54 protein-coding genes (2 of these 54 running past the window's edge) are annotated in these 55,863 nt (G+C 64.0%); 31 read left to right on the plus strand and 23 right to left on the minus strand.

Annotated elements, in window-relative coordinates:
• The 5 genes in view from PSUB009319_RS11615 to PSUB009319_RS11635 are tightly spaced (at most 2 nt apart) and all read left to right on the plus strand, a layout consistent with a single transcriptional unit that may run on beyond the window.
• Window positions 1-527, plus strand: the 3' portion of a protein-coding gene (locus tag PSUB009319_RS11615; RefSeq protein ID WP_124382377.1) for an ABC transporter substrate-binding protein. 517 nt of this gene lie to the left of the window's left edge; only the last 527 of its 1,044 coding nucleotides appear in the window; its start codon lies beyond the left edge, outside the window; it ends in the stop codon at window positions 525-527.
• A gap of 2 nt (window positions 528-529) precedes the next feature.
• Window positions 530-1,381 carry an ABC transporter permease gene (locus tag PSUB009319_RS11620; RefSeq protein WP_124382378.1) on the plus strand — a complete coding sequence of 284 codons (852 nt, stop codon included), beginning with the start codon at window positions 530-532 and terminating at the stop codon, window positions 1,379-1,381.
• The gene (locus tag PSUB009319_RS11625; RefSeq protein ID WP_124382379.1) at window positions 1,378-2,172 is read left to right on the plus strand and encodes an ABC transporter permease; all 795 of its coding nucleotides are present in this window, start codon (window positions 1,378-1,380) and stop codon (window positions 2,170-2,172) included. The genes PSUB009319_RS11620 and PSUB009319_RS11625 overlap by 4 nt, the downstream gene beginning before the upstream one ends.
• Complete coding sequence (locus PSUB009319_RS11630) at window positions 2,172-3,233, plus strand: ABC transporter ATP-binding protein (protein WP_124382380.1); 1,062 nt, start codon at window positions 2,172-2,174, stop codon at window positions 3,231-3,233. Before PSUB009319_RS11625 ends, PSUB009319_RS11630 begins: the two co-directional genes overlap by 1 nt.
• Window positions 3,233-4,081, plus strand: coding sequence for a phosphodiesterase (locus PSUB009319_RS11635; protein WP_124382381.1), 849 nt, complete (start codon window positions 3,233-3,235; stop codon window positions 4,079-4,081). Before PSUB009319_RS11630 ends, PSUB009319_RS11635 begins: the two co-directional genes overlap by 1 nt.
• A 38-nt stretch (window positions 4,082-4,119) precedes the next feature.
• Here PSUB009319_RS11635 and PSUB009319_RS11640 read toward each other — a convergent pair whose 3' ends face one another.
• The gene (locus tag PSUB009319_RS11640) at window positions 4,120-4,818 is read right to left on the minus strand and encodes an FMN-dependent NADH-azoreductase (protein ID WP_124382382.1); all 699 of its coding nucleotides are present in this window, start codon (window positions 4,816-4,818) and stop codon (window positions 4,120-4,122) included.
• Between the two features lie 144 nt (window positions 4,819-4,962).
• Between PSUB009319_RS11640 and PSUB009319_RS11645 the strand changes: the two genes are divergently transcribed.
• From PSUB009319_RS11645 to PSUB009319_RS11660, 4 genes are all read left to right on the plus strand, one after another.
• Window positions 4,963-5,898, plus strand: coding sequence for a LysR substrate-binding domain-containing protein (locus PSUB009319_RS11645; RefSeq protein WP_124382383.1), 936 nt, complete (start codon window positions 4,963-4,965; stop codon window positions 5,896-5,898).
• Window positions 5,899-6,025: 127 nt separating this feature from the next.
• Window positions 6,026-7,111, plus strand: a complete 1,086-nt coding sequence (gene pdhA / locus PSUB009319_RS11650; protein WP_124382384.1) for a pyruvate dehydrogenase (acetyl-transferring) E1 component subunit alpha — start codon at window positions 6,026-6,028, stop codon at window positions 7,109-7,111.
• Window positions 7,104-8,084, plus strand: a complete 981-nt coding sequence (locus tag PSUB009319_RS11655) for an alpha-ketoacid dehydrogenase subunit beta (protein ID WP_124382385.1) — start codon at window positions 7,104-7,106, stop codon at window positions 8,082-8,084. Before pdhA ends, PSUB009319_RS11655 begins: the two co-directional genes overlap by 8 nt.
• Before the next feature lie 3 nt (window positions 8,085-8,087).
• Window positions 8,088-9,200: a dihydrolipoamide acetyltransferase family protein gene (locus tag PSUB009319_RS11660; protein ID WP_124382386.1), complete on the plus strand. Its 1,113-nt coding sequence runs from the start codon at window positions 8,088-8,090 to the stop codon at window positions 9,198-9,200.
• Between the two features lies 1 nt (window position 9,201).
• Here PSUB009319_RS11660 and PSUB009319_RS11665 read toward each other — a convergent pair whose 3' ends face one another.
• From PSUB009319_RS11665 to PSUB009319_RS11675, 3 genes are read right to left on the minus strand one after another with little or no spacing between them, the layout of a single operon-like run.
• Window positions 9,202-10,677: an amidase gene (locus PSUB009319_RS11665; protein ID WP_124382387.1), complete on the minus strand. Its 1,476-nt coding sequence runs from the start codon at window positions 10,675-10,677 to the stop codon at window positions 9,202-9,204.
• Window positions 10,678-10,697: 20 nt separating this feature from the next.
• A complete protein-coding gene (locus PSUB009319_RS11670; protein WP_124382388.1) occupies window positions 10,698-11,909 on the minus strand; it encodes a M20 aminoacylase family protein in 1,212 nt (403 codons plus the stop codon).
• Window positions 11,910-11,937: 28 nt separating this feature from the next.
• Window positions 11,938-13,242, minus strand: coding sequence for an MFS transporter (locus tag PSUB009319_RS11675; RefSeq protein WP_124382389.1), 1,305 nt, complete (start codon window positions 13,240-13,242; stop codon window positions 11,938-11,940).
• Between the two features lie 218 nt (window positions 13,243-13,460).
• Between PSUB009319_RS11675 and PSUB009319_RS11680 the strand changes: the two genes are divergently transcribed.
• The 3 genes from PSUB009319_RS11680 to dbpA all read left to right on the plus strand — a co-directional run bounded on the left by PSUB009319_RS11680 (window position 13,461) and on the right by dbpA (window position 16,198).
• Window positions 13,461-14,378 carry a LysR family transcriptional regulator gene (locus PSUB009319_RS11680; RefSeq protein ID WP_124382390.1) on the plus strand — a complete coding sequence of 306 codons (918 nt, stop codon included), beginning with the start codon at window positions 13,461-13,463 and terminating at the stop codon, window positions 14,376-14,378.
• A 222-nt stretch (window positions 14,379-14,600) separates the two neighbouring features.
• Window positions 14,601-14,786, plus strand: coding sequence for a hypothetical protein (locus PSUB009319_RS11685; protein ID WP_124382391.1), 186 nt, complete (start codon window positions 14,601-14,603; stop codon window positions 14,784-14,786).
• A gap of 14 nt (window positions 14,787-14,800) precedes the next feature.
• Window positions 14,801-16,198, plus strand: a complete 1,398-nt coding sequence (gene dbpA, locus PSUB009319_RS11690) for an ATP-dependent RNA helicase DbpA (RefSeq protein ID WP_124382392.1) — start codon at window positions 14,801-14,803, stop codon at window positions 16,196-16,198.
• 186 nt (window positions 16,199-16,384) lie between these two features.
• Here dbpA and PSUB009319_RS11695 read toward each other — a convergent pair whose 3' ends face one another.
• From PSUB009319_RS11695 to PSUB009319_RS11710, 4 genes are read right to left on the minus strand one after another with little or no spacing between them, the layout of a single operon-like run.
• Entirely contained in the window at window positions 16,385-17,722 is a 1,338-nt protein-coding gene (locus tag PSUB009319_RS11695; protein WP_124382393.1) for an MFS transporter, read from the minus strand.
• A gap of 56 nt (window positions 17,723-17,778) precedes the next feature.
• A complete protein-coding gene (gene leuD, locus PSUB009319_RS11700) occupies window positions 17,779-18,426 on the minus strand; it encodes a 3-isopropylmalate dehydratase small subunit (protein WP_124382394.1) in 648 nt (215 codons plus the stop codon).
• Entirely contained in the window at window positions 18,413-19,855 is a 1,443-nt protein-coding gene (gene leuC / locus PSUB009319_RS11705) for a 3-isopropylmalate dehydratase large subunit (protein WP_124382395.1), read from the minus strand. The genes leuD and leuC overlap by 14 nt, the downstream gene beginning before the upstream one ends.
• 14 nt (window positions 19,856-19,869) lie before the next feature.
• Window positions 19,870-21,075: a CaiB/BaiF CoA-transferase family protein gene (locus PSUB009319_RS11710; protein ID WP_124382396.1), complete on the minus strand. Its 1,206-nt coding sequence runs from the start codon at window positions 21,073-21,075 to the stop codon at window positions 19,870-19,872.
• A 154-nt stretch (window positions 21,076-21,229) separates the two neighbouring features.
• On the opposite strand from PSUB009319_RS11710, the gene PSUB009319_RS11715 reads away from it, so the two are divergent.
• The 5 genes from PSUB009319_RS11715 (at window position 21,230) to PSUB009319_RS11735 (ending at window position 24,730) form a co-directional block, all read left to right on the plus strand.
• Window positions 21,230-22,135: a LysR family transcriptional regulator gene (locus tag PSUB009319_RS11715; protein ID WP_124382397.1), complete on the plus strand. Its 906-nt coding sequence runs from the start codon at window positions 21,230-21,232 to the stop codon at window positions 22,133-22,135.
• A gap of 129 nt (window positions 22,136-22,264) precedes the next feature.
• Window positions 22,265-23,212 carry a hydroxymethylglutaryl-CoA lyase gene (locus PSUB009319_RS11720; RefSeq protein WP_185453451.1) on the plus strand — a complete coding sequence of 316 codons (948 nt, stop codon included), beginning with the start codon at window positions 22,265-22,267 and terminating at the stop codon, window positions 23,210-23,212.
• Between the two features lie 80 nt (window positions 23,213-23,292).
• Window positions 23,293-23,640 (plus strand): hypothetical protein, encoded by a 348-nt coding sequence (locus PSUB009319_RS11725; protein ID WP_124382399.1) that lies wholly within the window; start codon window positions 23,293-23,295, stop codon window positions 23,638-23,640.
• A 7-nt stretch (window positions 23,641-23,647) separates the two neighbouring features.
• Window positions 23,648-23,857 (plus strand): DUF1653 domain-containing protein, encoded by a 210-nt coding sequence (locus PSUB009319_RS11730; protein ID WP_124382400.1) that lies wholly within the window; start codon window positions 23,648-23,650, stop codon window positions 23,855-23,857.
• Window positions 23,858-24,730 (plus strand): DUF817 domain-containing protein, encoded by an 873-nt coding sequence (locus tag PSUB009319_RS11735; protein ID WP_124382401.1) that lies wholly within the window; start codon window positions 23,858-23,860, stop codon window positions 24,728-24,730.
• Here the strand turns inward: PSUB009319_RS11735 and PSUB009319_RS11740 are convergent.
• The 5 genes from PSUB009319_RS11740 to bioA form a co-directional block, all read right to left on the minus strand.
• On the minus strand, window positions 24,699-25,223 hold the full coding sequence (locus PSUB009319_RS11740) for a hypothetical protein (RefSeq protein WP_124382445.1): 525 nt from the start codon (window positions 25,221-25,223) through the stop codon (window positions 24,699-24,701). The two genes, PSUB009319_RS11735 and PSUB009319_RS11740, sit on opposite strands and share 32 nt — an antisense overlap.
• Before the next feature lie 392 nt (window positions 25,224-25,615).
• Window positions 25,616-26,134, minus strand: coding sequence for a hypothetical protein (locus PSUB009319_RS11745; RefSeq protein ID WP_124382402.1), 519 nt, complete (start codon window positions 26,132-26,134; stop codon window positions 25,616-25,618).
• Between the two features lie 55 nt (window positions 26,135-26,189).
• Window positions 26,190-26,879, minus strand: a complete 690-nt coding sequence (bioD, locus tag PSUB009319_RS11750; RefSeq protein WP_124382403.1) for a dethiobiotin synthase — start codon at window positions 26,877-26,879, stop codon at window positions 26,190-26,192.
• A 1-nt stretch (window position 26,880) separates the two neighbouring features.
• A complete protein-coding gene (gene bioF, locus PSUB009319_RS11755) occupies window positions 26,881-28,128 on the minus strand; it encodes an 8-amino-7-oxononanoate synthase (protein ID WP_124382404.1) in 1,248 nt (415 codons plus the stop codon).
• Window positions 28,115-29,533: an adenosylmethionine--8-amino-7-oxononanoate transaminase gene (gene bioA / locus PSUB009319_RS11760; protein ID WP_124382405.1), complete on the minus strand. Its 1,419-nt coding sequence runs from the start codon at window positions 29,531-29,533 to the stop codon at window positions 28,115-28,117. Before bioA ends, bioF begins: the two co-directional genes overlap by 14 nt.
• A 401-nt stretch (window positions 29,534-29,934) precedes the next feature.
• Between bioA and PSUB009319_RS22900 the strand changes: the two genes are divergently transcribed.
• The gene (locus tag PSUB009319_RS22900; RefSeq protein WP_185453452.1) at window positions 29,935-30,102 is read left to right on the plus strand and encodes a hypothetical protein; all 168 of its coding nucleotides are present in this window, start codon (window positions 29,935-29,937) and stop codon (window positions 30,100-30,102) included.
• Between the two features lie 86 nt (window positions 30,103-30,188).
• Here PSUB009319_RS22900 and PSUB009319_RS11765 read toward each other — a convergent pair whose 3' ends face one another.
• The 9 genes from PSUB009319_RS11765 to PSUB009319_RS11805 form a co-directional block, all read right to left on the minus strand.
• Window positions 30,189-31,385 carry a benzoate/H(+) symporter BenE family transporter gene (locus PSUB009319_RS11765; protein WP_124382406.1) on the minus strand — a complete coding sequence of 399 codons (1,197 nt, stop codon included), beginning with the start codon at window positions 31,383-31,385 and terminating at the stop codon, window positions 30,189-30,191.
• A gap of 15 nt (window positions 31,386-31,400) precedes the next feature.
• The gene (locus PSUB009319_RS11770; protein WP_124382407.1) at window positions 31,401-32,720 is read right to left on the minus strand and encodes an MFS transporter; all 1,320 of its coding nucleotides are present in this window, start codon (window positions 32,718-32,720) and stop codon (window positions 31,401-31,403) included.
• A 103-nt stretch (window positions 32,721-32,823) separates the two neighbouring features.
• Window positions 32,824-33,606: a 1,6-dihydroxycyclohexa-2,4-diene-1-carboxylate dehydrogenase gene (locus tag PSUB009319_RS11775; protein ID WP_124382408.1), complete on the minus strand. Its 783-nt coding sequence runs from the start codon at window positions 33,604-33,606 to the stop codon at window positions 32,824-32,826.
• Window positions 33,603-34,631, minus strand: coding sequence for a benzoate 1,2-dioxygenase electron transfer component BenC (gene benC, locus PSUB009319_RS11780; RefSeq protein ID WP_124382409.1), 1,029 nt, complete (start codon window positions 34,629-34,631; stop codon window positions 33,603-33,605). Before benC ends, PSUB009319_RS11775 begins: the two co-directional genes overlap by 4 nt.
• Before the next feature lie 35 nt (window positions 34,632-34,666).
• On the minus strand, window positions 34,667-35,155 hold the full coding sequence (benB, locus tag PSUB009319_RS11785) for a benzoate 1,2-dioxygenase small subunit (RefSeq protein ID WP_124382410.1): 489 nt from the start codon (window positions 35,153-35,155) through the stop codon (window positions 34,667-34,669).
• Window positions 35,152-36,510 carry a Rieske 2Fe-2S domain-containing protein gene (locus tag PSUB009319_RS11790; protein ID WP_124382411.1) on the minus strand — a complete coding sequence of 453 codons (1,359 nt, stop codon included), beginning with the start codon at window positions 36,508-36,510 and terminating at the stop codon, window positions 35,152-35,154. The genes benB and PSUB009319_RS11790 overlap by 4 nt, the downstream gene beginning before the upstream one ends.
• A 28-nt stretch (window positions 36,511-36,538) precedes the next feature.
• The gene (gene catA / locus PSUB009319_RS11795) at window positions 36,539-37,474 is read right to left on the minus strand and encodes a catechol 1,2-dioxygenase (RefSeq protein WP_124382412.1); all 936 of its coding nucleotides are present in this window, start codon (window positions 37,472-37,474) and stop codon (window positions 36,539-36,541) included.
• 52 nt (window positions 37,475-37,526) lie between these two features.
• A complete protein-coding gene (catC, locus tag PSUB009319_RS11800; RefSeq protein ID WP_124382413.1) occupies window positions 37,527-37,817 on the minus strand; it encodes a muconolactone Delta-isomerase in 291 nt (96 codons plus the stop codon).
• A gap of 33 nt (window positions 37,818-37,850) precedes the next feature.
• Complete coding sequence (locus tag PSUB009319_RS11805; RefSeq protein WP_124382414.1) at window positions 37,851-38,960, minus strand: muconate/chloromuconate family cycloisomerase; 1,110 nt, start codon at window positions 38,958-38,960, stop codon at window positions 37,851-37,853.
• Between the two features lie 111 nt (window positions 38,961-39,071).
• Between PSUB009319_RS11805 and PSUB009319_RS11810 the strand changes: the two genes are divergently transcribed.
• Together PSUB009319_RS11810 and PSUB009319_RS11815 are read left to right on the plus strand one after the other, a co-directional pair.
• The gene (locus tag PSUB009319_RS11810) at window positions 39,072-39,983 is read left to right on the plus strand and encodes a LysR family transcriptional regulator (protein WP_124382415.1); all 912 of its coding nucleotides are present in this window, start codon (window positions 39,072-39,074) and stop codon (window positions 39,981-39,983) included.
• Between the two features lie 103 nt (window positions 39,984-40,086).
• Window positions 40,087-43,134 carry a transglycosylase domain-containing protein gene (locus PSUB009319_RS11815; protein ID WP_124382416.1) on the plus strand — a complete coding sequence of 1,016 codons (3,048 nt, stop codon included), beginning with the start codon at window positions 40,087-40,089 and terminating at the stop codon, window positions 43,132-43,134.
• Window positions 43,135-43,316: 182 nt separating this feature from the next.
• Here the strand turns inward: PSUB009319_RS11815 and PSUB009319_RS11820 are convergent, their stop codons facing one another.
• Window positions 43,317-44,870: an MFS transporter gene (locus PSUB009319_RS11820; protein ID WP_124382417.1), complete on the minus strand. Its 1,554-nt coding sequence runs from the start codon at window positions 44,868-44,870 to the stop codon at window positions 43,317-43,319.
• 64 nt (window positions 44,871-44,934) lie between these two features.
• Between PSUB009319_RS11820 and PSUB009319_RS11825 the strand changes: the two genes are divergently transcribed.
• The 11 genes from PSUB009319_RS11825 to PSUB009319_RS11870 all read left to right on the plus strand — a co-directional run.
• A complete protein-coding gene (locus PSUB009319_RS11825; protein ID WP_124382418.1) occupies window positions 44,935-45,900 on the plus strand; it encodes a LysR family transcriptional regulator in 966 nt (321 codons plus the stop codon).
• Window positions 45,901-45,945: 45 nt separating this feature from the next.
• On the plus strand, window positions 45,946-46,425 hold the full coding sequence (locus PSUB009319_RS11830; protein WP_124382419.1) for a CreA family protein: 480 nt from the start codon (window positions 45,946-45,948) through the stop codon (window positions 46,423-46,425).
• A gap of 161 nt (window positions 46,426-46,586) precedes the next feature.
• A complete protein-coding gene (locus tag PSUB009319_RS22905; protein WP_185453453.1) occupies window positions 46,587-46,763 on the plus strand; it encodes a hypothetical protein in 177 nt (58 codons plus the stop codon).
• 379 nt (window positions 46,764-47,142) lie between these two features.
• A complete protein-coding gene (locus PSUB009319_RS11835) occupies window positions 47,143-47,670 on the plus strand; it encodes a (2Fe-2S)-binding protein (protein WP_124382420.1) in 528 nt (175 codons plus the stop codon).
• Between the two features lie 19 nt (window positions 47,671-47,689).
• Entirely contained in the window at window positions 47,690-50,068 is a 2,379-nt protein-coding gene (locus tag PSUB009319_RS11840) for a xanthine dehydrogenase family protein molybdopterin-binding subunit (RefSeq protein WP_124382421.1), read from the plus strand.
• 15 nt (window positions 50,069-50,083) lie between these two features.
• The gene (locus PSUB009319_RS11845) at window positions 50,084-50,890 is read left to right on the plus strand and encodes a xanthine dehydrogenase family protein subunit M (RefSeq protein WP_124382422.1); all 807 of its coding nucleotides are present in this window, start codon (window positions 50,084-50,086) and stop codon (window positions 50,888-50,890) included.
• An 8-nt stretch (window positions 50,891-50,898) separates the two neighbouring features.
• The gene (locus tag PSUB009319_RS11850) at window positions 50,899-51,807 is read left to right on the plus strand and encodes a MoxR family ATPase (protein ID WP_124382423.1); all 909 of its coding nucleotides are present in this window, start codon (window positions 50,899-50,901) and stop codon (window positions 51,805-51,807) included.
• Between the two features lie 3 nt (window positions 51,808-51,810).
• Window positions 51,811-53,043: a VWA domain-containing protein gene (locus PSUB009319_RS11855; RefSeq protein WP_124382424.1), complete on the plus strand. Its 1,233-nt coding sequence runs from the start codon at window positions 51,811-51,813 to the stop codon at window positions 53,041-53,043.
• Entirely contained in the window at window positions 53,034-53,711 is a 678-nt protein-coding gene (locus tag PSUB009319_RS11860; RefSeq protein WP_124382425.1) for a CoxG family protein, read from the plus strand. Before PSUB009319_RS11855 ends, PSUB009319_RS11860 begins: the two co-directional genes overlap by 10 nt.
• A 54-nt stretch (window positions 53,712-53,765) precedes the next feature.
• Window positions 53,766-54,797 carry an XdhC family protein gene (locus PSUB009319_RS11865; RefSeq protein WP_124382426.1) on the plus strand — a complete coding sequence of 344 codons (1,032 nt, stop codon included), beginning with the start codon at window positions 53,766-53,768 and terminating at the stop codon, window positions 54,795-54,797.
• 271 nt (window positions 54,798-55,068) lie between these two features.
• Window positions 55,069-55,863: the 5' portion of an SDR family oxidoreductase gene (locus tag PSUB009319_RS11870; protein WP_124382427.1), read on the plus strand. It continues 309 nt past the right edge of the window; only the first 795 of its 1,104 coding nucleotides appear in the window; its start codon is at window positions 55,069-55,071; its stop codon lies beyond the right edge, outside the window.

The raw sequence follows: 55,863 nt of genomic DNA on the forward strand, positions 1-55,863 counted from the left end.
CGAGCAGCGCCTTTGTCGGTTATGTGGGCGCCGTGGCGGTCAACCAGGCGCTGGGCGGCACGCTGGACAACTTCGGCCCCGGCATCGAGTGGTTCAAGCAACTGAAGAAGAACGCGCCGATTGTGCCCAAGCAAACCGCCTACGCGCGCGTCGTGGCAGGTGAAATTCCCATCCTGCTCGACTACGACTTCAACGCCTACCGCGCCAAATACAAGGACCACGCCAACGTGGAGTTCGTGATCCCGCAGGAAGGCACGATTGCCGTGCCGTACGTGATGAGCCTGACCGCTGGCGCGCCGCATGCTGACAACGCCAAGAAGGTGTTGGACTTCGTGCTGTCGGACGAAGGTCAGGCGCTGTGGGCCAACGCCTACCTGCGCCCGGTGCGCGCCAACGCCATGAGCAAGGAAGCCGCATCGCGCTTCCTGCCGGCCAGCGAATATGCCCGCGTGAAGACGGTCGATTTCAATAAGATGGCCGCCGGTCAGCAGGCATTCGGCACGCGCTATCTGAACGAGGTCCGCTGAGCATGAGCACCGCCACCCGAGCCACCCCGCCTGACGATGCGGTGCTGCCCGCACGGTGGCGGGTGGCGTTGCTGGCACCGGCCGTCGCGCTGTTCTGCGCGTTCTGGCTGTTGCCGATGGTTGCGCTGCTGCGTGTGAGCGGCAGCGAGGGCGTGATCGCCACTTACACCGCGGCGCTGACCACGCCGCGCTATCTGGGCAGCTTGTTTTCAACGGTGGTGCTGTCAGCCGCCGTCACGCTGGCAACGCTCGTGCTGTCGACCATCGCGGGGCTGTTCCTGGTGCGTCATGACGTGCCGGGCAAACGGGTGATTACTGCCATGCTGACTTTTCCGCTGGCGTTCCCCGGCGTGGTGGTCGGCTTCATGGTGATCCTGCTGGCTGGGCGCCAGGGCTTGCTGGGTGATCTCACGCACAAGCTCATCGGCGAGAAATGGGTATTCGCTTATTCAATCGGTGGGCTGTTTCTCGGTTACCTGTATTTCTCGATTCCGCGCGTGGTGCTGACGGTGATGGCCGCGGCGGAGAAGCTCGATCGTTCATTGGAAGAAGCGGCGCGCTCGCTGGGCGCGTCGTCGTGGCAAGTGACGCGCGACGTGCTGGTGCCGGGGCTGGCACCCGCGCTCGTGGCCTCGGGGGCGATCTGCTTCGCCACGTCGATGGGCGCATTCGGCACGGCGTTCACGCTCGCCACGGAAATCGACGTATTGCCGATGACGATCTACACCGAGTTCACGCTCAACGCGGGCATTGCGATGGCGGCGGCGCTGTCAGTGGTGCTGGGCGTGGTGACGTGGCTGGTGCTGGCGATTGCACGCACGGCAAGCGGCAGCCCGACTGGAGCGGCGGCATGAAACGCGTCTTGTCTATCGCGCAGTGGTTCATCACGCTGCTGCTGTGCCTGTTCCTGATCGTGCCTGTTGTGCTGTCGATGGCGGTGGGGCTGACGCGCAACTACATCCGCGGGTTCAAAAGCGGCTGGACGCTGGATTGGGTTGCCCAGGTGTGGGACCTGTACCACGCATCGATCTGGATGTCGCTGCTGGTGGCACTGTGCACGCTGGTGATCGTGCTGGCCGCAGGCGTGCCGGCCGGTTATGTGCTGGCCCGCCGCCAAAGCCGCACGAGCCGCTTGATCGAAGAATTTCTCACGCTGCCCGTGGCGCTGCCAGGGCTGGCGACGGCGCTGGGGCTGATCGTCGCGTACGGCGGTTTCGGCGGCTTTCGCGAGAGCCTGTGGTTCATCGTCGTCGGGCACGTGGTGTTCACGCTGCCGTTCATGGTGCGCGCGGTGGCGGCAGTGTGTGCGGGGCAGAACCTGAAGACGCTGGAAGAGGGCGCGGCCAGCCTGGGCGCATCGTTCTGGCAGCGGTTTTGCACCATCGTGCTGCCCAATGTGCAGCCCGGCATTCTGGCCGGCGCGCTGACGGTGGTGACGCTCTCGGTGGGTGAATTCAACCTGACCTGGATGCTGCACACGCCCGAAACCAAGACACTGCCCGTCGGCCTGGCCGACACTTATGCGTCGATGCGCCTGGAGATTGCCAGCGCCTACACGCTGATCTTCTTCGTCATGATCGTGCCGCTGCTGGTGCTGATGCAGCGCTTTGGCGGCTTGCGTGTGAACAACGGAAAGGCTTCCTGATGCGTACCGAACCCCTACATCTCCCGCCCGTGCCGATCCGGCTGCGCGGCTGCGGCAAGCACTTCGGAGGCCAGCGCGTGCTGGAGCCGATGGAACTCGACATTGCTGCCGGTGAGACCGTGGTGCTGCTCGGGCCCTCGGGCTGCGGCAAGACCACCACGCTGCGCATCGTCGCAGGGCTGGAAGCACCGGATGCAGGCGGCACCGTGCACTTTGGCGATGATGACGTCACCGCGCTTCCGATTGAGCGCCGCCGCGTCGGCATGGTGTTCCAGAGCTATGCGCTGTTTCCCAACCTGAGCGTGTGCGGCAATGTGGAATACGGCCTGCGCATCCAGCGCCGGCACAACGGCCTGTCCGACGCGCAGATCAGCGCCCGCGCAAACACGCTGCTGGAGATGATGCACCTCACGCCGTATGCGGATCGCGGCGTGGATCAGCTCTCCGGCGGCCAGCGCCAGCGTGTGGCATTGGCGCGCGCCCTGGCCCCCGAGCCGCGTGTGCTGCTGCTGGACGAACCGCTCACGGCGCTTGACGCCAAGCTGCGCGAATCCGTGCGTGCCGAGATGGACCGCCTGCTGCGCAGCCTTGGCATCACCACCATCTATGTCACGCACGACCAGGAAGAGGCGATGGCGCTGGCTGACCGCATCGTCGTCATGGAAGCCGGGCGTATCGCGCAGATCGGCACCCCGCGCGAAATCTACTTCCAGCCCGCCAACCGGCATGTGGCGGATTTCATCGGCATCATGAACCGGCTCGACGGCAGGCGGCAGGATGGCGCGTTCGTCTGCGCAGGCGGCCGTGTGGCGGCGCCCGCAGGCGAGGGCGATGCGGTGTTCTTCCGCCCCGAAGACGCTGTACTGGCCGATCCGGCCCAGGCCGCGCTCAGGGGCACGGTCGAATCGGCGGTGTTCCTGGGTTTCCGCACCCGTGTGCGCGTGGCAGGCGTTTCGGCCACGTCGTTGTTCATCGATTTGCCCGGCCGCCAGCACTTTGCACCGGGCCACGCAGTCGGCTTCAATGTTCCGGCTGACCGCCTCCTGACCTTGCAAGCGTGATGCACTTCCTGCAACTGACCGACCTTCATATCAAGCGGCCCGGGCGGCTGGCCTACCGGCGTGTGGATTCCGCTGCGTATCTGGCGCGCTGCGTGGCGCATATCCTCGCGCAGCCGCAGCGGCCCGACGCCATTGTGCTGACAGGCGACTTGGTCGATACCGGCGCGCCAGAGGAATATGCCCACCTGCGCGCCGTGCTCGCACCGCTGGATGCTGCAGGCATTCGCATGCTTGCGGTGCTCGGCAACCACGATGCCCGTGACGCGGCGCGCGAAGCCTTTGCTGATTGGCTCGCGCCTATCCCGGTTGCCGCACAAGACTCGAACGCCTTCCAGTACTGGGCCGATATCGGCAACGTGCGCCTGATCGTGCTCGATACGCTCGACACAGGCCACCCGGGCGGCCGCCTCGGCGTGCAGCGCCTCGATTGGCTGGCCGATACGCTGGCGCACGAAACACAGCGCCCGACCGTCATCGCCATGCACCACCCGCCGTTTGCCACGGGCATCCACCACATGGACGTTCAATCGCTGGCCGAAGACGACATCGCACCGTTCGCGCAGATCGTGCGTGCCGCTGGCAATGTCGAGCGCATCATCTGCGGCCATCTGCATCGCTCCATTGACGTGCGCTTTGCGGGCACGGTGGCGTCGACCTGTCCGTCACCCGCGCATCAGGTGGCGCTCGATCTCGATCAGGATGGCGAACCGGGCTTCGTCATGGAGCCGCCCGCCTACAAGGTGCACGCATGGGCGCCGGGCCAGGGACTGGTGAGCCATCTCGCGTATGTGGGCAAATTCGATGGCCCGCACCCATTCTTCGAGCCGGATGGGCGGTTGATCGATTAGGCCGCGTTCATCTGGTCGCGTCCATCAGGCCGCATCCATCAGACCACTTCTGCGGCGGCGCCGGCGCTCATGCGGTCGACCAGCACATCGACATCGCTTTCAGCCAACGCAATCGACCCGCGCAGCCGGTCATCTGCAAACTCGTCGTACTCGATGGCCACCGACGCCACATCGGTGACGCCGATATAGCCGAACGCCGTTGCAACGCCACCTTCCACGTGGTTCAGGTGGGCAATGCGCTGGCCCGGGCCGTAACCGAAATCACCGCGCGAGCTAAGGATGACGAGGCGCTTGTGCATGCCGGCCAGCAGCGGCCAATAGGGTTCGCCGGTACGGCTGCGGTCAAAGCCGAACGTGCGGCCCACGCGCACGATGTTGTCGATGTACGCCTTGAACTGCGCGGGCATGCCGAAGTTGTACATCGGCACACCGGCCACGATCACGTCGGCGGCCAGCAATTCGTCGATCAACGCATCGCTTTGCGCAAGCCGGTCGTGCATCCACGGTTCACGTTGCGCGGGCGGGGTGAACGCAGCATGCACCCAGCCGCCATCGACGGGGGAAGGCGGTGCCGCGCCGACGTCGCGATAGACGACCTGCGCATCCGGCTCATGTTCAAGCCAGCGCTGCACAAAGCGCGCAGAAAGCCGGCGCGTGTGCGAGCCGTGGCGCTCGGTATCGGAGCAGCCGGGGCGGGCGCTTGCGTCCAGATGCAGCAGGCGAGTCGGTGTGGTCATGTCGAACCCGTGGTTGTGAGTGGAGGTGTGGCCACTCTACGAGGCGCGCTGCACTGCGACAAACGACAAGTTTTTCGCGCCATGGATGACATGGATTCATCCATGCCCGCCGTGGGGAGAAAGCCCCCATGACACAATCCACGCATGCGAAAACTGCCACCCCTGAGTGCACTGCGGGCGTTTGAAGCCACCGCACGGCACCTGAGCATGCGCCGCGCCGCCGATGAACTGTCGGTCACGCCCACGGCCGTCAGCCATCAGATTCGCCGCCTGGAAGACGCCCTGGGCGTGGCGCTGTTCGAGCGGCAGGTGCGCGCACTGCGGTTGACCGAAGCCGGAGAGCGGCTGTACCCCGTGCTCAATACCGGCTTTGACGCGTTCGCGCAGGCCATTCATGCCATCTGCGCGCCCGAGGCAGCGCCAATACGCCAGCGCGTCACGCTCACGGCGCCGATGGGGTTGGCTGCGCGCTGGTTGGTCCCAAGGCTCGGTGAGTACGCTACGCGGCATCCCGAAGTGGATCTGCGCATTCATGCATCCGACACCGTGGTGGATCTGCACGGCGGCAGCGCAGACCTCGCCGTGCGCTATGGCGAAACGCCCGCCGCCCAGCCGGGCCTCGTTGCCGAACACCTTTTTGGCGACGCGTATGCGCCGGTCTGTCATCCGGGCCTGAGCGTCCGGTCGCACGACGATCTCGCGCGCGTGCCGCTCATCCACTCCGAATGGCAGCGCACGCTGCCGCAGCCGATCGGCTGGCCGATGTGGGCACGCGCCGCTGGTATCGAACACACGCTCCAGACTGATGCGGGCATCGTACTGTCCGACGACGGGCATGCCATGTCGGCAGCCATGGCGGGGCAGGGCGTGATCCTGGCGAATCTGCCGCTGGTGCGCGATGCGCTGGAGGCTGGCGCACTCGTCCAGCCGTTCGATGGGCCGGTCATCCAGCGATACGCATTCTGGGCGATGGCGCCTGCCACACGGCTGGAAGATGCCGCCGTGCGATCCGTGTGGAACTGGCTGCGCGCGTGCTGCGACGCGGCCACCGCACCCAACGCGTTGCATCGCAAAAACTGAGGCGCTGCGTTTAACTCAGCCGAAAGGCTGGGCTTGTTTTCGCGCGAACAGCGTCTAGTGTGGAAACACGCGGGCATCACCCGCGGCGGACGTCCTGCTTCCACAAGAAGATGAGGGGGCTGCAGCCATGACCACAGTCGGCAGCTTTCAGATCGATTTCCTGCAATATCTGGACCGCGAGGGCAAGCCGGTTCAGTCGTTGCCGGCATTTGCGCAGGATGCGCAGGCGCTCATTGCGCTGTACCGCGCCATGGTGCTCACACGCGCGTTTGACGCCAAGGCGGTTGCGCTGCAGCGCACGGGCAAGCTTGGCACATTCGCATCGTCCGTCGGGCAAGAAGCCATCGGCGTGGGGCTGGCCAGCGCCATGCGCCCCGAAGACGTGCTGTTCCCGTCCTACCGCGATCACGCTGCGCAATTGCTGCGCGGCGTGACCATGGCCGAAAGCCTGCTGTACTGGGGCGGCGACGAGCGCGGCAGCCAGTTCAGCGCGGTTCCTGAAGACTTTCCCAACTGCGTGCCGATCGGCACCCAGGTCTGCCATGCGGCGGGCGCGGCCTATGCGTTCCGGTTGCGCGGTCAAGCCCGTGTGGCCGCCTGCATCCTGGGCGACGGCGGCACATCGCGCGGTGACTTTTATGAAGGCATGAACTTCGCGGGCGTATGGCAGGCGCCGTTGGTCATTGTCATCAACAACAACCAGTGGGCGATCTCGGTGCCGCGCAGCCGCCAGACTGCCGCCCAGACGCTGGCGCAAAAAGCCATCGCCGCAGGCATCGCCGGCCTGCAGGTTGACGGCAACGATGTGATTGCCGTGCATCAAGCCGCGCAGGACGCCATCGACCGTGCAAGAGCAGGGGGCGGCCCCACGCTCATTGAAGCCGTCACGTACCGCCTGGGCGACCACACCACCGCCGACGACGCCACGCGTTACCGCGATTCCGACATCGTCAAACAGGCCTGGCAGGCCGAGCCTGTCCTGCGGTTGCGCAACTACCTGACCAGCATCAACGCCTGGGACAAGGCGCAGGAGGATCAGCTTGGCCGCGCGTGCTACGCCCAGGTGGAAGAGGCGGTGGCCGCGTATCAGGCCGTTGAGCATCCCGAGCCATCGGCGATGTTCGATCATCTGTATGCGACGCTGCCGAGCGCGCTTGAATGGCAGCGTGCGATGGCGCTCGCGTTTGCATCAAACGGGGCGAGCCATGGCTGACGTCAACCTCGTTGAAGCCGTCAACATGGCGCTGGCCTACGCGCTGGAGCACGACCCGTCCGTGGTGCTGATGGGCGAAGACATTGGCGTGAACGGTGGTGTGTTTCGCGCCACGGTAGGCCTGCAGACACGCTTCGGCCCGCAGCGCGTGATCGACAGCCCGTTGGCAGAATCCGCATTGGCTGGTACCGCCATCGGCATGGCGGCCATGGGGCTCAAGCCGGTGGTCGAAATCCAGTTCAGCGGCTTCATTTACCCGGCCCTCGACCACGTGCTCAACCATGCCGCACGACTGCGAAACCGCACACGCGGACGGCTGTCGTGTCCGCTGGTGATCCGCTCGCCCAGCGGTGGCGGCATCCACGCGCCGGAGCATCACTCGGAAAGCCCCGAAGCACTGTTCACGCATATCCCGGGGTTGCGTGTGGTGGTGCCGTCGTCGCCGGCCCGGGCGTATGGGCTGCTGCTGGCGGCCATCCGCGACCCCGATCCGGTGATGTTCTTTGAGCCGACCAAGCTCTATCGCGTATTTCGCCAGCCGGTGGAAGACGACGGTCAGGCACTGCCGCTGGACACCTGCTTTCTGCTGCGCGACGGCACCGATGTCACGCTGGTGAGCTGGGGCGGCGCGTTGCAGGAAACGCTCGCCGCTGCGGATCGCCTTGCGGAAGACGGCATCGCCGCCGAGGTGATCGACGTGGCCACGCTCAAGCCGCTTGATATGGAGTCGATCCTGGCGTCGGTGGCCAAGACCGGCCGCTGCGTGATCGTGCACGAGGCCGCGCGCACCTCGGGCTTTGGCGCAGAGATCGCCGCCAACGTTGCCGAGCACGGGCTGTACTCACTGTTGGCTCCGGTGCAGCGCGTGACCGGCTATGACGTGGTCATGCCGCTGCCCCGGCTGGAGCATCACACCCTGCCGAGCGTGGAGCGCATCGTTGCAGCGGTCAGAAAAACGATGGAGGGCAGTTGAGCGATGATCGTCTTTAAACTGCCGGACCTCGGCGAAGGGTTGCAGGAAGCGGAGATCGTGCAATGGCACGTGCAGGCCGGTGACACGATCGCCGCCGATCAACCGCTGGTCTCCGTTGAAACCGCCAAGGCGATTGTCGAGATTCCATCGCCACAATCAGGGCGTATCGCCAAGCTGTTCGGCCAGCCGGGCGACGTCGTGCACATTGGCGCGCCGCTGGCGGCATTCGAGGGTGCGGGGGCAGAAGACGCCGATGCTGGCACCGTGGTCGGTCAGATGCCGGCAGGTCAGCACGTTGTGCGAGAGGCGCCGGCCGCAGTGGGTGGTGCGGCGGCGCCGGGCAGCATCAAAGCCATGCCGGCGGTTCGAGCGTTGGCTCGCAAGCTCGATGTGGATTTATCGATGGTCACGCCATCGGGGCCGGACGGCGTGATCACTGCGGCCGATGTCGAACGCGCCGCCAAGACCTTTGCCGAACTGGGCCCGCCCGAGGTGCTGCGTGGCGTGCGCCGGGCCATGGCGCAGAACATGGCGCGCGCCCAGAGCGAAGTGGCTGCCGCCACCGTCATCGACGACGCTGATATTCATGCATGGGCTCCCGGCACGGATGTCACCATCCGGCTGATCCGCGCACTCGTCGCGGGCTGCCGCGCAGAGCCTGGGCTCAACGCCTGGTTCGACGGCAACGCTGGCCGCCGTCACGTGGTGGAGAAGATCGACCTGGGCATCGCCGTCGATTTGCCGGATGGCCTGTTCGTGCCCGTGCTGCGCAACGTCGCGCACCGGGATGCCGCCGATTTGCGCGCTGGCCTGGAACGCATGCGCGCTGACATCAAGGCGCGCAGGATTCCGCCCGAAGAGTTGCGCGGCAACACGATCACACTGTCGAACTTCGGCATGATCGCGGGCAAATATGCCGCGCCGATTGTCGTGCCGCCCACGGTGGCGATCCTGGGCGCGGGCCGCATCCACGAACAGGTGGTTGCGGCCAACGGCGTACCGGCTATCCACCGCGTGTTGCCGTTGAGCCTGACGTTTGACCACCGTGTCGCAACGGGGGGTGAAGCGGCACGGTTTCTGGCTGCCGTGATTGCGGACCTGCAAGCCGCCGAGTAGATCAGCCCAGTAGCGGCGATAGGCTGCGTGCTGGCGCAAAAGCTTCGTGCCACGCAGCCGCAAGCTGCAACAGCGCAAATTCGGAGCGGGGCGCGGCCATCACCTGCAAGCCCAGCGGCAGGTCATTGGCGGTAAAACCCGATGGCAGGCTGGCGGCCGGTACGCCCGCCAGCGTTGCGCCGATCACGACTTCCATCCAGCGGTGATACGTATCCATAGCGCGGCCGGCAACGGTTTTGGGCCAGTGTTCTTCAGCCGGGAAGGGGGCAATCTGCGTGCAGGGCAGGACGAGGAAATCGTAGTGCCTGAACTGCCCCAGCAGCGCCTGGTACCAGCTCGCGCGCGTGGCGATGGCGCGGTTGATATCAATGGCGGTGCGGCTGCGGCCGTGCTCGATTTCCCAGATAGCTTCAGGCTTGAGCAACGCGCGCGTGGCGGCGTTGGCGTGCAGCAGCCCGAGGTTGCCGGACACGCTAAGCGCCCGCAGCGTGCACCAGCATTCCCACAGCGCGTCCATTGCGAAGAAGGGCTGTACGGCCTCGATATGGCAGCCCAGCGTTTCGAAGGTGTCGAGCGCTTGCTCGTTAATGGCAAGCACTTCGGGATCGACGGCAAGATAGCCGCCAAAATCGCCCAGCCAACCGATGCGCGCTTGCCGGAAATCACGATGCAGCGGCTGCGCGAAGCACGACGGATCGTCACTCAATGAAAGGGGCGCACGCGGGTCGTAACCGGCCTGCGTGGCGAGCAACCAGGCGAGGTCTTGCGGGTTGCGCGCCATCGGGCCTTCGGTGCCCAGTTGCTGGAAGAACACGTCACCGGTGGGGCCGTAGGGCACGCGGCCGAGGCTTGGGCGCAGGCCGTAGATGTTGTTCCAGGCCGCCGGGTTGCGTAGCGAGCCCATCATGTCGCTGCCGTCGGCCACGGGCAGCATGTTCAGCGCCAGCGCAGCGGCCGTGCCACCGCTGCTGCCGCCGGCCGAGCGCTCGGGGTTCCAGGCGTTGCGTGTGATGCCGTACACGCGGTTGTAGGTGTGCGAACCCAGGCCGAACTCCGGCGTGTTGGTCTTGCCGATCAGCACCGCGCCCTGGCGGCGGATACGCTCGACGACGATGCTGTCGTATGTGGGCACGTTGCGCGCCAGCGCGATGCTGCCCATCGCCGTCACCATGCCAGCGGCGGCGGCCAGGTCTTTGGGCGCTTGCGGAAAGCCATGCATCCAGCCGCCGGACAAGCCTCGCGACAGCAACACATCGCGCTCGCGCGCCTGGTCGATGGCCGATTCCGCATCGATGCGCGCCACGACGGCGTTCACCGCAGGGTTATGGCGGTCGATCTGCGCGAGAAACGCTTCCATGACCTCCACGCACGACACATCGCGCGCGTGGATGCGCCGGGATAGCTCAATCGCGCTCCATTGCACGATCTCTTCGTTGGCAATCGCAGCTGTTGCGGCGGGGCTAAGGTTCGTTTGCATGCCCTGACCCGAAGTTCACTTCAAGCGCTCAGGTACGTCTGCGCCAGACGCACCCAGGCAGCGGCGCCCAACGGCAGCACCTGATCATTGAAGTCGTAGCCTGGGTTGTGGACCATGCACCCGCCGAACTCGCCTTCGCCATTACCAAGGATCAGGTAGCAACCCGGCACTTCGTTGAGCATCCAGGCGAAGTCTTCGCTGCCGTTAAGCCCCTTGGGCGCCTGCGTAACGACGTTGTCTGCGCCCACCAGTTCAGTGCAGACCCGCTGGGCCAACTGCGTCTCGGCCTCGGCATTGACCATGGGCGGCGTCAATTGACGGTAGTCGATCTGCGCCTCAACGCCGTGGGCCTGCGCAGTCAGGCCAACGATCTCGCGAATGCGCATCTCTACCAGCGCGCGCGTTTCCGGGCGCGCCGCACGCACATTCAGGCCAATCGTCACCGACTCGGGAATCACGTTGTGCGTGGCGCCACCACGGATGAAACCGACCGACACCACCGCCGTGTCATCGGGCGCAACGTTGCGTGCCACCACAGTCTGCAACGCTGTGATGATGGCGGCGGACGCAGCAATCGGGTCGCGCGCGCGGTGCGGCATGGCGCCGTGTCCGCCCATGCCCTTGATGGTGACGTCAGCCACGTCGGAAGACAGGCTGACCGGCCCCGCCAGCACACGGAAGCTGCCGGCCGGCACGCCCGGCATGTTGTGCAGGGCATAGACCGCATCGCAGGGAAAACGCTCGAACAGCCCGTCTTCGATCATGGCGCGCGCGCCGCAGAGGTTTTCCTCATCAGGCTGGAAGATGAGGTTGAGCGTGCCGTCAAAGTTGCGGCTTTCAGCCAGGGCCTTGGCGGCGGCCAGCAGAATGGCGGTGTGCCCATCGTGCCCGCACGCGTGCATCTTGCCGTGGTTGCGGCTGGCGTAAGGCAGGCCGGTCGCCTCAACGATGGGCAGCGCGTCCATGTCTGCGCGAATGCCGAGCCGGCGCGTGCCGTTGCCCAACTTCAACTGACCGACCACACCGCTTTGGCCGATGCCGGTATGGACTTCATAGCCCCAGCTTTTGAGCAGATCCGCAACCAGTGTGCTCGTGGCGCCCACCTCGAAACCGAGTTCGGGTTGCGCGTGAATCTGGCGGCGGATATTGACGAACGTTTCTGTGTCGATGTGGACGGGCGGCAGCAGATGCGGCAGCAATTGGAAGGGCGTGAGCGTCGGCGCTTTGGTCATGTCGGGGTTCCTGCAGACAAATTGGGAGTCAGTGGGTTTCGCGCGCTTCGCGCAGGCTCAGCACGGTCAGCAGCGTGATGGCGCTGCAGGCCATCATGTAAAAGGCAGGGGAGAGCGGATTGCCCGTGCGGGCCAGCAGCCACGTCACAACAAACTGGCACGAACCGCCAAACACCGTGACGCCGATCGCGTAGATGACCGACAGGCCGCTGGCGCGCACCTTGATCGGCAGCAGCTCCATCATCATGAGCAGCATGGGCGTAGTGCCCAGGTACAGCGTGCCGGTGAGCAGCGCCGACAGCGCCAGCACCAGCGGCACGCTCGGGTAATGCGTCATCAGCCAGAAGGCCGGATAGAGCAGCACCACGGTCAGCAGCGTCGCGCCCACCACCAGCGGCTTGCGGCGCGGCAGGCGATCGGCCAGCCAACCCGACAGCAGCGACGCGCCAAAGCTCGTCAGCCCCGTCACACAGCCCGCGAGCAGCGACAGCGACGCCGGCAGATGCAGCTCGCGGATCATGTACGTTGGCATGAAATAGATCACCAGATACGTGCCCACCGTGCCGCCGATGATGGTGAGCACGCCCTTGACGACCAGCCCGCCGTATTCGCGGAACAGCGTGCCAAGCGGGCTCGGCGCATGCGTTTGTGCGGTGTGGGTTTCGTCCAGATGCGAGCGGATGTAGAGGCCCACCGGCGCGATCAGCAGCCCCAGGAAGAACGGCACGCGCCAGCCCCAGCTCTGCAGCGCTTCTGGCGACAGACTGCCGTACAGGATGGCCGCCGTGAGCGCGCCGCACAGGGCCGCGATGCCCTGACTGCCCAGTTGCCAGCTCACGCGAAAACCGCGCCCCTTGATTCCACCGGACTCCATCAGCATGGCAGTCGACGCCCCAATCTCGCCGCCCAGCGAGAAACCCTGCAGCAGCCGCCCCGCCAGAATGACCAGCGGGCCGAACAGACCCGCGGACGCGTAGGTGGGCGCGACAGCCAGGCACAGCGTGCCGATCACCATCAGGCCGATCGTCAGCGTCATCGCGGCCTTGCGTCCGCGGCGATCAGCGTAGTTGCCGATGACAAAGCCACCCAGCGGGCGCATCACAAAGCCGATACCAAACGTCGCCACCGCCAGCAACAGCGAGCCATATGCGCTGTCAGACGGAAAGAACAGCTTGCCGATCATCAAGGCAAAGAAGCTGTAGACCGTGAAGTCGTACATCTCCAGCGCATTGCCGATAGAGCACGCGGCAATCAATCGCGCTTGGCTGGCTGGCTTGGGAGCAGCAACGGCCGAGCCGGGCAGGGCCGTCGCCGGCAGGGTGGTGTCGTTCATGGGGGGTCTCCGTCCACGATGTTGGGGAAGGGCTTCTATGAGTCCTTGGCGATGAAGTATTCCGGGAACACGCGCGCGGAAAAAATCGCAAATATTCATCCCAATAACCAAATAGAATCACCGCCATAACCGGCATGTATCCGCTATCAGGGAAAGCCCGTGAGAGCGTGAGCTGGCACGCACACAAAACGGTGTGCAATGAAGAAAGGAGAAGCCAGGTGAAGCTGCACCAGTTGCGCATCCTGCTGGCCGTGGCACAGCACGGCAGCATTCATGAGGCTTCGCGCGGGCTGCATATCTCGCAGCCGGCGTTATCCAAGGCCATTGCCGAACTGGAGCGGGAGCTTGGCGTGACGCTGCTGTCGCGCTCGGTGCGCGGCGTGAGCCTGACGGCGTATGGGATGGCGCTTGTCAAACGGGCCAGCGTGGTCGAGCAGGAATTGCGTCACGCGCTGGAAGACATCGAATCCATCCGCGGGCATGCAGAAGCGGAACTCAACATCGGCTTTACCGCCGTGGCCTCCAGCGGGCCATTGCCCGATGCCATGGCAGCATTCCGCACGGGTTTTCCCAACGTGGCGTTGCGCGGTTTCGAGCAGCGTTCGACGCAGATTCTGGAAGGCCTGCGCGAAGGCCGCATCGATCTGGGGCTGATCTCCACCAACAGCGGGCCCGGCACGAGCAGCTTTCAGTGGGAGCCGTTGTTCTCCGTGCCGATGCGCCTGGCAGTGCGCCCCGGTCATCCGCTGAGAAAAACGCGCAAGCTGCGCGCACTGCTGGATGCCGACTGGCTGGTGCTGGACCCGCTCGATGACCCAGGCAGCCCAATGGCCAGCCTGATGCGCCTGCACCGGCTGGAAATCCCACGCCGTATCGTACAAAGCGGGTCCAACCTGCTTGGCTTGCAGTTGGCCACGAAGACGGACCTGGTGAGCATGTGGTCGAATTTCGTCTTCGCCAACACGCTGGGGCCGCTGCGCACGATTCCGGGCGCGCTGGAAATTCTGCCGGTGGAAGATGAACTACCGGATTTCAGCGTCTACATGGTCTATCGGTCAGCCGATCTGATGACGCACGCCTGTGCTGAATTCTGCAAGGAGATTCGGCACGCTGCGCAGCGGTATCGCCACGGTTGAGCATCAAACCGGCAGCGTGCCTGGGTTGGCCTAGATGCGACATTAGAAAAACGGCCAACATCATTCTTCCGCATAATTTGCATTATGTTAAATAAAAGATGCGCCAGCACACCCACTGAGCCCAGCCCGCACGTTCATTTTCGGGAATCTGTTCTCGTTTTTTCAGAATTCTGTTCCCGGCAGCTAGCTTGTATGCGCAAATAGGCATTTCCGGAGAAAACCGTGTTCACTTGCAAAAACCAGAGCTGCGGCACGCAGTGGAGCCTGCCCGACGTCGTCATCAAGGATGAAGGCCAAGGGCCGCTGTTCCGCTGCCCGCTATGCGGCGCACGAAACTACGTCAAGCGCTTTGAGGCCGGCGACGGCAAAGTCGTCTACAAACAACTCGAAGGCCGGCCGCTCAATTGACCCAGCGCAACGACATGACCATCGAACCGACCGCCACCCCCTTCAGCACCCTTGCGCTCGCCCCCGCCGTGCTCGCGAATCTTGCGCAGCTCGGTTACACCAACATGACGCCGATCCAGGCCGCGAGCCTGCCAATCGCGCTTGCGGGCCACGATCTGATCGCTCAGGCGAAAACCGGTAGCGGCAAAACCGCAGCGTTTGCGCTTGCCCTGCTTGCGCGGCTCGACGCACGCAGCTTCGACGTGCAAGCGATGGTGCTCTGCCCGACGCGCGAGCTTGCCGATCAGGTCACGCAGGAAATCCGCCGTCTCGCGCGCGCCGAGGAAAACGTGAAGGTGCTGACGCTCTGCGGCGGCACGCCGATGCGTCCGCAGACAGCGAGCCTTGTGCACGGTGCGCATATCGTCGTCGGCACGCCAGGGCGCATCATGGACCATCTCGAACGCGGCAATCTTGCGCTCGGCGCGCTGAAGACCCTCGTGCTCGACGAAGCGGACCGGATGCTCGACATGGGCTTCTTCGACGACATCGCGAAGGTCGTGCGCCAGTGCCCGCCCGAACGGCAAACGCTGTTGTTCTCGGCAACCTACCCGGATGAAATCGCCAAGCTGAGCCGCCAGATACTGCGAAATCCAAAGGAAGTGAAGCTCGAAGAGCGCCACGACGACAGCAAGATTCGCCAACGCTTTTATGAGGTAACCGACGACAAGCGGCTGCATGCAGTCGGGCTGCTGCTCAAGCACTACCGGCCAGTCAGCACGCTGGCGTTCTGCAACACAAAGCAGCAATGCCGCGACCTGCTCGACGTGCTGCGTGCGCAGGGCTTCCATGCGCTCGCGCTGCATGGCGAGCTTGAACAGCGTGAGCGCGATCAGGTGCTGATTCAGTTCGCGAATCGGAGCTGCTCGGTGCTCGTTGCGACCGACGTCGCCGCGCGCGGGCTCGACATCGCTCAGCTTGAAGCGGTGATCAATGTCGACGTGACGCCCGATCCCGAAGTGCACGTGCATCGGATCGGCCGTACGGGCCGTGCCGATCAGGACGGCTGGGCGCTGAGCCTCGCGAGCATGGATGAGATGGGGCGTGTCGGCAACATCGAGGAGGCGCTCGGGCGCGAGGTCGAATGGCATCGGCTGGACGAACTCGACACCACCAACGACACGCCGTTGCTGCCACCGATGGAGACGTTGCAGATCCTCGGCGGACGCAAGGACAAGATCCGCCCCGGCGATGTGCTCGGTGCACTGACCGGCGACGCGGGTTTTCGCGGCGACCAGATCGGCAAGATCAACGTGACCGAATTCTCGACCTATCTCGCGGTCGAGCGCGGCATCGCTCGCGACGCACTGCGCAAGCTCAACGCGGGCAAGGTGAAAGGCAAGAAAGTCAGGGTTCGATTGATGGACGAATGACGCCAGTGCGCGGCCGCAGCGCTTGACGGCACAAACAGCGTGTCGAGCCATGGCTGCGTCGCCAGGCACTCCGGCACATCCCTGATCTTCAGGGCGTGCCGGCGGCAGCCTCGATCCCCTCCTCTTCTCAAAAAAAATGCGCGGCGCTATCGCCGCGCAGCCAAAAGCGCCGTGGGGATGCGGCGCTTACTGTGGCAGACCTTCCCCCTGGGTTTCGGGCAGAAACCAAGGCAATACAAGCCCGAGGACATAGACAGAGCCGAGCGCCAGTGCCGCGTTGGCGACGCCACCGAACGAGTGGATCAACGAGCCGGCGATGATCGGAAACACCCAGGCGATCAGGCGCGCAGCATTGAAGACAAAACTGCACGCGGTCGAGCGCACGGTCGAGCTGAACAGCTCTGCCGGATAGATCGCCATCCACACATAGGCACAGCCGAGCGTGAAGAAGCCGTTGATTGGCGCGACGACGGACATCGATTCAACCGAGGTCGTCATCGCGTAGGTCACGTAGGTCGTCGCCAGTGAGCCCAGAAACGTCAGGAACAGGAAGCGGCGGCGGCCAATCGCGTCGATGATGAAGCCGGCGGCCATGTAGGCAACAATGGCGCCAACCGTGTAGAGAATCGTGATCTTCGAGCCCCAGTCGGCCGGGTTGGCCAGACCTTGTTCCTTGGCGAGTCCGATGGTGAAGGTCGGCAGCCAGCTCGAGATCGCCCACCAGCCGACGGTGGTGACCACCGAGAGCAGCAGCGTGACGAACGTACGGCGGCGGGCTTCTGGCTCGCGGAACAACTGGGACAGCGTGAAGGGCCGTTTGTCGCTGCCGCCCTTGCCTGCCGCGCCGGTGGCGCTCCAGCGCTTTTCACGCACGGCCTGCTTCCACTTTTCCGACTCTTCGACACCGCGGCGGATGTACAGCACGAAGAACGCGGGCAGCGCGCCGAGGGCGAACATCAGGCGCCAGGTTTCCTGGCCCATCGGGTGCGACGCTGACAGCCCAAACCAGATCAGCGCGGCAATCAGTGTGCCCCAGCCAAAACCGGATTGCAGAAAACCGGCGCCCTTGGCGCGGGCCTTTTCCGGCCAGGTTTCGGCCAGCAGGGAGATGCCCGTGCTCCATTCGCTGCCCATCGCCAGACCGGTGATGAAGCGCAGCGCGCACAACTGCACAAACGTCTGCGAGAACGTGGTCAGGCCCGAGAACAGCGCGTACAGAAAGATCGACCACAGCATCATCCGCTTGCGCCCGACATAGTCGGCCATCACGCCGCCCACCAGGCCGCCGATCCCCCAGCCGAGCAAAGTCACGCCGATGACGATACCGGCGTAGAGGGCCGGCGTCGCCAGTTGCGCCGGCGTGAGCAGCGAATGCAGCATCGGGAACAGCACGACGACGAGCGCAAACGCCTCGTAGCCGTCAAAAATCCAGCCAAGAAAGCTGCCGGTCAGCACGCGCCAGTGCGTGGGGGTCAGGTCTGCATGCCAGGGCTTGCTGGCAGCGACCGCTTGTTGGGTTTCCATCGTTGTCTCCTTTGGAAGATAGGAATATGCGGCTGCTTTTTGTGTGTTGTGCCGGCTTATGCTGGTGGGTTGAATAGCCAGGGTTCCGCAGTGCGGCGCGCCTGCTCGAATGCGGCGATGGCGCTACGGTGCTGCAGCGTCAGGCCGATTTCATCGAGCCCGCGCAGCAGGCAGTCTTTTCGGAACGGGTCGATGTCGAAGTGGTACACGTTGCCGCCTGGCGACGTCACGGACTGTCCGGCCAGGTCAACCTGCAGCTTGTAGCCGGGCGTGCGTGCGACGGTCTCGAACAGGCGATCGATGACGTCGGTGTCCAGCACGATCGGCAGCAGCCCGTTCTTGAAGCAATTGCCATGGAAGATCTCGGCAAAGCTCGGGGCAATGAGCGCGCGGATGCCCCAATCCCGCAGCGCCCAGGGCGCATGCTCGCGGCTGGAGCCGCAGCCGAAGTTCTCGCGCGCCAGCAGAATCTGCGCGCCCGCGTAACGGGCCTGGTTGAGCGGAAAATCGGGCACGCGCGGCCGCGTCGAGCAATCCTGCTCCGGTTCGCCGCGGTCCTGGTAGCGCCACGCATCGAACAGGTAAGGCCCAAAGCCGGTCTTGCCGATCATCTTCAGGTATTGCTTGGGCAGGATGGCGTCGGTGTCAACGTTGGCGCGGTCAAGCGGCATCACCAGCCCGTCAATCGAATCAAAAGCCAGCATGGGTGTTCCTCCCTAAAACATCGGCGTTGAGCTCGCTGACGGCAACGAAATGCCCCGCAATTGCTGCGGCAGCCGCCATTGGCGGGCTGACCAGATGGGTGCGCCCGCCAGCGCCCTGCCGCCCTTCAAAATTGCGATTGGATGTCGATGCGCAGCGCTCGCCCGGCTGCAGGCGGTCGTCGTTCATGCCCAGGCACATCGAGCAGCCTGGGTCGCGCCATTCAAAACCGGCATCGACAAAAATGCGGTCGAGCCCTTCGGCCTCGGCCTGGCGTTTGACCAGTCCGGAGCCCGGCACCACAAGCGCCTGCACGATATTGGCCGCGACGTGCTTGCCGGCCACCACGCGCGCCGCAGCGCGCAGATCTTCGATGCGTGCATTCGTGCACGAGCCGATAAAAATCTTGTCGAGTGCAATGTCGCGCAGCGGCGTACCCGGTTCGAGCCCCATGTAGGTGAGCGCCCTGGCGATGCCTTGCCGCTTGATGGGGTCGTTTTCTTCGGCTGGATCCGGCACACGGCCGTCAATCGTGACCACCATCTCGGGCGAGGTTCCCCAGGTGACATGCGGGCGGATCGTGGCAGCGTCGAGTGCGATGGTGCGGTCGAACTGCGCCCCTTCGTCGCTGCGCAGTGTGCGCCAGTACGCCTGCGCGGCGTCCCATTGCGCGCCCTGCGGCGCCCGCGCGCGCCCGCGCAGGTAGTCGATGGTCTTGCCATCCACGGCGACCATGCCGCAGCGCGCACCGGCCTCGATGGCCATGTTGCACAGGGTCATGCGTGCTTCCATGCTCATGGCCGAGATCGCCGAGCCGGCAAATTCGATGGCGTAGCCCGTGGCGCCCGCCGTGCCGATGCGGCCGATCAGCGCCAATGCAACGTCCTTGGAGGTTACGCCGGGCGGCAGCGCACCCTCGACCAGCACGCGCATCGTCTTCATCTTCTTGACGACCAGGCATTGCGTGGCCAGCACGTGCTCGATTTCGGACGTCCCGATACCGAATGCCAGCGTGGCGAACGCGCCGTGGGTGGTGGTATGCGAATCGCCGCAGACGATGGTCATGCCTGGCAGCGTGGCCCCCTGCTCCGGCCCGATCACGTGCAGGATGCCCTGGCGGGCGTCCTGCATCGGGTATTCGGTGATGCCGAAGCTCGCGCAGTTGCTGCGCAGTGCCTCGACCTGGCGCCGTGCGATGTCATCGGTAATGCCGGCGGTGCGGTTCGCGGTCGGCACGTTATGGTCTTCGGTGGCCAGCACCGAGGCGGGCCGCCACGGGTGCAACCGGCTGATGCGCAATCCTTCGAACGCCTGCGGGCTGGTCACTTCATTGACCAGATGCAGGTCAATGTAGAGCAGCGTGTGGCCATCGTCGGTGTCACGCACGGCGTGGCGTTGCCACAGCTTTGCAAACAAGGTCTGAGGTGTCATGTGAGATTCCGCTGTCAGATCACGCCGTCGGCGCGCAGGCTGTCGAGCGCGGCAGCATCGAGTCCGAGCGCGTGCAGCACCTCGTCAGTGTGCTGGCCCAGTTCCGGGCCGACCCAGCGCGTGCTGCCCGGCGTGGCGGACAGCTTGGGCACGATGCCCGGCAGGTCGATGGGCTGGCCATCGGGCAAGGTGTGGCGCTCAATCATGCCGCGCGCCGCATATTGCGGATCCTGTGCGATGTCGGCGGCGGTATAGATGCGGCCGCTCGGCACATCGGCTTGATCCAGCACCTGCAGCACAGCGTCGATCGGATGGCGCGCGGTCCATTCGCTGATCACCCCGTCGAGCAGATCGTTGTGCTGCACACGCTTGGCGTTGTCGGCAAAGCGCGCGTCCTCCGCAAACTCCGGCAGGCCGATGGCGTGCATCAGGCGCTTGAAGATGCCGTCACCGTTGCCCGCGATGATCACGTAGTTGCCATCGGCGCACAGGTAGGTGTTGGAGGGCGAAATGCCCGGCAGGCTTGAACCGGTGCGCTCGCGTACGTGCTCGAACATCGTGTATTCGGGGATCAGGCTTTCCATGATCCCGAACACCGCTTCGTACAGCGCCACGTCGATGAACTGGCCGGTGCCGCGATTGGCCTTGACGTGATGCATGGCCAGCAGCGCGCCAATCACGCCGTACAAGGAGGCCAGCGAATCGCCCAGGCTCACGCCCACGCGCACCGGCGGCCGGTCGGCGTAGCCAGACAGGTAGCGCAGCCCTCCCATCGATTCAGCAATCGCGGCAAAGCCGGGCCGCTCGCGGTACGGGCCGCTCTGCCCGTAGCCGGAAATGCGCACCATCACCAGCTTCGGGTTGATGGCCGAGAGTTGCTCCCAGCCCAGCCCCCAGCTTTCCATCAGGCCGGGGCGAAAGTTCTCGATCACGACATCAGCATCTTTCACCAGATCCCGGACGATCTGCTGGGCGCGTTCTGACTTGAGGTTGAGCGTGACCGATTTCTTGTTCCGGCTCTGCGAATACCACCACAGCGAGGTGCCGTCGTGCAGCTTGCGCCATTTACGCAGCGGGTCGCCATTAACGGGGGTCTCGATCTTGATGACCTCGGCGCCGAATTGCGCCAGCAGCGTGCCTGCATAGGGGCCTGCGATCAGCGACCCCAACTCGATCACCTTGATGCCTTGCAGCGGCAATGGTTGATCTGGCTGTGCCATGTTGTCTCCTCTGTACTCCATATCGTGCAGCGCACAACATTGCCGCACTCGATGAATGCATCATGGACACTTCTCGCCAGACCAAAAAACGCTAAATAATCAAGCGAGCCATCTCCAAAGGAGAAGGCTTGAACAAAAAGGGGGATGGACGACCATGCGTTTCGATCTGGAATCGCTGCAGGTATTGGTCTCGGTGATCGAGGAAGGCAGCCTGGCTGCGGCTTCTGAACGGCAGCACATCGTGCCTTCGGCCATCAGCCGACGCATTGCAGAGCTGGAAAGCGACGCCGGCACCGCCCTGCTCTATCGGCACAGCCGCGGCGTGGAACCCACTCCAGCGGGCTCGGCGTTGTACTACCGGGCCAAGCGCCTGATCGATCAGATGCAGGAAATCTCGTCGGAAATGAGCGAGTACGCCCAGGGCGTGCGCGGGCACGTGCGCATGCACGTCAACTTTTCGACCATGGTCCAGTACCTGCCGGGCGACTTGTCCTCGTTCCTGTCGATCAACCCCGACGTGAAGATCGACCTGATGGAGAAAAGCAGCAGCCAGGTCCTGCGCTCGGTCGAAGCGGGCACCGCCGACATCGGCATCTGCAGCGAGCCGGGAGCGGCACCAGGGCTGGAAGTGCGGCCCTATCACGTTGATAGGCTCGTGCTGATCGTGCCGCACGACCACCCGATCGGCGCGGCCCGCCACCTGCGCTTTGCCGATACCCTGGACTACGACTACGTAAGCATGCCGCTGGGCGCGTCGATCTCCACGCTCTGTGCGCAGAGCGCGGAGCAGGCCGGCAAGCAGCACAAGATCCGTATCCAGGTGACCAGCTTCGAGGGGCTGCGCAACATGGTGGCGGCGGGCCTCGGCATCGGCCTGCTGCCCAAGGCCAGCGTCAAGCCCTATCTGCGCAACAGCGCGCTGCGCATGGTCGAGCTGGATGAGACGTGGGCACAGCGCCCACTGTCCATCATCACGCGGGGCTACGCTGCGCTGCCGGTGCCTGCCCGCTTGCTGATCGACCATCTGGTATCCCGGGCCAGCGCAGAGAAACTGGCCTGAGCCTTCTGATTCGGAGAAGGCTCACGTCCTGATTCTTCAATTGCGCGCCGGCTGCCTGCGCCACACACTGCAGCTCCAACATGTCCAGCACGGGGAAACGCAGTGGTACTCAACGGCCAAGGGAAAAGGGTGTTCATCCAGGAAGTCGCCACGCGTGACGGCTTTCAGATAGAACCGCGCATGGTTCCGACCCAAGACAAGATCGCGCTTGTCGACCGGCTAAGCCAATGCGGACTGAGCAAGATCGAAGTCACCTCGTTCACCTCGCCCAAGGCCATCCCGACCCTTGCCGACGCGCAAGACGTGATGCGCGGTATCGCGCGTGTGCCCGGTGTCACTTACGCCGCACTGGTGCCGAATGTGCGAGGCGCCGAACGCGCGTTGGACTGCGATGTCGACGAGCTGAATCTCGTCATGTCGGTAAGCGAAACGCACAACCTCGCCAACCTGCGCATGACGCCCGGGCAGTCGTTCCAGCAGGTCGCGCAGGTCGCGTCGGCATTCGGTTCGAGCCGCACGTCGCTCAACCTTTCGCTCTCATGCGCGTTCGGCTGTCCGATGGAAGGCCAGATCGCCACTGGCACCGTGCTTACCTGGGCGGCACGGGCCGTCGAGGCAGGCATCGGCGGCATCACGCTGTGCGACACCACCGGCATGGCCTGGCCAAGCCAAGTGTTCGCGCTGTGCTCTGCATTCCGGCTGGCGTTCCCCCAGACCACGCTGACCGTGCACTTGCACAACACGCGCGGCATGGCGCTTGCCAACGTGCTGGCCGCACTGCAGGCGGGAGTCGATCGCTTCGATGGCGCACTCGGCGGATTGGGGGGCTGCCCCTACGCGCCCGGTGCCTCCGGCAACGTCTGCACCGAAGACATGGTGCACATGCTTGCGCTCCTGAACTACGACACCGGCGTCGACCTTGGTGCGTTGCTGGAGGCTTCGCGGCTGCTGCCGGGCCTCATTGGTCATGACACCAGCGGCCAGGTCGCCAAGGCCGGACGCAGCCACGATCTGCACCCCACGCCGGACTACGTTGAGACCGCCCGGCAGCACGCCCTGTCCAAAGCAACGGCTTGAGTTCCTTGGCGGCCCGGCCGTCTGGGCACCGTGCCGTTCGGTATGATCCAGCCTGTGATCATTTAAAGACAGGAGACGCCATGGGCGAAGCCAAACGACGCGGTACGCCGGCCGAACGCATTTCTCAGGCCAGCGCCCGGCTGGACGCGCTGCGTCCTGAAAAGCTGGTCTGCGGTGCTTGCCAGACCGCCTTTACCGAATTCGAAGGAATGGAGCCGCGCGACATGCCGGGCATCCGCGCCATCTTTGGCGGCGAATGCCCGAACTGCGGCCAGAGCGTGATCTCGTTCAACGGTGAGCCCGAAGCTGTGGCCGCTGCCATGCTGGCGTACCAGGACGCCATGGAAGACGCCAAGCTCGGCGCGCAGACGCAAGAAGGCAAACACGTGCCCTACGTGGACGAAGAAGACAAGCCCACGCAACACTGAAGCCGCCATGCAGAACACGCCAACGCGCCGCTACCGCCACTACAAGGGCGGTGAATACGAATGGCTGTGCGAAGCCACGTACGAGCCCGATCCCGCCATCCAGATGACGGTCTACCGCGCCGCCAACGGCACGATCTGGACACGCCCGTCGACAATGTTCCACGAGATGGTTGAAGTCGACGGCCGGCAGATGCCGCGCTTCGCGCTGATCGACTGAATGCAGACGCAAAGCATTTCCTTGCGAGCGGGCCTGCGGGCCCGTTTTACGTATTGGCGTGACCGGACCAGTGTCTGGGCAGCGCGTCATGGCCGGTTGGCGGCGGGGCTGCACGAGTTTGTCGTGTTTGGCATCAAGCAGGCCTGGGCGTGTTTGTTTGGCGGCTTGATGGTCGCCCTGCTGATCGGAACGCACTTCTGGTACCCGGCTGATGCGCCGATCGCCCGATACGACGCGCTAACGGTGGCTGCCGTCATCATTCAGGTTGCCCTGCTCTGGCTAAAGCTGGAGACGCTGGACGAAGCCAAGGTGATCTTGATGTTCCACCTGGCCGGCACCGGCATGGAGGTATTCAAGACGGCAGTCGGCTCGTGGATTTATCCCGAAGCGTCGGTGCTGCGCATCGGCGGCGTGCCGCTGTTCACGGGCTTCATGTACGCCTCGGTGGGGAGCTATATCGCGCGGGCGTGGCGCGAATTCGACCTGCGTTTCTCGCACCACCCGCCACTGGCGGTGACGGCACTGCTCTCGCTGGGTATCTACGTGAATTTCTTCGCGCACCACTACTGGTGGGACATGCGCTACGCGCTGATGGCGCTGATTGCGTTGGCATTCCGGCGCTGCTGGATTCACTTCCGCATTGACCGCGTCCACCGTCGCATGCCGTTCCTGCTGGGTTTCACGCTGGTGGCGCTATTTATCTGGCTTGCGGAAAACATCGGCACGTTCACGCGCACATGGCTCTATCCGAACCAGTTGCAGGGGTGGGAGATGGTGTCGATGGCCAAGCTCGGCGCGTGGTTCCTGCTGACCATCATGAGCTACGTGATGGTGACGCTGGTCAACCCGCCGCGGCCTGTTTCTGGCGCTTAAACCAGGCGTGCTCGCCGGGCGCCAGGTCGCGTAGTTCAAAGGTGATGTGCACGCGGCGCGAGGCCTGCAGGTAGACACCGCACGTGAGCGTCAGCGCAATCGCCACGACCACGCCATCGATGAAGGTTGTGCGCGCTCCAGGAACACTGCCCGCCATCAGTATCAGCCCGATCAGCGGTGGCAATAACGCCATATGCGCGATCGTGGCGAGTCGAAATGCGCCGTCGTACGTGGTGGCCAGTACCAGCACCGTCACGGAGGAAATCAGATACAGCAGCGTGGTCACGTTGATCGCGCCGCTGCCCGGTGTTTTGGCGTTGAAGAGATCGGCGCCCGCCAATTGCAGCGCATCGACCGACAACCCTTGCCAGAACACCCACGTTGGCCCGGCGATGGCAATGAACAGCACCCACGGCAGCCATCCGGCAATGCCGTACAGCGGATGATGTCCCGCTGCGATCGGGTCGATAGCGACCCAGCGATGCGTCAGCATGATGCGCTCCCAATCCTGCCACCCGGCCCGCGTGATCAACTGCTTCAACTGATCGCCGGTATTACGCGCCACATCTGATTCCAGCTTAGTTCTTGCCTCGGTATGCGCAAGCCAATCACCGCTCGGTGAAAACCACAACCCGCATACCTCCCACCCGCGCGTCACACGCAAAATGCGGCAACGCATGCCGAAGAATCACGTATCACATGCGCGGACGACCCACCTGCATGGCTCTGCATTCTTCCCGTTCGGACGCATCCACCCATGCCATTGTTGAAAAGGAATCCCGTCAGGAGGATGCCGTCCTGCTGGGTGGCGCACCGTGGGCGGCAGGCACCGCGTGGCAATCCGGCCAGGCGCGCCAGGCGCGTCAACCGGGCCGATGGGCTGGGCTAGCGACGGAACAGTCGCGGGCGGTCCGGATCGTAGAGCGGGTCGGGCGTGATCTGCGTGAGTTGCAATACGCCGGCGGGGTCGAAATAAAAATGCATCAGCGACGGCCAAACGTCGTCCGACTTGAAACGGTAAGACCAGACCAGCCGGTCCATGCGCGGGAAATACGCCGTCTCGACCGGCTGGCCGAAATGCCGCAGCACGTCATCCCGGGTCCAGACGCCAATTTTGGCCTGGGCAAATTCGAGGCTGCTCAAGACCTGCTTGAAGGCGATGAGCTTGCCGTTGGCGTCAAAGTCCGCCGCGTAGGTGAACTGGCCGTACGGTTTGGTTGGATAAAGCCAGCGCGTGCCGCCATCGAGCGGATAGGTCTCGCGCGGCGGCCCGAACTGCGCCTGCACAGCGGGCTCGCCCGCGCCTACCAGCCGCTGCCCCTTAGTGACAGGCGATTCCAATGCCGCACATCCTGCCGTTGCTGCAATCACAATCGCTACCGCCGGCCAACGCATTGCGCGCATGACAGTTGTCTCCGTCGAACTGAGTGAAGGGGGTAGTTTACCGCCGCGCCTCAGCTCAACGTCCGAGTAGCGGCGTGATATCGAGGTGCGTTGCCGCACTGCGTGCATCTGCGTGCGGCAATCGCGGGATCGTGCCCAGATGGGGGGCGTTGATCCAACGGCGCAGGGTGGCGACGTTGTCGTCCAGCCCCGCCATGGACGCATCGACCACGTTGCCGACCCAGCCAGCCAGATGCAGCCCGCGCGCCGCAATCGCCTCGGCGGTGAGTGCCGCGTGGCTCAGGCAGCCCAGGCGCAGGCCCACGACCAGCACCACGGGCAAGCCCAGCGCAACGGCCATCTCAGCCGTGTCAACGTCCTCCGACAGCGGCACGCGGAAGCCGCCCACACCCTCCACCACCACGGCATCGGCCAGCGATTTTGCCTGCGCGAAGGCATCGAGAATGGGCGGCAGCGTGATCGTCACGCCTTCACGCGCAGCAGCCAGGTGCGGAGACATCGGCGCGTCGAGCAGCCATGGGCAAACCATTTCGAGCGGCAGATCAACTGACGCTGCGGCACGCAGTTGCTCGACGTCTTCGTTGGTACGCGTGAGGGCTCCAGCCAGAGTGCCTGCGGCAACCGGCTTGAGGCCCGCGGCACGGTAGCCGGCATCGGCCAGCTTGGTCAGCAGGGCTGCGCTAACCAGTGTCTTGCCGATCTCGGTGTCGGTGCCGGTGACAAAGCAGTCGAAACGCTGGCGCATGTCAGGCAGCCTTGGCGGGTTGGAGCGATTGGCCGGCCGCTTCCAGCGCCTGCGCCAGGCGCTCGATGTCTGCGTCGGTATGGGCGGCAGACAGCGTGATGCGCAGCCGCGCCGTGCCTGCCGGCACCGTTGGCGGACGGATAGCGGCAATGCGGATACCTTCGCGTTCCAGCGCGGTGGCCAGCGCCATGGCGGGCGCGTTCTCGCCAATCACGATCGGCTGGATGGCCGTGGGCGACGGCATCCATTGCCAGCCGAAACGCGCTGCCAGCCGCTGCGCGTGCGCGCTCCACACAGCGATATGGCGGTCAAGGCGCGCGCGACGTTCAGCACCCTCCTCGCCCGCAATCAGGTCGAGTGCCGCCTCCACTGCACACGCAATGCCCGGCGGCGTGGCGGTCGTGAAGATATATGTGCGCGCCCGCTGAACCAGCCAGTCGATCACTAAACGATGCGCCACGATGGCCGCGCCCGACCCACCGGCCGCCTTGCCGAACGTGCCGACATAAATGAGGCGTTTCGAGCGCAGCCCGAAGTGCGACAGCACGCCCGAACCTTGCTCGCCCAGCACACCCAGGCCGTGCGCATCATCGACGATCAGCCACGCGTCGTAACGTTCAGCCAGCGCAAGCAGCTCGGGCAGCGGCGCGATGTCGCCGTCCATGCTGAACACGCCATCGGTCACGATCAATTTGTTGCGGCTGGTGCTGGCCGCCAGAAGTGCTTCCAGCGCAGCCAAATCGACATGTGGATACACCTTGACGGGCGCCCGCGACAACCGCGCGCCATCAATGAGCGAGGCGTGGTTCAGCGCATCGGAAAAGATCGTGCAGTCCTCCGCTGGGCGGATGCCGCCGGCCTGTGCCATGGCAGTCACCACGGCCAGATTGGCCATGTAACCGGTGCAGAAGAACAGCGCCTCCGCATCGGGAATGTGCGCGGCTTGCTGCGCTGCCATGCGTGCTTCCAGCCGTGCATGTGCAATCGAATGGCCGCTGACCAAGTGCGACGCGCCACTGCCGAAACCATATTGCTGCGTGCCGCGCGTCACCGCTTCGGCCAATGCTGGATGCGCGGCCAAGCCAAGATAGTCATTGCCGCAGAAGCCGAGAATGTCGCGCGGCTCACCACCCGGCACGCTGATGCGCTGGCTGCGGTCGGTCGGGCTGTAAGCAGTGCGTCGCGCGCGGCGCAGGTGCGCGGCGTCAATGGCGGCCAGACCCGCCTGCAGGTCGTCAAGCAATCGCATAGGTGTGTTCTTCCGTTTCGCCCATGGGCTGAGCGAGTGTGTCTTCAAGCGTCTGCAGCGTGCGTTCGACCAGCGTGTCGGTCTCTTCGTCGCTCAGCACATAAGGCGGCAGCAGATAGACGGTGTTGCCAATCGGGCGCAGCAGCAGCCCGTGCGTGCGCGCCGTCAGCGCAAAGCGTTCGGCAAAACGCGCACCGGCCACTTCGGGGTGCACGTCAAACGCGGTGATCATCCCCGTCTGCCGCAGATGGGCGAAGCGCGCGTCGTGCGACAGCGGCGCCAGCCCCTGCGCGATGCGCGCGGCCGTCACGCGGTTGCGGGCGAAGACGTCTTCTTCCGCAAACAGATCCAGCGTGGCCAGCGCCGCGCGGCACGCCAATGGGTTGCCCGTGTATGAATGTGAATGCAAAAAGCTGCGCACCGGCGCATCGTCGTTGAAGGCGTTATAGATCGCATCGCGCGACAGCACGATCGACAGCGGCAGATACCCTCCGCTGATGCCTTTCGACAGGCACAACAAGTCCGGCCACACGCCAGCCTGCTCGCAAGCGAAAAAAGTACCGGTGCGCCCGCAGCCGACGGCAATCTCATCGGCAATCCAATGCACGCCAAATTCATCGCACAGCGCGCGCACGCCGCGCAGGTAGCTGACGTCGTGCATGGCCATGCCGGCTGCGCATTGCACCAGCGGCTCGATGATGACGGCGGCGATGGTGCCCGCGTTGGCGCTCAGGCAATCGCGCAGCGCTGCCAGGGCGCGGTCGGCCACATCGGCAGCGGTTTCGCCCGGCCCTGCCAGACGCGCGTCGGGAGATGGCACACGGTGCGATTGCAGGATCAGTGGGTCATACGCATCGCGAAAGATCGCCACATCGGTCACGCCCAGCGCACCGAGCGTTTCACCGTGGTAGCCGTGTTCCAGGCAGATGAAGCGGCTGGGTGTGTCCCGCCCTGCGCCCTGCCCAGCATTCCGATGCGCGTGGAAGCTCATCTTGAGCGCGATTTCCACGGCGGAAGCGCCGTCCGAGCCGAAAAAGCTGTGGCCCAGCACGCCGCCAGTCAGGTCAATCAGGCGTTCGGCCAGCTCCACCGCCGGGCGATGCGTGGCGCCGGCCAGCATGACGTGCTCCAGCGAATCGAGCTGCGTCTTGAGCGCGGCATTGATATGCGGATTGGCGTGGCCGAACAGGTTCACCCACCACGAGCTGGTGCCGTCCAGATAGCGCTTGCCATCAAAGTCGATCAGCCATGGCCCCTGGCCGCGTGCAATCGGGAGCGGCGGCATGGCATCGAGTCGCGCGTTCTGCGTACACGGATGCCAAACGGCCGCACGACTGCGCGCCTGCCACGCCGCGTTGGCACTGGGCGCGCCGTCTGCCGGCACGGGGATTGGGGGATACGCCATACGAGGCCTCCTCGAAACAAAACCGGGGGATTCGGCGGCGTATGGTAGGGGGCATGTTGATCAAAGAACAAGCCCGCATGTTGAATGAAATTGGCGCCACATAAAAAGCCAAAGCAAGAAGAAGCGCACTTCTTCGGCGGACGCCCAATCTCCTGCGCGGAACTTGCTGCTAAAAAATCTTTTATGCAACCCGAAAAAGATATTAACGAATCACATTGAATCGCCGCTTGCTGCAGATGGCGGCGCAATCCACTGCGCCACCCAGCAATGGCCGGCTTGACGGATTATTTACTTCTGGTGATGTTCAGAATGGACTGAAAGGTTGTGCTGCATCATTGCCCTGCCCTAGGGATAACCCTATACTCGGGAAAACCCTAGATAACGCACTGAGAGAAAACATCATGATCCAGCAAGCCTATTACACCTCGAAGTTCGCCGGCCAAGCTCAAGTCCAGGCCGCTCGCCGTCCGTCGCTGCTGCGTGCAGTCATCAACTACTTCCGTAAGGGTTGGGATGACAACCTGGCGTACGCTGAAGTGGTTGGCAAGTCGGGTTCGTACCTCGGCTAAACACCGCGGCTGAGTCTTCAGCCATGCCGTAAAGGCACGTAGCGAAAAGAAAGCGGCGCATTGGCGCCGTCTTGTTTTGGGGCGGATTATCGGCTCGCCGGCTTGAATATCAAGGCCGCCACTGAGCCAATCACGATGCCCCAGAACGCCGAGCCCAGCCCGAACAACGTCAACCCCGACGCCGTGGCCAGGAAGGTGATGATCGAAGCCTCCCGGTGCTCACCGTCCTCAATCGCCCCCGCCACGTTTGATGCAATGGCGCCAATCAGTGCCAGCCCCGCCAGGATCGCAACAAACGGTTTGGGCAACGCGGCAAACAGCATCACGATGGCGCCCGCAAACGTGCCGCCAATCAGATAGAACACCCCGTTGGCAATGCCGGCCACGTAGCGTTTGGCCGGATCGTCGTGTGCATCCTTGCCGGTGCATAGTGCTGCGGTAATCGCCGCGATGACGATGGTGATGCCGCCGAAGAACGCCACGCCAATCGATGCGACGCTGGTGGCCGTCATGATCGGGCGGGCTGGTGTGTCATAGCCGGAGCCGCGCAACACCGCCATGCCCGGCAGGAACTGCCCTGCGAGGCTAACGACGACAAGCGGAATGGCCAGGCTCAACGTTGAACTCACAGTCCAGTGCGGCGCAATGAAGATCGGGCGGGCCAGTTCGAACGACATCCCGTCGAAATGCGTCTGGCCCAGCGCCATCGCCAGCGCAATCCCCGCCAGCAACACCACCACGATGCAGTAGCGCGGCCACCAGCGCCGGCCCAGCAGGTAGGCGGCAATCATGGAAAACGCCAGCAACGGCATGGCCGACGCGGCAGCAAAGGCATGCGCGCCGAACTGGAACAGAATGCCCGCCATCATGCCGAAGGCAATGCCCCTGGGAATCAGCCGCATCAGCCGGTCAAACGTGCCTGACACGCCGATCAGCAGGAGGATGATCGCCGCCGTGATATACGCCCCCACCGCTTCGCCCAGTGACAGTGCCGGAAACAACGACACCAGCAGTGCCGTGCCCGGCGCCGACCACGCCGTCACCACGGGCGCCTTCCATCGCCAGCTCGTGTAGATGCCGGACACGGCCGCACCGATGGAGATCGCCCAGACCCACGATGCCACCATCGCATCGGATACGTGCGCGGCCTGCGCTGCCTGAAAGAAGATGACGAGCGGCCCAGCATACGAAATCAGGACCGCCAGAAATCCGGCTGCGACAGCAGAGACAGACCCGTCCGCAAGAATGCCGCGCGGGGCCGCTTGCGTGCTCGATGGCTGCATGGCGGGCACCCGGCGCTAGCGCGCGATGGCCGAAGCCGACCGTTGGTGATTGATGAACGCCACGGCAATCGTGGCAATCACTGCTGGCACGGCCATGGCAAAGAAGTTGTGGTGCAGCGGCAGCGCCATTCCCACCAGCATGCCGATAGCGATGGGCGCAAGAATGGCCCCGCTGCGCCCGACGCCCGACGCCCAGCCGATGCCTGTAGAGCGAATGCTCATCGGATAGAACTGCCCGGCATAGGCGTACGTCACGATCTGCGTGCCGATGGTGCAGCCGCCAGCCACGGCCACCAGCAGGTACAGCGCCTCGGTCGAAGTTTTGATGCCCAGCAACGCAATCGACACCGCCGCCAGCGCATACATGGCCATCAGCACGTACTTGATGTTGAAGCGATCCGCCAGCCAGCCGCCGCCAATCGCGCCGAGCATGGCGCCGAAGTTCAGCACCAGCACAAACGTCAACGCCGAGCCGAGGCTATAGCCCGCTGATGCCATCAGCTTGGTCAACCACGAGCTGAGCGCATAGACCATGAACAGACACATAAAGAAGGCGAGCCAGAACATGGTCGTGCTGAAGCCGCGTCCGTCCTGGAACAGCTTGCCCAGTGAGGCTTCGTTACCGCGGTCGGCCTCGGGCAGGACGAAGGTGTCGCCCGGCTGTGGCGCGCTGTCAGGACTCAACTTGCGCACGATGTCCTTCACGGCATCGAGCTTGCCGGCGCGCAGCAGGAACGGCATCGATTCCGGCAGCCAGCGCAGAATGGCCGGCACCAGCAGCACCGGCAGCGCCGCCGCAAGAAACACCGATTGCCACCCATAGCGCTCGAGCAGGCCCTTGCCGAGCAGCGCCGCCAGCATGCCGCCCACCGAATAGCCGCTGAACATGAGCGTGACCAGCGTGCTGCGCACCCGGCGCGGCGAGTACTCGGTCATCTGCGCCACTACGTTCGGCATCACGCCGCCGATACCCAGACCGGCCAGAAAGCGCATCACGCTGAAAGTGACGGGGTCTGTCGCAAAACCCGCTGCCGCCGTAAAGACGCTGAACAATGCGATGCACACGGCAATCGCCCAGCGTCGACCGATGCGGTCGGCAATCGTGCCGAGAAAGATCGCGCCGAACATCATCCCGAACAGCGCCGCGCTGACCATGAAGCCAGCGCTGGTGGGCGTGACGCCCATGTCCTTCATGATGGACGGCAGCGCAATGCCCGCAATGGCAAGGTCGTAGCCGTCAAAGATGATGATGAGCGCGCACCAGAACAGCGTGATGGCGTGGAAGCGGCCGAACCGGGCGTGGTCGGCCACTGCGTGCAGATCAATCTGACGCATGGGTGGTCTCCTTTGGTGTTTTTCTTTTGAAGGCGTGATCGCCTTTCTCGTGCTGGGTTGGTTTCTTCAACGGATGGCGCGCTCTGCCGGCACGCTGCGGACTTCAACCCAAGTCTCCGCCCCCGACAGGAAGTACCGTCCCCGTGATGTACGAGGCTTCGTCCGAAGCCAGGAAGAGGATCGCCCGTACCTGCTCGTCGATCGTGCCGTAGCGGTGCATCAGGCTGCTGGCAATGGTCTGGTCGACGATGCCCTGGTACCAAGTCGTTTCCTGCTCCGACATGGGCGCCGCGTTGCGCGGGATCTTGCGCGGCGGTGCCTCCGTGCCGCCCGTGGCGACGGCGTTGACGCGGATGTTGTCTTCTGCATGCTCCAACGCCAGGCTGGCCGTGAGCGCGTTGACGCCGCCCTTGGCCGCCGAATACGGAATCCGGTAGATGCCGCGCGTGGCGATGGACGACACATTCACAATCACGCCCTGATGGCGCTCGACCATGTGCGGCAGCACCGCGCGGCAGCACCACAGCGTCGGGAACAGCGAACGGCGGATCTCCGCCTCGATCTGCGCCTCTTCATAGTGCTGATAAGGCTTGGCCCAGATCGTGCCGCCGACGTTGTTGATGAGCACGTCCACGCGGCCGAAGGTGTCGAGCGCAGTCTGCACGGCATGCTGGGCGCCTGCGTAGGTTTCCAGATCCGCCGTGACGGTGTGGGCCTGGCCACCGGCTGCAGCAATCTCGGCCTGAACTTCGTAGACCAGCTCCGCGCGGTCCACCAGCAATATCTGGGCGCCTTCTTCCGCTGCGGCCATCGCAACACCGCGCCCGATGCCCTGCGCCGCGCCGGTCACGACGACGGCCTTGCCTGAGAAACGTTGCATGCTCATGCTGCCTTCGCGTTCGGTGTTGCGTTGGGGGTGAACTTCTCGTAGTGGAAGCTGTTGGGCTTCACGCCTGCGTCGTCAAAGTACTTGCGTACGGCATCGACCATCGGCGGCGGCCCGCACAGATACACGTCCACGTCGCCATCGTTCAGGGCGTTGGCCGGAATGTGCTGTGTCACCCAGCCCTTGCGTGGATGATTCGACGCGGCGTCGGCCACGACGGTGGCGTAGCTGAAATTCGGCAACCTCGCCGCATAGGCCTCGATCGCTTCGACCTGCACCAGGTCGAGGTCACGGGTCACGCCATAAATCAGATGCACCTTCTGCTGCGAATTGCTGCGCGCCAGCACCTCAAGCATCGACAGAAACGGCGCGAGGCCCGTGCCGCCGGCAAGGAACAGCAGCGGCCGCTGCACGTCGCGCAGGTAGAAGCTGCCCAGCGGACCCTGCAGATCGAGCTTGTCGCCGGGCCGCGCGGCTTCGAGCCAGCGACTCATCACGCCGCCGGGAATCTTCTTGATCAGGAAGCTGACTTTCGCTTCTCCGGGCGCCGATGAGAACGAATACGACCGGTGCTGACCGCTGCCGGGCACGCCGATGTTGACGTACTGGCCCGGCAGAAACACCGGCGCCGTCGCATCCACGTCCAGTTCGAGCACGACGGCGGCATCGTTGTGCAGCTCGACTTTTGACAGCGTTGCCCCGAAGCTGCTCTGCCCGGTCTTGCAACTGGTCGAGGTGGTCGGTACCGCGATCACGCAATCGCTATGCGGCACCATCTGGCACGTGAGCACCAGGCCGGTGTTTTTCTCGTCTTCGGTCAGCGCTTCCTCGATGTAGTCGTCACCGAGGTCATAGCTGCCGCTCTCGGCGCGGCACTTGCAGGTTCCGCAGACGCCATCGGAGCAATCCATCGGCAGGTTGATCTTGGCGCGGAAGGCGGCATCGAGCACCTTCTCCCCCGCTTTGCAGTCGATGAAACGGGTGACACCGTCCTCGAAATTGAGTGCAACTGTGAAACTGGACATGAAAAACCTCCACTGCCTTTGATACGTGGGTGCAATCAGACGTGATAGACGTCGAGCACCTGCCGGATGTAGTCGTTCTTCAGGACGATCTTCTTGGATGCGATCAGGAAGCCGTCGCCGGCGCGGCGCATGGTGACGAACATCGTGCCGAAGAACTGGTCAGTGGTCTTGTATCGGTGGCTGAGCGTGTGGAAGTTGTAGCGCACATCAACTTCGTCACCGCGCTCGGCCAAGACTTCCACGTTGGTGATGTTGTGACTGGTTCTCGGCTCCGGCGTGGAGGCGCCGCTGCGCTCGGTCTTGATGCGGAAGACGCGGTCTTCCAGCCCACAGCGATCGCCGTAGTACATCAACGAGATCTGGCTCTGCGGGTCGTCGGTCAGTTGATCGTCGTCATCCCAGGCGGGCATCCAGTACGTAACGTCTTCGGCGTAGCACGCCAGCCAGGCGTCCCACTGGCGGTCGTCAAGCAGGCGTGCCTCGCGGTACAGAGCAGCGCAAATGTTCTGGTAGTTGGCGTTCATACCGGCACCCCTTCGCATTCTTTCTTCAATGCGTCGCGCATGACTTGCACCCAGTATTCGTGCTGGCAAACAAACAAACCTTCGTCTTCACTGCGCTCGCCCGAGATCAGCGGCTTCAAGCCCATTTTCGTGGCGTTCTCGTCGGGGCCGTGCACCCACAGCGGCGCGCCACGCGACAAATCGTTCCACAGGGCGGTTGTGCCGGCATACCCGTTCTGGCAGGCGCGGAATTCCTCCAGATCATCGGCGGTGCCCATGCCGGTGACGTTGAAGAAATCCTCATACTGGCGGATGCGCGTCGCACGGTCGGTTGCGCTCTCGCCCTTCGGCGCGAAGCAGAAGATCGAGACCTCGGTTTTGTCAACGCTGATCGGACGGACCACGCGAATCTGCGTGCTGAACTGGTCCATCAGGAACACGTTCGGATACAGGCACAGGTTGCGGGTCTGATTGACGATGAAGTCCGCCGTGGTTTCGCCCACACGTGCCTTGATTTCGTCACGGTGCGCATAAACCGGCCGCACTTCCGGGTTCATCGTCTGGGTCCACAGCAGGATATGACCGTGCTCGAAGCCATAGACGCCAGCCACCGATTTGCTCCAGCTATTGGCATCCACCGCCTGAGTGCCGCCTTCCTTGCGCCGGCCCATCGTCGCGGCGTAATTCCAGTGCACGGTGCTCACGTGGTAGCCGTCGCAGCCGTTCTCCATCTGCATCTTCCAGTTGCCTTCGTAGACATAGGAGGAGTTGCCGCGCACCACTTCCAGGCCGTCGGGTGCCTGGTCGACGATCTGGTCGATGATCACCCGGGCTTCGCCAAGGTACGCCTCCAGCGGTTGCACGTCAGCATTGAGACTGCCGAACAGGAAGCCGCGATAGTTCTGGAAGCGCGCGACCTTTTTCAGATCGTGCGAGCCGTGGGTGTTGAACTGCACTGGATACTCGGTGGTCTTTTCGTCCTTCACCTTGAGCAGCTTGCCGGTGTTGGAGAACGTCCAGCCGTGAAACGGACACGTGAAGCTGCCCTTGTTGCCGTGCTTGCGGCGGCACAGCATGGCACCCTTGTGCGCGCAGGCGTTGATGACGGCGTGCAGCTCCCCGGTCTTGTCGCGGGTGACGACGATCGGCTGGCGGCCGATCCACGTGGTGTAGTAGTCGTTGTTGTTCGGAATCTGGCTTTCGTGCGCCAGATACACCCAGTTGTTCTCGAAGATGTGCTTCATCTCCAGTTCGAACAGATCCGGGTTGGTGAAGATGTCTCGACGGCAGCGAAAAATGCCCGCCTCTTTGTCATCCACCACCGCGGTTGAGAGCAGGTGGTCCAGTTCGTTGGTTTTGTCGATCAAGGCGGACATGGTTGTCTCCACGTTGAGGGCTCAGGCCTCAGGCCTCAGCCGAAGCGCGCAGACGATTCACGCGCTGGTTGTCCTTGCCCTGCACCAGCGGCGTCAGGACAACGTCGAACTCAATGTCCTTGTATGCATCGGTCTTCAGGCCGAGCGCGACACCGCCGGTTTTTTCGACCACGTGCGGAATCAACTCTTCGCGGGTGGCATAGGCGAAGTCGTCCCAGATCAGCGGATCGCCTTCGATGTTGAATTGCGTCGTCAGCTTGCGGTGCCCGTCGCTCGTCACGAAGAAGTGCACATGCGCCGGACGGTTACCGTGGCGGGCAAGCCCGTTCAGCAGTTGCTGGGTCGCACCTTGCGGCGGGCAGCCGTAGCCCACCGGCATGAGCGTGTGGAATTCGTACTTGCCGTCAGCACCGGTCCGGACTGCGCCGCGCAGGTTGAACGGGCTCTGCTCACCGGTCGGATCAAAGTGCGAGTAGAAGCCGTTCGAGTTCGCATGCCAGCACTCGACCACCGCGCCTGCCACCGGCTTGCCATCCTGGCCCGTCACCGTGCCGCGGATGATCAGCGGGCCCGCAGCCGGGTCCGGATCGACGTCGATGCGCGACACACGATCGCGCACCGTCGCGCCCGCAACGTACAGGGGGCCTTCGATCGTGCGCGGCGTCCCGCCCTGGATGCCAAGCGCCTCGTCCGCAGCATCCATGCGAATGTCGAGGTACTTCTCCAGGCCCACACCGGCGGCAAGCAGCGCCGCCTCACCATCCTGGCCGAGCTTGTTCAGGTAGTTGATGCCCGCCCAGACCTCATCCGGCGTGATATCGAGATCGTCGATGGCCTTGAACAGATCGGCCAGCAGACGGTGAGTGATCTGCTTCAGGCGGGCATTGCCCTGATTGCCATCCAGGTTGGTAGCAGCCTTTAGCAAGTCCTGCACTTCTTTCGTTTGGAATACGTGCGCGTTCATGATGAGTGTCTCCACTTGGTTTTTGGGGGGATGTCCAGGCGATCTTTCAGCTTCAGGCGTCGTCGCCATGAATTGACGACGGGTGACGGCACAGCGGCGTCACGGAAATGTCCATGTACGGAAACAGCGGCAACGCCGTCAGGATGTCGTGCAGTTCAGCGTTGCTCTGCACGTCGAAGATGCTGTAGTTCGCATACTCGCCAACCACGCGCCAGATGTGGCGCCACTTGCCGCTGCGCTGCAGATCTTGCGAGTAGGCTTTCTCGCGCGCCTTGATTTCGTTGGCAACATCGGCGGGCATATCGACCGGCAGGTGGACGTCCATGCGAACTTGAAACAGCATCGCGATCTCCTTGATGGGTTGTCTTAGGTGTTGTTATTGGCGACGCAGGCGCGCGAGCTTGTCGCGATCGATCTGGATGCCGAGGCCGGGGCCGGTGGGCACCTTCAACATGAAGTCGCGGTACTGCAGCGGCTCGGTCAGCAGTTCTTGCGTGAGCAACAAGGGCCCGAACAGTTCGGTGCCGAACTGCAGGTCGCCGAAGGTGGAAAACACATGGGCAGACGCCGCCGTGCCGACGGCACCTTCAAGCATCGTGCCGCCGTACAGGCTGATGCCCGCAAGCTGCGCGATGGCCGCCACCTGCATGGCGGGAATCAACCCGCCGGACTGCGCGATCTTCACGGCAAAGACATCGGCACTGGCGCCGCAGGCCAGCTCGAAGGCATCCAGCGGGCCGTGCAGCGCTTCGTCAGCCATCATCGGCACGGCAAACTGGCGGGCCAGGCGTTCCAGCGCGGCGCGGTTCTCGGCGCGCACGGGTTGTTCAATCAGATCAATGCCGCCGGCTTGCAGTGCGGCGATGCCGTTGGCGGCGTCGAGTTCGCTCCAGGCTTGGTTGACGTCCACGCGCACACTCACGGCATCACCCAGCGCATGCTTGATCGCCAGCACATGGGCCACATCATCTGCCACGGGGCGCAGGCCGATCTTCAACTTGAAGATGCGGTGGCGGCGCTCAGCGAGCATGACCTCTGCCTCGGCAATGTCCTTTTTCGTGTCGCCGCTGGCGAGCGTCCAGGCCACCGGCAGCGCATCACGCAAACGGCCGCCCAGCAGCTCCGACAGCGGCACATTCAGCCGGCGTGCCTGCGCATCGAGCAGCGCTGTTTCCAGCGCGCACTTGGCAAACCGGTTGCCCTGGATGGTCTTGCGCACCTTTGCCATGGCAGCCGCCACGTTGCGTGCATCCATGCCGATCAGCAGCGGCGCGATGTGCGTGTCGATGTTGACCTTGATGCTCTCGGGGCTCTCTTCGCCGTAGTTCAGGCCGCCGATGGTGGTGGCTTCGCCCCAGCCTTCGATGCCGTCTTCGCAGCACACGTGCACGAGCACCAGCGTCTGCACGTGCATGGTGGCAACGGAGAGCTTGTGGGGACGGATGGTAGGCACATCCACTAGAATGGCCTCGATTGAGCGAATCATGTTTTCCAGGTATCAGAAGAACTGCTATCAACGTTGGAAACCAGATTACTCAGCGCGATTAATTGCGTCCAACACCGATTTAGTATCAGCGCCATACCTATAAGGTTGAATATGGAACTGCGCCACCTCCGCTACTTCGTGGCCGTCGCCGAGGAGTTGAACTTCACGCGTGCGGCCGAGCGCCTGCATATCGCCCAGCCGCCGCTCTCGCGGCAGATTCAGCAGCTTGAAGAGGAAATCGGCGTGCTGCTGTTCGAGCGCGGCAGCCGCCCGCTCAAGCTGACCGAGGCCGGCCGCTTCTTCCACGCGCATGCGCGCCAGTTGCTGGCGCAAACGGCAGAACTCGCCTCGATGACGCAGCGCGTTGGGCAGATCGAGCGGCGCATGTCGATCGGTTTCGTAGCCTCAACGCTGTATGGGATGCTGCCGAAGGTCATCCGGCGGTTTCGGGCGGAGTACCCGATGGTCGATCTGACCATGCATGAGATGACCACCATGGATCAGATCCAGGCACTCAAGGGTGGCCGCATTGATGTGGGCTTTGGCCGCATTCGCTACGAAGACCCGAACGTGCGCCGCATCCTGCTGCGTGATGAGCGGCTGATAGTCGCGTTGCCATCGGGACATCCGTTGCTGGGGACAAAGCCTGAGGTGTCATTGCGCGACCTGGTGGGCGACACGCTCATCATTTATCCGCGCGCGCCGCGTCCGAGCTATGCCGATCAGGTGCTCGCCCTGTTCCACGATCGCGCGCTGGAACCGAGCAAGATTTACGAGGCACGGGAATTGCAAATTGCCTTGGGGCTGGTTGCGGCTGGTGAAGGCGTGTCGGTGGTGCCGCGCAGTGTGGCGGGCCTGCGGCGCGAAGACGTCTGCTACATGGAACTCGACGATCCGCAACTGGTCTCGCCCATTATCTTGAGCACGCGCCTGCTGGATGAGTCTGATGACATCCAGGCCATCCTGGCGCTGACGTATCGGTTGTATGACGAGCAGAAGATTCCGTATTACGCGCCCTCGTAAGGCTTGCAATTGCGGCGTCAAAGTTACAAGCCGCTGGACACGACGGCCGCATGGGCTAGATTGAAAGAAGGCGCGCGTCCGCCTGCGATTGGAGCGCAAGCGAGTGAAAAGAATACGCCGCCCCGTCATCATCAAGTTGGCCCTCATCGTGGCGCTGGTGCTTGCGATGGCCGCCTTGCTCGTCGTTCACGAATTCCGCACATCCTCCTGGCAAGCCCGCTACTTCGCGCGTCTGGCGAAATCGCAAACCTTTCCCGTCAAGCCTGGGGCCAACAGTTCGGCCCGCTATCCGAACTCCGGCCCTTACGATGAGCGGCTCGGGTATCACGATCTCCCCACCTTTCTGGATCGCCTGCGCTCGCGCGGCTACATCGTCGCGCAGCAGGCCGTGCCATCCAAAGAGATGGTCGCGCGAATGGACAGCGGCATGAATCCGCCCTACCGCGAGAAAGACCAGGCCGGTCTGGAACTGCTGGATGACGACGGCCGCCCGATCTATCGGGTGCGGCACCCTGAACGCGTGTATGACAAATTCGAGTCGGTGCCGCCGCTGCTCGTCAACTCGCTGCTCGCGATCGAGAACCGCACGCTGCTGCAAACCGAATACCCAAAACGCAATCCGGCCGTGGAATGGTCGCGCCTGGCGCGCGCCGTGTGGGACCGCGCCCTGCACACCGTCAACGCCGCGCACGAATCGCCCGGTGGCAGCACACTCGCCACGCAAATCGAGAAATACCGCCATTCCCCCGAAGGCCGCACCGACTCCCCCAGCGAAAAGCTGCGCCAGATGGCATCTGCATCTGCGCGCGCCTACCTGAACGGCGAAGACACCACCGCCGCACGCCATCAGCTTGCAGTCGATTACCTGAACACCGTGCCGCTGGGCGCGCGCGCCGGGTTTGGCGAGATTCAGGGCATTGGCGATGCGCTGTGGGTTTGGTACGGGCGTGACTTCGCGCAGGTGAATGCGCTGCTGTCGGCCGAGCCCGCGGCGCCACTGGCGGACCGCGCGCTGGCGTACAAAGAGGCGCTGAGCCTGCTGGTGTCACAACGGCGGCCGTCGTACTACCTCGAGAACCTCGATGAACTCGAAACGCTGACCAACGCCTACCTGCGCGTGCTGGCTGCATCCGGCGTCATCCCGCCCGCACTGCGTGACGCGGCGATTGCGCAATCGCTCAAGCAGCAGGCCCTGAACACGCGCGTGCCGCCTCCACCCGTCGAGCACAAAGGCACGAACGCCGTACGCGTGAACCTGGCGGGCATGCTGGGCGTCTCGCGCATGTATGCGCTTGACCGGCTCGACCTGACCGCCAGCAGCACGCTCGACGCGCCCTTGCAGCGCGATATTTCGTCTGAGCTGCACAAGCTGCGCGACCCCGCGCGCGCCAAGGCTGCCGGTCTGGTTGGCGACATGATGCTGGAGCACGGTGACCCGCGCGGCGTGACCTACAGCTTCACGCTGTACGAGCGCGCGTCTGGCGGCAACCGCTTGCTGGTGCAGGCCGATACGTTCGACAAGCCGTTTGACATTAACGAAGGCGTGAAGCTGGATCTGGGTTCCACAGCCAAGCTGCGCACGCTGGTGACGTATCTCCAGATCGTGGCCGAGCTGCATAAGCGTTATGCCGGCCAGCCCGCGGCGGTGCTGCGCAAGATCAACATCCCCGCGCAGAACCCGATTGAGCGCTGGGCCGTGGATTACCTGGCCCGCATGCACGACAACCCGCAAGGCCGTTCGCTCGCGGCGATGCTTGATGCCTCGATGGAGCGTAAATACTCTGGCAACGCCGGCGAGTGGTTTGCCACCGGCGGCGGCATGCAGAGTTTCGAGAACTTCGAGAAATGGGAGGGCACCCAGAACTTCACGGTGCGCGAGGGGCTCAAGCACTCCGTCAACCTCGTCTTCGTGCGAATCATGCGCGACATCTCGCGCTACTTTCAGCATCAGTTGCCCAACGCCGGCGCCGAGGCCCTGACCGATCCGGATTCCCCGCAGCGACAGGTCTATCTGCAGCGCTTTGCCAACCGCGAAGGCAAGCTCTTCATGGGCCGGTTCTATGCCAAGTACAAAGGCAAGACAGACCACGAGCGCGAAGCCATCCTGGTGCAAAGCACGCGTGCCACGCCGGTGCGGCTGGCCACGATCTACCGCAGCATCGACCCGGAGGCCGGGCCGGGCAAACTCGCCGCGTTCATTCGCACTTACCTGCCCGGCGCAAAGCTGGACGAAGCTGAACTGACCAACCTGTATGAGAAGTACTCCGTCCAACGCTTTGACCTGGCTGACCGCGGCTACATCGCGCGGCTGCATCCGCTCGAACTGTGGCTGGTGGCGTATCTGCGAACCCATCCTCAAGCCACGCTCGCGCAAGTGAATGAGGCGAGCGCGGCAGAACGGCTTTCCGTCTACAAATGGCTTCTGCAATCGCACCGCAAGGGCGCGCAGGACAAGCGCATCAAGCAGATGCTGGAGATCGAAGCGTTCCAGCAGATTCACGCCATGTGGAAGCGGCTGGGCTATCCGTTTGAGTCGCTGGTGCCGTCATATGGCACGGCCATTGGAGCCTCGGCAGATCGGCCGGCTTCGCTCGCGGAGCTGATGGGCATCATTGAAAACGACGGCATCCGCCTGCCCAGTGTGCGCATCGACCGCCTGCGCTTTGCCGCCAACACACCCTACGAAGTCATGCTCTGCCGCGACCCCAGCGCAGGCGAACGCGTGCTCCCGCCCGAGATTGCGCCACTGGTCAAATCCGCGCTGGCCGGCGTGGTGGAAGGCGGCACCGCCAAGCGTATCTCCGGCACATTCGTGCAGAAAGACGGCAAACCCGTCGCCGTGGGGGGCAAGACCGGCACCGGCGACAACCGCTTCAAAACCTTCAGCCGCGGCGGCGGGCTCATTTCCGAACGGGTGGTCAGCCGCTCCGGCGCCTTCGTCTTCTATCTCGGAGACCGCTACTTCGGCACGGTCGTCGCCTACGTGGCCGGCACGGACGCAGCCAAATACAAATTCACCAGCGCCCTGACAGTACAAGTGCTAAAGGTTCTGGCCCCAACATTGATGAGCCACCTCGACCTGCAAGACGCGGCGCCAGCGTTTAACTGCAAGCTGCCGCAGGCAACAGCGCCAGAACAAAAACTGGATTGACCACGGCCACAAAGCCATAGCGACAACACGCGCGCCGCAACGGTGCGGCCGTACCCTGCCCTATGCGGCTCCAAGGAAGGAGTCGCCGCATCGGGCGCGCCTTTCTTTGGTGACTTTCTTGGGCAAGACAAAGAGGGTGAGTCAACCCTGGCAGGGGATAAAACAGGGGCGTACCACTAGCACTAACGCAAAGACCTCTGCAACCAAATCGCCCCAGCGCAAACCAAAGCAACCACCGCCCCCCAGGCAAACAGATCACCCGCTGCCCGCAACGTCGCCTGCCGATCAATCTCCGCAGAAATACGAATCAACTCAGCACCCTGCAACGGATGCGGCCACTGCCAGCCAGGCGTGAGCGCACTCACGTGCCCAACAAGATCAGTGCGATGCTGCGCCTGCCCCCGCTGCAGCAGCAGCGTAGCCCCCATCGTCCCAAAGGCTTGCGCCCAAGCCCGCATGATCCCCTTGAACTGATAGGCATGGCCAAAATCCTTGGCGGGCAAATCCACGTAAGTCAGCCCCGCCACCTGGATGACAACAAACATCCCCACCATGCCTTCGATCAAGAACCCCGGCACCACCGCCGCCACTGAAGCACCGGGCATCGCCACACGTGACATCCACAACAACGCCGTTGCCATCAGCACAAATCCAATGGAAATCAGCACGCGCTTGGTCGGCAGCACATTCGTGAGTTGAAAGTTCAGGATGCCCAGCACTACTGTCACCAGCCCACCCAGGCTCATCAACTGGGCAGTGGTTTCATAGCGAAACCCCAACCCGTTCTGCAGCAGGCTCGATGAGAGAAAACCCCACGCGCTGGCAAACACGTAATAGATGGCATAGAACACCATGCCCATCAGAAAGCGGCGTTGCAGCGTCGCGCGCAAATCCACCCACGGCAGCGGGTGGCCGGTCTGCCGGATGCCGACCCAGATGATGAGCGCCATCACGGCAATGATCGGCACCACCTGCGCGGGTGAGCCATCGGGGTGGATAAAGCGCGCCTGCTGAAAGCCATGCAGTGCAATGAGCCCGGCCAGCCCGAACGCGATGGCCGAGGGCCAATCGAGCGAGGCAAAGTCGCCCTTGCGCTCGCGCATCTTCGGGCGCGGATAGAACGCCGCCACCAGCCCGCACACCACCACCGCCACCAGCAACTGCGCGACGAAGATGGCGCGCCAGCCGAATTGCTCGGTGAGCGCCGCCGACAGCATCGGCGACACACAGCTCAGCCCGAAGATGCCGTAGATCATTCCCTTCATCATCGTGCGGCGTTCGTGCGCAGGGCTGTGCTGCACGAAGATGCGCGAGGTCGACAGCATCGGCCCGCCGCCAAACCCCTGCACCGCCCGGCCGGCGATCAGCATCGTGCCGCCCTCGGCCGCCACGCACATCAGCGTACCGATGATGAACACCAGCAACGACAGCAGCGTGTGCTTGCGGTAGGTCATTTGATCGGCCAGCCGGCCCATCACCAGAATCGCCAGGCTGGCCGCCGCCGCATACGCCGTCACGGCCCACAGATACACATCCTGTGACGCCAGCACCCCGCCCTCGATGTGTGGCCCGGCAATCGAAAACATCAGGTTGGACATGTAATCCACGCCCGTTGCCAAGCCAATCACCACACCCACCATGCGCAATTCCATCCGGCTGCCGACAGTCGATTCGGCGGCTGGAATGCGGGGCGCGGGCGAAGGAGAAACCATGTGGTCTGAGCTTGGCGTGTTCATGCAGGGATGGTAATTTGCCTTCAAACCGGCGGAAATCGCCTGCCAACAAATTCATTGTTCAACTATGCGAACGACGGACTGGAACGACTGGGACACTTTCTGCACCGTGGCCACGCTCGGCAGCTTCACGCGCGCGGCGGATCGGCTGGGGTTGCCCAAGTCGTCGGTCAGCACAGCGGTGTCGCGGCTGGAGGGCAAGATGGGCGTGCGCCTGTTTGAGCGTAGTACGCGCCGTCTACGCCTGACCGATGCCGGCGAAGCCCTGCTGCGCGACGCCGGCCCATTGTTCCAGCGGCTGCGCGAAGTGTCGGAAGACGCCGCAGCGACGTTTCAGTCACCCGCGGGCACATTGCGCATTGCCATGCCGTACGAGTTCGCCGCCAAGCAACTGGCGGAGGTGGTGCTGGAGGTCATGCGTGAGCACACCGGCTTGCGCATCGAAGTGGACGTAGCGCCGCGCCAGATCGACCCGCTCGCACAGGGCTACGACATCATGCTGACCGTGCCGCGCGGCCCATTGCCCGATTCCGGCCTGATCGCCCAACGCGTCTTTGATTTGCGGCGCGCCGTGGTGGTCGCTCCGCAACTGCTGGAGCGCCTGGGGCCACTCAGCCACCCGGACCAGCTCGCCGACTGGCCCTGTCTGGGCACCTCGAACGAAGCTGAATGGCAGTTCCGCACACCCGGCGGCGAGACGATCAACCTGCCGCTGGACTTCCGCATGCGCACATCCAACAGTGAGCTGCGCATGCAGGCCGCCATTGCTGGTTTGGGTGTCGCCCGCATCACCTCTGTATTTGCCACTGACCTGGTCAGCTCCGGCGCGCTGCAGGAGGTGCTGACCGATTTTCAATCCCCGCCGATGCGCGTGTATGCCGTATTCCCGGGCCGCCGCCTGATGCCGGCCAAGGTGAAAGTCTTCATGGACGCCCTGCACCGCCGCATTGAGCATTCCCGCCAGCACACCGACATGCGGCCCACGTTTGTGGACGAAGCTGCCGCAGCGTGGCCGCCTGAATCGTTGCTCTAAGCTCCCTTCCTTCCTGTTGATATTGATATTGATCTAGGCAAAGCCATGCGCTCGTTCACCAAACTCCCAGTCCTTGTTGCCGCGCTCGCTCTGAGCACCGCCGCCTGCTCCCGCGCTGAAGACATTGGCAGCGTCAGCACCAATTTCCGCATTACCGGCTCCGACAAGATCGTCATCGAGGCATTTGACGACCCGCTTGTACAAGGTGTGACCTGCTATGTGTCGCGCGCCCGCACCGGCGGCATCAAGGGCTCGCTGGGCGTGGCCGAGGATGTGAGCGAGGCCGCCGTAGCCTGCCGCCAGGTTGGTGACATCACCTTCGTCAAGCCGCTGCCGCAGCAGGACGACATGTTTACGCAGCGGCTGTCGCTCGTTTTCAAAACGCTGCACGTGGTGCGCACGGTGGACCGCAAACGCAACGTGCTGGTCTATCTGACGTATTCCGACAAGGTTATTTCGGGCAGCCCGAAGAACAGCGTGACGGCCGTGCCGATTCCGGCCAGCCAGCCGATTCCCGTCAAATAGCACGGGACAAGCGGCTTTCGCACAACATTGGTGCATCGCAATACAAACGTCGCAGCCGAACAACGCTCGTTGGTGCATACGTAAGCTTACGTATGGTGCATTGCAATATTTGGTCTATCATACGGGTATTCCCTAACCGGGAAATCCCTAAGAGGCCAATCATGCAAAACACGAACGACCTGAAGCTGACCGATCAACTCGAACGCGAACTGATCGAGCGCGAAATGTCCGAAGGTATCTACTATTATCGCCGTCCGAGCGGCCATGCGTTCTCCTTCGCCCAGTTCTTCTCGGCAATCGCGAACCTGTTCGGCACGCAACGCACCGCCAAGGCCTAACCCGCCGCGCTATTGTTGATGGGCGTGTGCCCGAGCTAGCTGTAAGCAGTACTCGCAATCTCAGTAGCACCGTGCGCCGGCCGTGTGTCATCACACCCGCCGCCACACCCGCCAGGTCATGACCGCCTGGTGCCAATCGAGGGCCGGATTCCGGCCCTTTGTCATTTCTGCGGCGTTTGTTTGGTTTGTCTTGCGTGTGCCGCAGCATCTCCCCCCCCTTTTTTCTGCGCCGGGCCGATTGTGCTGCGGTTGTCTTCTCGTTCGCCTGTGCTTTACTGAGTAGAGCCGCGACTACCGATATCCAGATTCCGCGCGCTTTTCCGCAGCCAGGAAGACGCACAGCGGGGCACCCGGCGACCATCCCCCAAGGAGACTTCCCATGGCGATCAGCCTCAAGCTGTCGGTCAACGGTGCGCCTGTCACCGTCAGTGTCGAACCCCACACCCTGCTGGTCCAATTGCTGCGCGAGCACCTGCGCCTGACTGGCACGCACGTCGGCTGCGATACAGCGCAATGTGGCGCCTGCACGGTGCACATGAATGGGCGCGCGGTGAAATCGTGCAACATCCTGGCCGTGCAGGCTGACGGCGCCGAGGTGACAACCATCGAGGGCCTGTCGAAAGACGGCGCACTGCACCCGATGCAGGAAGCCTTTCGCCAATGCCATGGCCTGCAATGCGGCTTCTGTACGCCGGGCATGGTGATGGCCGCCACGGCGTTGGTCGCGCAACACCCGCATCCCGATGAACACACGGTGCGCGAGCAACTCGACGGCAACCTGTGCCGCTGCACGGGCTATCACAACATCGTGCGCGCCGTGATGCACGGTGCCGAAGCAATGTCTGAAGCCCAAGACGACGACGCTTCATTGCAAAGCCTGGCCGCCGCACGCGCCCACGCTGCCTGACCCCAGCGAGGAGACCACCATGAACGCTCCCGCAGAACCCAACAATCACCTGATCGGCGCGGCCGTCAAGCGCAAAGAAGACTTCCGCTTCCTGACAGGCGCTGGGCAGTACACGGACGACGTCGTCCAGGCGCACCAGTCGTATGCGGTATTCCTGCGCTCGCCGTATGCGCATGCGCGCATCAAGCACCTCAACGTGGATGCCGCGCGCAATCATCCGGGCGTGCTGGCTGTGCTCACCGGCGGCGACCTGGCTGCCGACAAGGTGAACGGCCTGCCCTGCGGCTGGCTGATCCACAGCATTGACGGCACGCCAATGAAAGAGCCGCCCCACCCCGTGCTGGCGCAGGGCAAGGTGCGCCATGTGGGTGACCAGGTGGCGCTGGTGGTGGCCGAATCCGTGAAGATCGCCAAGGATGCCGTCGAGATGATCGACGTGGAATACGACGAACTGCCCGCTGTGGTGGATACGGCCACTGCGCATACCGCTGGGTCTGCCGTCCACGACGACGTGCCGGACAACACCTGCTACACCTGGGGCCATGGTGACAAGGCCGCGACCGATGCCGCCTTTGCCAAGGCCGCGCATGTGACGCAGCTCCACATCGTCAACAACCGGCTGATCCCGAACGCGATCGAGCCGCGCGCCGTCAATGCCAGCTACTCGCGCCAGGACGACAGCTACACGCTTTACGTGGCCAACCAGAACCCGCACGTGGAACGCCTGCTGATGTCGGCCTTTGTGCTGGGTCTGACCGAAGCCAAGGTCCGGGTGATTGCGCCGGATGTGGGCGGCGGTTTCGGCTCGAAGATCTTCCTGTACCCGGAAGACGTGGCGCTCACGTGGGCATCGAAGAAGGTCGGCAGGCCGATCAAATGGACGGCCGAGCGGTCCGAATCCTTCCTGACCGACGCGCACGGCCGCGACCACGTTACGCATGCCGAACTGGCGCTCGATGCGCAAGGCAACTTTCTCGCCATGCGCGTGCACACGACCGCCAACATGGGCGCGTATCTGTCGACGTTTGCCAGCAGCGTGCCAACCATCCTGTACGCGACGCTGCTTGCCGGGCAGTACAAAACGCCCGCCATCTATGCCGAGGTGAAAGCGGTGTTTACCAACACCGCGCCGGTGGATGCGTATCGTGGTGCGGGCCGGCCGGAAGCCACATACGTGGTCGAACGCATCGTCGAAACCGCCGCGCGTGAAATGCACATCGACCCGGCAGAGCTGCGTCGCCGCAACTTCATCCGCACGTTCCCATACGCCACGCCGGTGGGTCTGACCTATGACACCGGCGACTACGAGCCCCTCCTGCAACGCGCCACCGAACTGGCCGACGTCAAGGGCTTCCCTGCCCGCCGCGACGCCTCGCGCGCCAAGGGCCGGCTGCGCGGCATGGGCTACTCCTGCTACATCGAGGCGTGCGGGCTGGCGCCGTCCAATATCGCAGGGGCCCTCGGCGCGCGTGCAGGGTTGTTTGAAGCCGGCGAGATCCGCGTGCACCCGACCGGTTCCGTCACCGTATTCACCGGTTCACACAGCCACGGCCAGGGGCACGAGACCACCTTTGCGCAGGTGGTGGCCGATCGCCTGGGCGTGCCGCTTGAGAACGTCGAGATCGTGCATGGCGATACCGGCCGCATCCCCTTCGGCATGGGCACGTACGGTTCGCGCTCGATTGCCGTGGGCGGCTCGGCCATCATGAAGGCGCTCGACAAGATCGAGGCCAAGGCCAAGAAGATCGCCGCGCATCTGCTGGAGGCCTCGGCGGAAGACATCGAGTTCAAGGACGGCGTCTTCCGCGTGGCTGGCACCGATCGCACCAAAACCTTCGGCGAAGTCGCACTCACGGCCTACGTGCCGCACAACTACCCGCTCGACAAGCTCGAACCAGGCCTGGACGAAAACGCCTTCTACGACCCGACCAATTTCACCTACCCGGCCGGTGCGTACATCTGCGAGGTGGAAGTCGACCCCGATACGGGTGAAGTCCACATCGACCGTTTCGTTGCGGTGGATGATTTCGGCAACATCATCAACCCGATGATCGTGGAAGGTCAGGTGCACGGCGGACTCGGCCAGGGCATCGGACAGGCGCTGATGGAGGCCTGCGTGTACGACGAAACCGGCCAGTTGCTGACCGGCTCGTACATGGACTACGCCATGCCGCGCGCCGACAACCTGCCCAGCTTCACGGTGGAAACCGCCAAGGGCACACCGTGCACGCACAACCCGCTGGGTGTGAAGGGCTGCGGCGAGGCCGGCGCGATCGGCTCGCCGCCGGCGCTCATCAACGCGATCGTCGATGCGCTCGCGCCGCTGGGCGTGAAAGACATCCAGATGCCCGCCACGCCGCACCGTGTCTGGCAGACCATTCAAGCAGCCAAGGCTTAGGTCAAGGAGCCCACCATGTACGACTTCGAGTACCAGAAAGCCACCGACGCTCAGACCGCCGTGACGGCGCTGAAGACGCACGCCGACGCCAAATACCTCGGCGGCGGCCAGAGCCTGCTGGCAGCGATGAAACTGCGGCTGGCGCAACCGTCCACGCTGGTGGATGTCACGTGCATTCCCGGTATGACGGGCGTTCGCTCGCAACCGGGCGTGATTACCGTGGGGGCGGCCACGCGCCATGCCGATGTGGCCGAGAACGCCGACATTATCCGCATGCTGCCCGCGCTGGCAGAGTTGGCGGAGGGTATCGGCGACAGGCAGGTGCGCGCCATGGGCACGCTCGGCGGATCTCTTGCCAACAACGACCCCGCAGCGTGCTACCCGGCGGCCGTGCTGGGTCTGAACGCCACCGTCGTCACCGAACGGCGCAACATCGCGGCGGACGATTTCTTCCTCGGTATGTATGAAACCGCGTTGGCCGCGGACGAACTCATCACCGAAGTGCAATTCCCGGTGCCGGACCAGGCGGCGTACGTGAAATTCCGCAATCCGGCGTCGCGCTTTGCGCTGGTGGGCGTGTTCATCAGCCGCAAGGGCAACAACGTGCGCGTGGCGGTGACGGGCGCAGCACCGTGCGTGTTCCGCTGTACGCAACTGGAGCAGGCGCTGGCAGCGAGTTTTACGTCGGAAGCGGCGCGCAAGACGGTCGTGCCGCCCGATGACTTGGTGGGCGATCTGCACGCCTCGCCGGAATATCGGGCGCACCTGATCCCGGTGCTGACAGCACGCGCGGTCGAACAGGCGTTGGCGCATCATCACTAAGGAGCGGCATGCCGGTCGACTCCATTGACGACTGCATTGCGCAACTGCAAGGTCAAGGCTATTTCGCCAGCCGTGAGCTGGCCACGGCCCTGTTCCTCGCGCTGCGCATGCAGCGGCCGCTGTTTCTGGAAGGCGAACCCGGTGTCGGCAAGACCGAGCTGGCGAAGGCGGCAGCCGGGCTCCTCGGCACGTCGCTGCTGCGGCTGCAATGTTACGAAGGGCTGGACACCGCCAGCGCACTCTACGAGTGGGACTACCCGCGCCAGATCATGGCGCTGCGCCTGGCCGAAGCCGCGGGCGACAAACCGAGCGCCGATACGCTCTACCGCGATGAATTTCTCCTCAAGCGGCCGCTGCTGCAAGCGCTGCTGCCGGATTCCGCCAACCTCGCTGCCCACCCCGGCACACCGCGCGTTCTGCTGATCGACGAGATCGACCGCGCCGACGAGCCATTCGAAGCCTTCCTGCTGGAGTTGCTGTCGGATTTTCAGGTATCGATTCCGGAATTCGGTACCGTGCGCGCGCAGGTGATCCCGCTGGTCATCATGACGTCCAACCGAACACGCGAGGTGCACGACGCGCTCAAGCGGCGCTGCCTGTATCAGTGGATCGGCTATCCGGACAAGGCGCGCGAGCTGCAGATCGTGGCGCAGCGTGCGCCCGAGACCGCCGCTCGCCTGCAGCAGCGTGCGGTGGATTTCGTGCACCGTCTGCGCGGCATCGACCTGTTCAAAGCACCGGGCATCGCCGAGGCCATTGACTGGTGCCGTGCATTGGCTGCGCTGAACGTGACCGAGCTTGATCCGCAGTCCGTGCAAGACACGCTGGGCGTACTGCTCAAATACCAGGACGATCTGGCCCGCGTGGATGCGCCAACCATCGAGCAATTGCTGGCCGCGCCCGCGCTGCCGGAGTAGGGCATGCAAGCGACCTCGCCAATGCAGCTACCGATGCTGGCGCGCAACGTCACGCATTTTGTGCGCCTGCTGCGCAACACCGGCATGCCGCTGGCGCCCTCGCGCGCAGTCGATGCTATCGAAGCCATGAACCTCATCGACCTCAGCCGTCGCGATGACGTCAAGGCTGCCCTATCCGCCCTGCTCGTCTCCCACCCTGACGAACGCACGCTGTTCGATGCGGCCTTCAACGTGTTCTGGCGCGACCCCGACTGGGAAGGCAAGCTGCGCGCCCTGCTGCTGCCCAAGGTGCGGGGCGGCATTCCGGCCGCACGCAGCAACCGCCTGGCCGATGCGCTGCGCGCGCAGCCTTCGACCCGCCTGCCGCCGGGCCCCAAGCCCGATGGTGAGCGCCATGACATCGTTGCTCCGCTGGCCTTTTCTGCAAACGAAGCCCTGCGAACGCGCGATTTCGACACGCTCAACGCCGCAGAATGGCGCACGCTGCAGCATATGATCCGCCGCCGGCGTTTGCACCTGGCGCAGGAGCGCACGCGCCGGCTGAAAGCTGCTTCGCGCGGGCGCCATCCCGATCTGCGCGCCACCGCCCGCCAAGCCGTGCGCGCCGGCGGCGAATGGACCGGCTGGAAATACCGCCAACCCGTCGACCGCACGCCACCGCTCGTACTGCTGCTGGACATCTCCGGATCGATGAGCCGTTATTCGCGCGCGGTGCTGTACTACTGCCACGCGCTGGTGCAATCGCGCGAGCGCATCCAGGCCTTTCTGTTCGGCACGCGGCTGACGAACGTGTCGCGGCAACTCCTCGAGCGCGACCCGGACATCGCCGTGCAAGCCATCGCGCAACTTGTGCCGGACTGGTCGGGTGGCACACGCATTGGTGCAGCGCTGGCGGAGTTCAACCGTCACTGGGCGCGCCGCACGCTCGCCGGCCGCGCAACCGTGCTGCTCGTGACCGACGGGCTCGACCACGAACACATCGACCTGCTCGACGCCGAGATGGCGCGCCTGGCCCGCTTCGCCCACCGCATTGTCTGGCTCAACCCGCTGCTGCGCTTTGCAGGCTTCGAGCCGCGGGCACGGGGCGTGCGGGCCATCCTTCCGCATGTCGATGTGATGGTGCCGGCGCACCATTTCGATAGCCTGGCTGCGCTGGAGCAGGAATTGGCGCATGCTCGCCGCACGCGTATCCCGCGCCCCTCCACCCCAGCACAACCAACCGCGCCATGGAACTGAACCAGACCCATCTTCTGCCCGTGCCTCTCCAGACCGCCTGGGATGCGCTGAACGACCCGGCCGTGCTGCAGCGGTGTATTCCAGGCTGCGAGAGCATCACGCCCGCCGATGGTGGAGACAACCCTGCCTACGACATCGCCATGACCGCCGCCGTCGGGCCCGTCAAGGCGCGCTTCAAGGGGCGCATGGAACTGGCCGACGTGGCACCACCGCGCAGCTACACGCTGCATTTCGACGGCCAGGGCGGTGCGGCGGGCTTCGGCAAGGGCAGCGCGCAGGTGCAGCTCACGCCCGAAGGGCCGACGGTCACGCGGCTCGCTTACACCGCCACCGCGCAGGTGGGGGGCAAGCTTGCGCAAATCGGATCGCGGCTCGTCGATGGCGCCGCGCGCAAACTGGCCGATGAGTTCTTCCAGCGTTTTGCGGCAGAATTCGGCACCGCGGACACCACCGGCGCCAATGGTCACACCACGCCTCCCATCGATGGCGTATCGGCCACGCAGTCGATCCCCGATCTGGCCGCCGGCGAGCTGCAGGCCCACGGCGCACCACAAGGTGCCGCGCCCAATATCAGCCCGGTACTACAGCCACGCAATCCGTGGCCGTGGATCATCGTGGCGCTGGTGGCCGTGGCGGCTGCGTACCTGTTTTTGCACCACGGGGCATAATCGAGCCCCCCCGCAACACACACTGAAAGCGCGCGAAAGCGCAGCAAACGCATCATGGACAGCGTCGATCTTGAAGTCTTGAAAACCAGCGCGCGCTGGCTGAAACAGGGGCGGCGCGTGTTGCTCGTCACTGTGGTCAAAACCTGGGGCTCGTCGCCGCGCCCCGAAGGTGCGATGCTCGCGCTGCGCGATGACGGCGTCGTTATCGGCTCGGTCTCGGGCGGATGCATTGAAGACGACCTCATCGACCGCGTGCGCCGCGAAGGCCTGCATTACATCCAGCCCGAAGCCGTCAAATACGGCATCAGCGCTGAAGAAGCCCACCGCTTTGGCCTGCCCTGTGGCGGCACGCTGCAACTCGTGCTGGAGCCGCTGAACGCCGCCAGCGGTATCGATGCCCTGCTGCACGCGGTGGAAGCCGGCCAGCTTGTCGCCCGCACGCTCGACATGGCAACCGGCGCCACCATGCTGGAGCACGCCAACGTGACGGACGGCCTGCAATTTGACGAAGCGCGCCTGGTGACCATTCATGGGCCGCGCTACCGGATGCTCGTCATCGGCGCGGGGCAGCTCTCGCGCTACCTCTGCCAGATCGCAGTGGGTCTCGATTACCAGGTCACCGTCTGCGACCCGCGCGAGGAATACAGCGGAGAGTGGTCGATTCCTGGGGTGGCCATGGTCCGCACCATGCCCGACGATACGGTGATGGCCATGAAGCTGGACGAGCGCTGCGCCGTCATTGCGCTGACGCACGACCCCAAGCTTGATGACCTCGCACTGATGGAGGCGCTCAAGACGCCCGCATTCTATGTGGGCGCGCTGGGCAGCCGCCGCAACAACGCCAATCGGCGCGAGCGCCTGAAAGAATTCGACCTGAGCGATGCCGAGCTGGCGCGCCTGCATGGGCCGGTCGGCATCTACATCGGCAGCCGCACACCGCCGGAAATTGCCATCTCGATCCTCGCCGAAGTGACTGCAGCCAAGAACGGCGTGTCGCTCCCGACCATCCTGCAAGTGGAAGGCGCCAAGGCCGCGCGCGAGATTGCCGCCAATGCCACGTCGAGTTGCGCAGTGCCGCAAACTTGAGTCAACCCTCTGATCGAATAAGATGCTGGAAGGCGACTAAAAGGTTACATTCTTATAAACTGCTGATTCTGCGCAGGTTTTGGCCGCTTCGCATCACGCGAACCTTGCGGCTCCGCGAACCCTGTTTCGTGTGCGCGGCTTCAACTGACGCTACTGCCGCCCCTGCCCCGAACGCGCTGCCAATACACGGCTCACTGGTGCGGCTGCGGTAGCGCTAATTGCAAGCGGGTTGGTCGCCTGCATTGCCATCAAGGGATTCGAGTTTTTTCGCATGAGTATTCTGCTGACCGGCGCGACCGGTTTCGTGGGCGGCGCCATTGCCGCCAATCTGGCAGTCAAAGGTTTGCTGGCTGACACACGCTTTGCCGTGCGCGGTGACACGCCTGCCGAGGGGCTGGCACGCTTGCGCAGCAACCTGCGCCGCTTTGAGCTTGCGCAGGGCACGCTGGACAGCCTAACCGAATCGCAGATCGTGCCGTTCGACCTGCGCGAAGCCGGTGCCGCCAAGCTGGGCGATCCGGAAATCATCATCAACTGCGCGGCGCTGGCAACGTTCTCGAACCATCCGTCGCTGTGGGAAACCAACGTGGATGGCGTACTGGCGCTGGGCCGGCTGGCCGCGCAAGGCGGGCGCCTCAAGCGCTTCCTGCAGATCGGCACGGCCATGTCGTGCGGCCAGTTGGCGAACCGCCATGTCAGCGAAAGCTGGGATGTGCCCCCGCTGGAGCAGCACGCGGTGCCGTACACGTACTCCAAAGGGATGGCCGAGCTGAAGCTGCGCGAAGCCGTGCCCGAGCTGCCGCTGGTGGTCGTGCGGCCGTCCATCGTGGTCGGTCACAGCACGCTGGGCTGCGAGCCGTCGGGCAGCATTTTCTGGATGCTGCGTATGGTGGCCATGCTGGAAACCTTCAGTTGCCGCCTGTCAGACCGCGTTGACATCCTGCCCGTGGATGATTGCGCTGAAGCCATCGTGCAACTGTCGACCAAGCCCACGCTGGCGCACGACCTGTACCACATCAGCGCCGGCGACGCGAACTCCGAACGCATCGAAACGCTCTACCCGCGC

The sequence above is a fragment of the Ralstonia sp. SET104 genome (genome assembly GCF_003851545.1).
GTDB lineage: Bacteria > Pseudomonadota > Gammaproteobacteria > Burkholderiales > Burkholderiaceae > Ralstonia.

Bases quoted from the DNA above. Each gene is read 5' to 3' on its own strand.
- PSUB009319_RS11620 (WP_124382378.1), top strand. From the start codon at position 530: ATGAGCACCGCCACCCGAGCCACCCCGCCTGACGATGCGGTGCTGCCC.
- PSUB009319_RS11625 (WP_124382379.1), top strand. From the start codon at position 1,378: ATGAAACGCGTCTTGTCTATCGCGCAGTGGTTCATCACGCTGCTGCTG.
- PSUB009319_RS11630 (WP_124382380.1), top strand. From the start codon at position 2,172: ATGCGTACCGAACCCCTACATCTCCCGCCCGTGCCGATCCGGCTGCGC.
- PSUB009319_RS11635 (WP_124382381.1), top strand. From the start codon at position 3,233: ATGCACTTCCTGCAACTGACCGACCTTCATATCAAGCGGCCCGGGCGG.
- PSUB009319_RS11640 (WP_124382382.1), bottom strand. From the start codon at position 4,818: ATGACCACACCGACTCGCCTGCTGCATCTGGACGCAAGCGCCCGCCCC.
- PSUB009319_RS11645 (WP_124382383.1), top strand. From the start codon at position 4,963: ATGCGAAAACTGCCACCCCTGAGTGCACTGCGGGCGTTTGAAGCCACC.
- pdhA (WP_124382384.1), top strand. From the start codon at position 6,026: ATGACCACAGTCGGCAGCTTTCAGATCGATTTCCTGCAATATCTGGAC.
- PSUB009319_RS11655 (WP_124382385.1), top strand. From the start codon at position 7,104: ATGGCTGACGTCAACCTCGTTGAAGCCGTCAACATGGCGCTGGCCTAC.
- PSUB009319_RS11660 (WP_124382386.1), top strand. From the start codon at position 8,088: ATGATCGTCTTTAAACTGCCGGACCTCGGCGAAGGGTTGCAGGAAGCG.
- PSUB009319_RS11665 (WP_124382387.1), bottom strand. From the start codon at position 10,677: ATGCAAACGAACCTTAGCCCCGCCGCAACAGCTGCGATTGCCAACGAA.
- PSUB009319_RS11670 (WP_124382388.1), bottom strand. From the start codon at position 11,909: ATGACCAAAGCGCCGACGCTCACGCCCTTCCAATTGCTGCCGCATCTG.
- PSUB009319_RS11675 (WP_124382389.1), bottom strand. From the start codon at position 13,242: ATGAACGACACCACCCTGCCGGCGACGGCCCTGCCCGGCTCGGCCGTT.
- dbpA (WP_124382392.1), top strand. From the start codon at position 14,801: ATGACCATCGAACCGACCGCCACCCCCTTCAGCACCCTTGCGCTCGCC.
- PSUB009319_RS11695 (WP_124382393.1), bottom strand. From the start codon at position 17,722: ATGGAAACCCAACAAGCGGTCGCTGCCAGCAAGCCCTGGCATGCAGAC.
- leuD (WP_124382394.1), bottom strand. From the start codon at position 18,426: ATGCTGGCTTTTGATTCGATTGACGGGCTGGTGATGCCGCTTGACCGC.
- leuC (WP_124382395.1), bottom strand. From the start codon at position 19,855: ATGACACCTCAGACCTTGTTTGCAAAGCTGTGGCAACGCCACGCCGTG.
- PSUB009319_RS11710 (WP_124382396.1), bottom strand. From the start codon at position 21,075: ATGGCACAGCCAGATCAACCATTGCCGCTGCAAGGCATCAAGGTGATC.
- PSUB009319_RS11715 (WP_124382397.1), top strand. From the start codon at position 21,230: ATGCGTTTCGATCTGGAATCGCTGCAGGTATTGGTCTCGGTGATCGAG.
- PSUB009319_RS11725 (WP_124382399.1), top strand. From the start codon at position 23,293: ATGGGCGAAGCCAAACGACGCGGTACGCCGGCCGAACGCATTTCTCAG.
- PSUB009319_RS11730 (WP_124382400.1), top strand. From the start codon at position 23,648: ATGCAGAACACGCCAACGCGCCGCTACCGCCACTACAAGGGCGGTGAA.
- PSUB009319_RS11735 (WP_124382401.1), top strand. From the start codon at position 23,858: ATGCAGACGCAAAGCATTTCCTTGCGAGCGGGCCTGCGGGCCCGTTTT.
- PSUB009319_RS11740 (WP_124382445.1), bottom strand. From the start codon at position 25,223: ATGCTGACGCATCGCTGGGTCGCTATCGACCCGATCGCAGCGGGACAT.
- PSUB009319_RS11745 (WP_124382402.1), bottom strand. From the start codon at position 26,134: ATGCGCGCAATGCGTTGGCCGGCGGTAGCGATTGTGATTGCAGCAACG.
- bioD (WP_124382403.1), bottom strand. From the start codon at position 26,879: ATGCGCCAGCGTTTCGACTGCTTTGTCACCGGCACCGACACCGAGATC.
- bioF (WP_124382404.1), bottom strand. From the start codon at position 28,128: ATGCGATTGCTTGACGACCTGCAGGCGGGTCTGGCCGCCATTGACGCC.
- bioA (WP_124382405.1), bottom strand. From the start codon at position 29,533: ATGGCGTATCCCCCAATCCCCGTGCCGGCAGACGGCGCGCCCAGTGCC.
- PSUB009319_RS22900 (WP_185453452.1), top strand. From the start codon at position 29,935: ATGATCCAGCAAGCCTATTACACCTCGAAGTTCGCCGGCCAAGCTCAA.
- PSUB009319_RS11765 (WP_124382406.1), bottom strand. From the start codon at position 31,385: ATGCAGCCATCGAGCACGCAAGCGGCCCCGCGCGGCATTCTTGCGGAC.
- PSUB009319_RS11770 (WP_124382407.1), bottom strand. From the start codon at position 32,720: ATGCGTCAGATTGATCTGCACGCAGTGGCCGACCACGCCCGGTTCGGC.
- PSUB009319_RS11775 (WP_124382408.1), bottom strand. From the start codon at position 33,606: ATGAGCATGCAACGTTTCTCAGGCAAGGCCGTCGTCGTGACCGGCGCG.
- benC (WP_124382409.1), bottom strand. From the start codon at position 34,631: ATGTCCAGTTTCACAGTTGCACTCAATTTCGAGGACGGTGTCACCCGT.
- benB (WP_124382410.1), bottom strand. From the start codon at position 35,155: ATGAACGCCAACTACCAGAACATTTGCGCTGCTCTGTACCGCGAGGCA.
- PSUB009319_RS11790 (WP_124382411.1), bottom strand. From the start codon at position 36,510: ATGTCCGCCTTGATCGACAAAACCAACGAACTGGACCACCTGCTCTCA.
- catA (WP_124382412.1), bottom strand. From the start codon at position 37,474: ATGAACGCGCACGTATTCCAAACGAAAGAAGTGCAGGACTTGCTAAAG.
- catC (WP_124382413.1), bottom strand. From the start codon at position 37,817: ATGCTGTTTCAAGTTCGCATGGACGTCCACCTGCCGGTCGATATGCCC.
- PSUB009319_RS11805 (WP_124382414.1), bottom strand. From the start codon at position 38,960: ATGATTCGCTCAATCGAGGCCATTCTAGTGGATGTGCCTACCATCCGT.
- PSUB009319_RS11810 (WP_124382415.1), top strand. From the start codon at position 39,072: ATGGAACTGCGCCACCTCCGCTACTTCGTGGCCGTCGCCGAGGAGTTG.
- PSUB009319_RS11820 (WP_124382417.1), bottom strand. From the start codon at position 44,870: ATGAACACGCCAAGCTCAGACCACATGGTTTCTCCTTCGCCCGCGCCC.
- PSUB009319_RS11825 (WP_124382418.1), top strand. From the start codon at position 44,935: ATGCGAACGACGGACTGGAACGACTGGGACACTTTCTGCACCGTGGCC.
- PSUB009319_RS11830 (WP_124382419.1), top strand. From the start codon at position 45,946: ATGCGCTCGTTCACCAAACTCCCAGTCCTTGTTGCCGCGCTCGCTCTG.
- PSUB009319_RS22905 (WP_185453453.1), top strand. From the start codon at position 46,587: ATGCAAAACACGAACGACCTGAAGCTGACCGATCAACTCGAACGCGAA.
- PSUB009319_RS11835 (WP_124382420.1), top strand. From the start codon at position 47,143: ATGGCGATCAGCCTCAAGCTGTCGGTCAACGGTGCGCCTGTCACCGTC.
- PSUB009319_RS11840 (WP_124382421.1), top strand. From the start codon at position 47,690: ATGAACGCTCCCGCAGAACCCAACAATCACCTGATCGGCGCGGCCGTC.
- PSUB009319_RS11845 (WP_124382422.1), top strand. From the start codon at position 50,084: ATGTACGACTTCGAGTACCAGAAAGCCACCGACGCTCAGACCGCCGTG.
- PSUB009319_RS11850 (WP_124382423.1), top strand. From the start codon at position 50,899: ATGCCGGTCGACTCCATTGACGACTGCATTGCGCAACTGCAAGGTCAA.
- PSUB009319_RS11855 (WP_124382424.1), top strand. From the start codon at position 51,811: ATGCAAGCGACCTCGCCAATGCAGCTACCGATGCTGGCGCGCAACGTC.
- PSUB009319_RS11860 (WP_124382425.1), top strand. From the start codon at position 53,034: ATGGAACTGAACCAGACCCATCTTCTGCCCGTGCCTCTCCAGACCGCC.
- PSUB009319_RS11865 (WP_124382426.1), top strand. From the start codon at position 53,766: ATGGACAGCGTCGATCTTGAAGTCTTGAAAACCAGCGCGCGCTGGCTG.